This window comes from Aureimonas endophytica (genome assembly GCF_014642635.1).
GTDB classification, from domain to species: Bacteria; Pseudomonadota; Alphaproteobacteria; order Rhizobiales; family Rhizobiaceae; genus Plantimonas; species Plantimonas endophytica.
Map to the genome: position 1 here is coordinate 167750 of NZ_BMIQ01000002.1, position 57671 is coordinate 225420.

46 protein-coding genes and 2 tRNA genes (1 of these 48 cut by a window edge) are annotated in these 57671 nt (G+C 69.9%); 26 read left to right on the forward strand and 22 right to left on the reverse strand.

The annotated features are described in order from the left end of the window. The first annotated feature begins 12 nt into the window (after positions 1 to 12). The 5 genes from IEY14_RS07140 (at position 13) to cysG (ending at position 8065) form a co-directional block, all read left to right on the forward strand. A complete protein-coding gene (locus IEY14_RS07140; protein WP_188907545.1) occupies positions 13 to 816 on the forward strand; it encodes an ABC transporter ATP-binding protein in 804 nt (267 codons plus the stop codon). A gap of 231 nt (positions 817 to 1047) precedes the next feature. Beyond that, on the forward strand, positions 1048 to 3504 hold the full coding sequence (nirB, locus tag IEY14_RS07145) for a nitrite reductase large subunit NirB (protein ID WP_188907546.1): 2457 nt from the start codon (positions 1048 to 1050) through the stop codon (positions 3502 to 3504). A 2-nt stretch (positions 3505 to 3506) separates the two neighbouring features. Continuing rightward, positions 3507 to 3857 carry a nitrite reductase small subunit NirD gene (nirD, locus tag IEY14_RS07150; protein WP_188908087.1) on the forward strand — a complete coding sequence of 117 codons (351 nt, stop codon included), beginning with the start codon at positions 3507 to 3509 and terminating at the stop codon, positions 3855 to 3857. A gap of 4 nt (positions 3858 to 3861) precedes the next feature. Continuing rightward, a complete protein-coding gene (locus tag IEY14_RS07155) occupies positions 3862 to 6576 on the forward strand; it encodes a nitrate reductase (protein ID WP_188907547.1) in 2715 nt (904 codons plus the stop codon). Positions 6577 to 6604: 28 nt separating this feature from the next. Beyond that, positions 6605 to 8065: a siroheme synthase CysG gene (gene cysG / locus IEY14_RS07160; protein WP_188907548.1), complete on the forward strand. Its 1461-nt coding sequence runs from the start codon at positions 6605 to 6607 to the stop codon at positions 8063 to 8065. A gap of 483 nt (positions 8066 to 8548) precedes the next feature. Here cysG and IEY14_RS07165 read toward each other — a convergent pair. Together IEY14_RS07165 and IEY14_RS07170 are read right to left on the reverse strand one after the other, a co-directional pair. Then, a tRNA-Ala gene (locus tag IEY14_RS07165) sits at positions 8549 to 8624 on the reverse strand. Between the two features lie 164 nt (positions 8625 to 8788). Then, positions 8789 to 9202 carry a TIGR02300 family protein gene (locus IEY14_RS07170; protein ID WP_188907549.1) on the reverse strand — a complete coding sequence of 138 codons (414 nt, stop codon included), beginning with the start codon at positions 9200 to 9202 and terminating at the stop codon, positions 8789 to 8791. Positions 9203 to 9422: 220 nt separating this feature from the next. On the opposite strand from IEY14_RS07170, the gene aroA reads away from it, so the two are divergent. The 6 genes from aroA (at position 9423) to IEY14_RS07200 (ending at position 17621) form a co-directional block, all read left to right on the forward strand. Beyond that, complete coding sequence (gene aroA / locus IEY14_RS07175) at positions 9423 to 10787, forward strand: 3-phosphoshikimate 1-carboxyvinyltransferase (RefSeq protein ID WP_188907550.1); 1365 nt, start codon at positions 9423 to 9425, stop codon at positions 10785 to 10787. A 475-nt stretch (positions 10788 to 11262) separates the two neighbouring features. Beyond that, positions 11263 to 11913: a (d)CMP kinase gene (cmk, locus tag IEY14_RS07180; RefSeq protein WP_188908088.1), complete on the forward strand. Its 651-nt coding sequence runs from the start codon at positions 11263 to 11265 to the stop codon at positions 11911 to 11913. Positions 11914 to 12146: 233 nt separating this feature from the next. Beyond that, the gene (rpsA, locus tag IEY14_RS07185; protein WP_188907551.1) at positions 12147 to 13856 is read left to right on the forward strand and encodes a 30S ribosomal protein S1; all 1710 of its coding nucleotides are present in this window, start codon (positions 12147 to 12149) and stop codon (positions 13854 to 13856) included. 341 nt (positions 13857 to 14197) lie between these two features. Then, entirely contained in the window at positions 14198 to 15331 is a 1134-nt protein-coding gene (locus IEY14_RS07190) for a helix-turn-helix transcriptional regulator (RefSeq protein WP_188907552.1), read from the forward strand. A 45-nt stretch (positions 15332 to 15376) separates the two neighbouring features. Continuing rightward, positions 15377 to 16516 (forward strand): helix-turn-helix transcriptional regulator, encoded by a 1140-nt coding sequence (locus IEY14_RS07195; protein WP_188907553.1) that lies wholly within the window; start codon positions 15377 to 15379, stop codon positions 16514 to 16516. Positions 16517 to 16814: 298 nt separating this feature from the next. Next, positions 16815 to 17621 carry a MipA/OmpV family protein gene (locus tag IEY14_RS07200; RefSeq protein WP_188907554.1) on the forward strand — a complete coding sequence of 269 codons (807 nt, stop codon included), beginning with the start codon at positions 16815 to 16817 and terminating at the stop codon, positions 17619 to 17621. Positions 17622 to 17639: 18 nt separating this feature from the next. On the opposite strand, the gene IEY14_RS07205 is transcribed toward IEY14_RS07200, so the two are convergent. After that, on the reverse strand, positions 17640 to 18395 hold the full coding sequence (locus tag IEY14_RS07205; RefSeq protein WP_188907555.1) for an SDR family NAD(P)-dependent oxidoreductase: 756 nt from the start codon (positions 18393 to 18395) through the stop codon (positions 17640 to 17642). A 215-nt stretch (positions 18396 to 18610) separates the two neighbouring features. Between IEY14_RS07205 and hrpB the strand changes: the two genes are divergently transcribed. From hrpB to IEY14_RS07225, 4 genes are all read left to right on the forward strand, one after another. Beyond that, positions 18611 to 21055: an ATP-dependent helicase HrpB gene (hrpB, locus tag IEY14_RS07210; protein ID WP_188907556.1), complete on the forward strand. Its 2445-nt coding sequence runs from the start codon at positions 18611 to 18613 to the stop codon at positions 21053 to 21055. 79 nt (positions 21056 to 21134) lie between these two features. Beyond that, positions 21135 to 22490: an ActS/PrrB/RegB family redox-sensitive histidine kinase gene (locus IEY14_RS07215; protein ID WP_188907557.1), complete on the forward strand. Its 1356-nt coding sequence runs from the start codon at positions 21135 to 21137 to the stop codon at positions 22488 to 22490. 145 nt (positions 22491 to 22635) lie between these two features. Next, positions 22636 to 23205, forward strand: coding sequence for an ActR/PrrA/RegA family redox response regulator transcription factor (locus IEY14_RS07220; RefSeq protein WP_188908089.1), 570 nt, complete (start codon positions 22636 to 22638; stop codon positions 23203 to 23205). A 73-nt stretch (positions 23206 to 23278) separates the two neighbouring features. Then, complete coding sequence (locus tag IEY14_RS07225) at positions 23279 to 23989, forward strand: HAD hydrolase-like protein (RefSeq protein WP_188907558.1); 711 nt, start codon at positions 23279 to 23281, stop codon at positions 23987 to 23989. Here IEY14_RS07225 and IEY14_RS07230 read toward each other — a convergent pair. The 6 genes from IEY14_RS07230 to IEY14_RS07255 form a co-directional block, all read right to left on the reverse strand. Beyond that, positions 23963 to 26566 (reverse strand): PBP1A family penicillin-binding protein, encoded by a 2604-nt coding sequence (locus tag IEY14_RS07230; protein WP_188907559.1) that lies wholly within the window; start codon positions 26564 to 26566, stop codon positions 23963 to 23965. The genes IEY14_RS07225 and IEY14_RS07230 overlap by 27 nt on opposite strands. 229 nt (positions 26567 to 26795) lie before the next feature. Continuing rightward, positions 26796 to 27368 carry an NADPH-dependent FMN reductase gene (locus tag IEY14_RS07235; RefSeq protein ID WP_188907560.1) on the reverse strand — a complete coding sequence of 191 codons (573 nt, stop codon included), beginning with the start codon at positions 27366 to 27368 and terminating at the stop codon, positions 26796 to 26798. Then, positions 27365 to 27985: a class I SAM-dependent methyltransferase gene (locus IEY14_RS07240; RefSeq protein ID WP_188907561.1), complete on the reverse strand. Its 621-nt coding sequence runs from the start codon at positions 27983 to 27985 to the stop codon at positions 27365 to 27367. Before IEY14_RS07240 ends, IEY14_RS07235 begins: the two co-directional genes overlap by 4 nt. A gap of 84 nt (positions 27986 to 28069) precedes the next feature. Next, positions 28070 to 29212: a molecular chaperone DnaJ gene (gene dnaJ, locus IEY14_RS07245; protein WP_188907562.1), complete on the reverse strand. Its 1143-nt coding sequence runs from the start codon at positions 29210 to 29212 to the stop codon at positions 28070 to 28072. 307 nt (positions 29213 to 29519) lie between these two features. Further along, positions 29520 to 29596, reverse strand: a tRNA-Arg gene (locus IEY14_RS07250). A gap of 166 nt (positions 29597 to 29762) precedes the next feature. Beyond that, a complete protein-coding gene (locus IEY14_RS07255) occupies positions 29763 to 31280 on the reverse strand; it encodes a sensor histidine kinase (protein WP_188907563.1) in 1518 nt (505 codons plus the stop codon). Positions 31281 to 31614: 334 nt separating this feature from the next. Between IEY14_RS07255 and rpmH the strand changes: the two genes are divergently transcribed. From rpmH to yihA, 4 genes are read left to right on the forward strand one after another with little or no spacing between them, the layout of a single operon-like run. Next, entirely contained in the window at positions 31615 to 31749 is a 135-nt protein-coding gene (rpmH, locus tag IEY14_RS07260; RefSeq protein ID WP_138104029.1) for a 50S ribosomal protein L34, read from the forward strand. Between the two features lie 11 nt (positions 31750 to 31760). Then, positions 31761 to 32174: a ribonuclease P protein component gene (rnpA, locus tag IEY14_RS07265; RefSeq protein WP_244639415.1), complete on the forward strand. Its 414-nt coding sequence runs from the start codon at positions 31761 to 31763 to the stop codon at positions 32172 to 32174. 3 nt (positions 32175 to 32177) lie between these two features. Beyond that, positions 32178 to 34022, forward strand: coding sequence for a membrane protein insertase YidC (gene yidC, locus IEY14_RS07270; protein WP_188907564.1), 1845 nt, complete (start codon positions 32178 to 32180; stop codon positions 34020 to 34022). Between the two features lie 49 nt (positions 34023 to 34071). Then, positions 34072 to 34731 carry a ribosome biogenesis GTP-binding protein YihA/YsxC gene (gene yihA, locus IEY14_RS07275; RefSeq protein ID WP_188907565.1) on the forward strand — a complete coding sequence of 220 codons (660 nt, stop codon included), beginning with the start codon at positions 34072 to 34074 and terminating at the stop codon, positions 34729 to 34731. Between the two features lie 235 nt (positions 34732 to 34966). Here the strand turns inward: yihA and IEY14_RS07280 are convergent, their stop codons facing one another. Next, positions 34967 to 35422 carry an NUDIX hydrolase gene (locus IEY14_RS07280; protein ID WP_188907566.1) on the reverse strand — a complete coding sequence of 152 codons (456 nt, stop codon included), beginning with the start codon at positions 35420 to 35422 and terminating at the stop codon, positions 34967 to 34969. Beyond that, the gene (locus tag IEY14_RS07285; protein WP_188907567.1) at positions 35419 to 36063 is read right to left on the reverse strand and encodes a TetR/AcrR family transcriptional regulator; all 645 of its coding nucleotides are present in this window, start codon (positions 36061 to 36063) and stop codon (positions 35419 to 35421) included. Before IEY14_RS07285 ends, IEY14_RS07280 begins: the two co-directional genes overlap by 4 nt. 156 nt (positions 36064 to 36219) lie before the next feature. Here IEY14_RS07285 and IEY14_RS07290 point away from each other — a divergent pair, with 156 nt between their 5' ends. Continuing rightward, positions 36220 to 37518: an HlyD family secretion protein gene (locus IEY14_RS07290; RefSeq protein ID WP_188908091.1), complete on the forward strand. Its 1299-nt coding sequence runs from the start codon at positions 36220 to 36222 to the stop codon at positions 37516 to 37518. Between the two features lie 25 nt (positions 37519 to 37543). Further along, complete coding sequence (locus IEY14_RS07295; RefSeq protein ID WP_188907568.1) at positions 37544 to 39130, forward strand: DHA2 family efflux MFS transporter permease subunit; 1587 nt, start codon at positions 37544 to 37546, stop codon at positions 39128 to 39130. A 16-nt stretch (positions 39131 to 39146) separates the two neighbouring features. Here the strand turns inward: IEY14_RS07295 and IEY14_RS07300 are convergent, their stop codons facing one another. Genes IEY14_RS07300 through IEY14_RS07325 form a run of 6 tightly spaced genes read right to left on the reverse strand, consistent with a single transcriptional unit; the run spans position 39147 to position 44211 of the window. Further along, a complete protein-coding gene (locus IEY14_RS07300; protein ID WP_188907569.1) occupies positions 39147 to 39623 on the reverse strand; it encodes an arsenate-mycothiol transferase ArsC in 477 nt (158 codons plus the stop codon). Further along, a complete protein-coding gene (locus IEY14_RS07305; protein ID WP_188907570.1) occupies positions 39623 to 40108 on the reverse strand; it encodes a UPF0262 family protein in 486 nt (161 codons plus the stop codon). The genes IEY14_RS07300 and IEY14_RS07305 overlap by 1 nt, the downstream gene beginning before the upstream one ends. Beyond that, entirely contained in the window at positions 40105 to 41397 is a 1293-nt protein-coding gene (gene hisD, locus IEY14_RS07310) for a histidinol dehydrogenase (RefSeq protein ID WP_188907571.1), read from the reverse strand. Before hisD ends, IEY14_RS07305 begins: the two co-directional genes overlap by 4 nt. Before the next feature lie 26 nt (positions 41398 to 41423). Further along, on the reverse strand, positions 41424 to 41882 hold the full coding sequence (locus IEY14_RS07315) for a DUF2948 family protein (RefSeq protein WP_188907572.1): 459 nt from the start codon (positions 41880 to 41882) through the stop codon (positions 41424 to 41426). A gap of 51 nt (positions 41883 to 41933) precedes the next feature. After that, complete coding sequence (locus tag IEY14_RS07320; RefSeq protein WP_188907573.1) at positions 41934 to 43259, reverse strand: O-antigen ligase family protein; 1326 nt, start codon at positions 43257 to 43259, stop codon at positions 41934 to 41936. Next, the gene (locus IEY14_RS07325) at positions 43228 to 44211 is read right to left on the reverse strand and encodes a glycosyltransferase family 2 protein (protein WP_244639370.1); all 984 of its coding nucleotides are present in this window, start codon (positions 44209 to 44211) and stop codon (positions 43228 to 43230) included. Before IEY14_RS07325 ends, IEY14_RS07320 begins: the two co-directional genes overlap by 32 nt. 206 nt (positions 44212 to 44417) lie before the next feature. Between IEY14_RS07325 and IEY14_RS07330 the strand changes: the two genes are divergently transcribed. Genes IEY14_RS07330 through IEY14_RS07340 form a run of 3 tightly spaced genes read left to right on the forward strand, consistent with a single transcriptional unit; the run spans position 44418 to position 47358 of the window. Beyond that, a complete protein-coding gene (locus IEY14_RS07330) occupies positions 44418 to 45671 on the forward strand; it encodes a glycosyltransferase family 4 protein (protein WP_244639371.1) in 1254 nt (417 codons plus the stop codon). Beyond that, positions 45668 to 46474: a WecB/TagA/CpsF family glycosyltransferase gene (locus tag IEY14_RS07335; protein WP_244639372.1), complete on the forward strand. Its 807-nt coding sequence runs from the start codon at positions 45668 to 45670 to the stop codon at positions 46472 to 46474. The genes IEY14_RS07330 and IEY14_RS07335 overlap by 4 nt, the downstream gene beginning before the upstream one ends. Before the next feature lie 5 nt (positions 46475 to 46479). Further along, positions 46480 to 47358 (forward strand): DUF6492 family protein, encoded by an 879-nt coding sequence (locus IEY14_RS07340; protein WP_188907576.1) that lies wholly within the window; start codon positions 46480 to 46482, stop codon positions 47356 to 47358. On the opposite strand, the gene IEY14_RS07345 is transcribed toward IEY14_RS07340, so the two are convergent. Further along, the gene (locus tag IEY14_RS07345; RefSeq protein WP_244639373.1) at positions 47345 to 48631 is read right to left on the reverse strand and encodes a lipopolysaccharide biosynthesis protein; all 1287 of its coding nucleotides are present in this window, start codon (positions 48629 to 48631) and stop codon (positions 47345 to 47347) included. The two genes, IEY14_RS07340 and IEY14_RS07345, sit on opposite strands and share 14 nt — an antisense overlap. A 53-nt stretch (positions 48632 to 48684) precedes the next feature. Between IEY14_RS07345 and IEY14_RS07350 the strand changes: the two genes are divergently transcribed. Then, positions 48685 to 49809, forward strand: a complete 1125-nt coding sequence (locus tag IEY14_RS07350; protein ID WP_244639374.1) for an endo-1,4-beta-xylanase — start codon at positions 48685 to 48687, stop codon at positions 49807 to 49809. A 112-nt stretch (positions 49810 to 49921) separates the two neighbouring features. Further along, a complete protein-coding gene (locus tag IEY14_RS07355) occupies positions 49922 to 51787 on the forward strand; it encodes a GumC family protein (protein WP_188907578.1) in 1866 nt (621 codons plus the stop codon). Positions 51788 to 51805: 18 nt separating this feature from the next. Here the strand turns inward: IEY14_RS07355 and edd are convergent, their stop codons facing one another. The 4 genes from edd to IEY14_RS07375 form a co-directional block, all read right to left on the reverse strand. Continuing rightward, the gene (gene edd / locus IEY14_RS07360) at positions 51806 to 53629 is read right to left on the reverse strand and encodes a phosphogluconate dehydratase (protein ID WP_188907579.1); all 1824 of its coding nucleotides are present in this window, start codon (positions 53627 to 53629) and stop codon (positions 51806 to 51808) included. Between the two features lie 4 nt (positions 53630 to 53633). After that, positions 53634 to 54344, reverse strand: coding sequence for a 6-phosphogluconolactonase (gene pgl, locus IEY14_RS07365; RefSeq protein ID WP_244639375.1), 711 nt, complete (start codon positions 54342 to 54344; stop codon positions 53634 to 53636). Between the two features lie 102 nt (positions 54345 to 54446). Next, entirely contained in the window at positions 54447 to 55922 is a 1476-nt protein-coding gene (gene zwf / locus IEY14_RS07370) for a glucose-6-phosphate dehydrogenase (protein ID WP_188907581.1), read from the reverse strand. Between the two features lie 121 nt (positions 55923 to 56043). Continuing rightward, positions 56044 to 57671: the 3' portion of an HWE histidine kinase domain-containing protein gene (locus IEY14_RS07375; protein ID WP_244639376.1), read on the reverse strand. The gene runs 955 nt beyond the window's last position; only the last 1628 of its 2583 coding nucleotides appear in the window; its start codon lies off the right edge, out of view; the stop codon is at positions 56044 to 56046.

Genomic DNA, 57671 nt, shown 5'->3' on the forward strand with positions numbered 1-57671 from the left:
GGACGACGCGCCATGACCCAAGCCAAGCCGTTTCTCGCCATCGAAGGCGTCGACAAGCTCTTCCGTCGCGGCGCCGCGACGACCGAGGTCCTGAAGGGCATCGACCTTTCCGTCGCCAAGGGCGAGTACATCTCGATCATCGGCCATTCCGGCTGCGGGAAGTCGACCCTCCTCAATATCGTCGCCGGCCTCACCGAAGCCTCGAGGGGCGTGGTGCTCCTCGAGAACAAGGAAGTGCGCGAGCCCGGACCCGACCGCGCCGTGGTGTTCCAGAACCATTCGCTCCTGCCCTGGCTCACCGTCTACGAGAATGTCGCGCTCGGCGTCGACAAGGTGTTCTCGGGCCGCAAGTCCGCCGCCGAGCGCCGCGAATGGGTGATGCGCAATCTCGAACTCGTCCATATGGGCCATGCGAAGGACAAGCGCCCGTCCGAGATCTCGGGCGGCATGAAGCAGCGCGTCGGCATCGCGAGGGCGCTCGCCATGGAGCCGAAGGTGCTGCTTCTCGACGAGCCCTTCGGCGCGCTCGACGCCCTGACAAGAGCCCATCTCCAGGACGAGGTGATGCGCATCCAGGCCGAACTCGGCACGACGGTGATGATGATCACCCATGACGTGGACGAGGCGGTGCTGCTCTCCGACCGCATCGTGATGCTGACCAACGGCCCCTCGGCGCGGATCGGCGAGATTCTCGACGTGCCGCTCGCCCGGCCGCGCGACCGCATCCGCCTCGCCGCCGACGCCACCTACCTCCGGTGCCGCCAGGCGGTGCTGAAATTCCTCTACGAGCGCAACCGCTTCGTCGAGGCCGCCTGAGCCGCTTGCGGGCGAGGCGTCGACATTTCCGCCTCGTCATCCCGGCCTTGAGCCGGGATCCATTCCAAACCGATCGAACGTGAACCCCTCGGGTTCCGAATGGTGTCGTTCGGCGTCGGCTTGGACATGGACAGGACTTGGAATGGATCCCGGCTCAAGGCCGGGATGACGAAGCTCGTAGGCCGTGCCGAACTCCGAAGTCGAAGCGCGCCTTTCTTGAGGACATCGCCCATGCCCCAGAAACTGGTCATCGTCGGCAACGGGATGGCGCCCGGCCGGATGCTGGAACATCTCTTCGAGGCGGCGCCCGGCGCCTATGAGGTGACGATCTTCAACGCCGAACCGCGCGTGAACTACGACCGCATCATGCTCTCGCCGGTGCTGTCGGGCGAGAAGCGGTTCGAGGACATCGTGATCCATGGCGACGGCTGGTATGTCCGGCACGGCGTCACGCTCTACAAGGGGCACCGCGTCATCGCGATCGACCGCGCGGCGAAGACCGTCACCTCCGACCAGGGCGTGACCGCGCCCTACGACCATCTCGTCATCGCCACCGGCTCGACGCCCTTCGTCCCGCCCGTGCCGGGCAAGGACCTGCCGGGCGTCCTCGCCTATCGCGATCTGGACGATGTCGAGGCGATGATCCTCGCGGCGCAGAGCCGCGCCAAGGCCGTCGTCATCGGCGGCGGGCTTTTGGGGCTTGAGGCCGCCGCCGGCCTGCGGGCGCAGGGGCTGGAGGTCACCGTCCTCCATCTGATGCCGACCCTGATGGAGCGCCAGCTCGATCCGGCCGCCGGCTTCCTGCTCCAGCGCGCGCTGGAGGCGCGCGGCATCGAGGTGATCACCCATGCCAATACCGAGGCGATCCTCGGCACGGAGAAGGTCGAGGGCGTGCAGCTGAAGGACGGGCGCGTCATCCCGGCGAGCCTCGTCGTCATGGCCGTCGGCATCCGCCCGTCCACCGCCCTCGCCAAGGAATGCGGCCTCGATGTCGGACGCGGCATCCTGGTCGACGCGCAGATGCGCAGCTCCGATCCCGCGATCAGCGCGCTCGGCGAATGCGTCGAGGTGGAGGGGCGCGTCTACGGCCTCGTCGCGCCGCTCTACCAGATGGCCGAGGTCGCGGCGCGGCGCCTCGCCGGCGAGGACGCGCCGGGCTTCCGCCATTCCGACACGCCGACCAAGCTGAAGGTCACGGGCATCGACCTCTATTCGGTCGGCGACTTCGCGGATGCGCCGGATCGCGAGGAGATCGTGCTGCGCGACGCCTCCGCCGGCGTCTACAAGCGGCTCGTCATCAAGGACAACAAGGTCCTCGGCGCCGTCCTCTACGGCGAGACGGCCGATGGCGGCTGGTTCTCGGACCTCCTGAAGAAGGGCGCCGACATCGCCGCGATGCGCGACACCCTGATCTTCGGCCAGAGCTTCCAGGGAGGCGCCCCCCTGGACCCTATGGCGGCCGTTGCAGCCTTGCCGGATGATGCGGAAATCTGCGGCTGCAACGGCGTGTGCAAGGGTCGGATCACCGGCGCGATCACGGGCAAGGGCCTGACGACGCTCGAGGACGTGCGCGCCCATACCAAGGCATCCGCCTCCTGCGGCAGCTGCACGGGCCTCGTCGAGCAGCTGATGGGCCTGACGCTCGGCGACAGGTTCAACGCCCGGGCGGTGAAGCCGATCTGCGCCTGCACCGATCTCGGCCATGGCGATGTCCGCCGCCTGATCGTCGCCAAGGGTCTGAAGTCGATCCCGGCGGTGATGCAGGAGCTCGAATGGAAGACCTCCTGCGGCTGCGCCAAGTGCCGGCCGGCGCTGAACTACTACCTTCTCGCCGAATGGCCGGGCGAGTACCGGGACGACAAGCAGAGCCGCTTCATCAACGAGCGCGTCCACGCCAATATCCAGAAGGACGGCACCTATTCCGTCGTGCCGCGCATGTGGGGCGGCATGACCTCGGCGAAGGAGCTGCGCGCCATCGCCGACGTGGTCGAGAAGTTCGACATTCCGGCGGTGAAATGCACCGGCGGCCAGCGCATCGACATGCTGGGCGTCAGGAAGGAGGACCTGCCGGCCGTCTGGGCCGATCTCAACGCCGCCGGCATGGTCTCGGGCGCCGCCTACGGCAAGGCGCTGCGCACGGTGAAGACCTGCGTCGGCTCCGACTGGTGCCGCTTTGGCACCCAGGATTCGACCGGGCTCGGCATCCGGCTGGAAAAGTTCATGTGGGGCTCCTGGACCCCGGCCAAGCTGAAGCTCGCCGTTTCCGGCTGCCCGCGCAACTGCGCCGAGGCGACCTGCAAGGATATCGGCGTGATCTGCGTCGATTCCGGCTACGACATCCATTTCGCCGGCGCCGCCGGGCTCGACATCAAGGGCACGGAACTCCTCTGCCATGTCGGGACGGAGGACGAGGCGCTGGAGGTGATCGTCGCCCTGACGCAGCTCTATCGCGAGCAGGGCCACTATCTGGAGCGCATCTACAAATGGCTGAAGCGGGTCGGGATGGACTCGATCCGCGCGGCGATCGTCGAGGATCCCGAGAAGCGCCGGCACTATTTCGACCGCTTCGTCTTCTCGCAGCGCTTCGCGCAGGTCGACCCCTGGGCGGAACGGGCCGAGGGGCGCACCGCCGCCCATGAATTCAAGCCCATGGCCGAGATCCATCCCTTCCGCGAGGCGGCAGAATGAGCATGAGCGAAGACTGGACCGCCATCGGCCATCTCTCCGACATTCCGCGCCGGGGGGCCCGCTGCGTGACCTCGCCGCTCGGCCGCATCGCCGTCTTCCGCACGATGGAGGACGAGGTCTATGCCACCGAGGACCGCTGCCCGCACAAGGGCGGCCCCCTGAGCCAGGGCATCGTCCATGGCGGCCATGTCACCTGTCCGCTGCACAGCCAGGTGATCTCGCTGCGGACCGGCGAGGTGCAGGGGCCGGACGAGGGGCGGGTGCGCACCTTTCCGCTCCGCGTCGATCCGCTGACCGGCGCCATCGAGATCCTGATCGCGCGCGAAGCCGCCTTCGCGCCGGGCGCCGAGTGAGCCGGTGAGCGTCGAGCCGGTTCTCGGCGGCACGGTCAAGACGACCTGCCCCTATTGCGGCACGGGCTGCGGCGTCCTCGCGACGCCCCGGCCGGACGGGACGGTGGCGATCGCCGGCGACCCGGACCATCCGGCGAATTTCGGCCGGCTCTGCTCCAAGGGCGCGGCGCTCGGCGAGACGCTCGGCCTCGCCGACCGTCTCGTCCATCCCCGCATCGGCGGCGCGCGCGCTTCCTGGGACGAGGCGCTCGATCTCGTCGCCCGGCGCTTTTCGGAGACGATCGCCGCGCATGGGCCGGACTCGGTCGCCTTCTACGTCTCCGGCCAGCTCCTGACGGAGGACTATTACATCGCCAACAAGCTGATGAAGGGCTTCATCGGCTCCGGCAATATCGACACCAATTCGCGGCTCTGCATGTCCTCCTCGGTGGCGGGCCATGTGCGCGCCTTCGGCGCCGACACCGTGCCGGGAACCTACGAAGACCTGGAGCACGCCGATCTCGTCGTGCTCGTAGGCTCCAATCTCGCCTGGTGCCATCCGGTGCTCTACCAGCGCATCGCCGCCGCCAAGGCTGCGCGCCCGGACTTGCGCATCGTGCTGATCGATCCGCGCCGCACCGCGACGGCCGATCTCGCCGATCTCCATCTGGCGCTGGCGCCCGATGCCGACGCGGCGCTGTTTTCCGGCCTTCTCGCCTTTCTGGACGAGGCGGGCGTGGTGAACACCGACTATGTCGCCCGGCATACCGAAGGCTTCGCGGCGGCGCTCGATGCGGCGCGGGCCTGGACGCTGCCGCGCCTCGCGCGGCGAACGGGGCTCGCCGCCGACCAGATCCTCTCCTTCTTCCGGCTCTTCGCCGTGCGCGAGAAGGTCGTCACCGTCTATAGCCAGGGCGTCAACCAGTCGGTCTGCGGCACGGACAAGGTGAACGCCATCCTGAACTGTCATCTCGCGACCGGCCGGATCGGCCGCGAGGGCATGGGGCCCTTTTCCGTCACCGGCCAGCCGAACGCCATGGGCGGGCGCGAGGTCGGCGGGCTCGCCAACATGCTCGCCGCCCATCTGCGGCTGGAGGACGCCGCCCATCGCGACCTCGCGCAGGGCTTCTGGCAAAGCCCCGCCATCGCGGCAAAGCCCGGCCTCAAGGCGGTCGATCTCTTCCGCGCGGTTGGCGCGGGACGGATCAAGGCGCTCTGGATCATGGGCACCAATCCCGTCGTCTCGATGCCGGAGGCGGACGGCGTCGCCGACGCGCTCCGCCGCTGCCCCTTCGTCGCCGTGTCCGACATCATGGCGCGCACCGACACGCTCGATCTCGCCCATGTGGCGCTGCCCGCCGCCGGCTGGGGCGAGAAGGACGGCACGGTGACGAATTCCGAACGGCGCATCTCGCGTCAGCGGCCCTTCCTGGCGCGGCCGGGCGAGGCGCGGCCGGACTGGTGGATCATCGCCGAGGTCGCGCGCCGCATGGGTTTCGGCGAGGCCTTCGCCTATGAAGGCCCGGCCGACATCTTCGACGAGCACGCCCGTCTCTCGGCCGCCGGCAATGCGGGGAGCCGCGACTTCGACCTGTCCGGCCTCGTCGGCCTCGATCCGGCGGGCTACGAGAGTCTCGCCCCCGTGCAATGGCCGGTGACCCAGGCGGGCGGGCGCACCCGCTTCTTCGCCGAAGGCGGCTTCTTCCATCCCGGCGGCAAGGCGAGATTCGTCGTGCCGGAGGGCGAGCAGACCTCTGCGACTGGCCTGATCTCCCCCTCAGCAAGGGGGGAGATCGATCGTTCTGAAAGGCACCTTCTTCTCACCGTCCGGCTGAACAGCGGCCGGGTGCGCGACCATTGGCACACGATGACGCGCACCGGACTGTCGGCGCGCCTGTCCGGCCATATCGCCGAGCCCTATGCCGAGATCCATCCCGAGGATGCCGCGCGGGCCGGCCTGCGGGAGGCGGAGATCGTCCGGCTCCGGTCCCCGCATGGCGAGGTGCTGCTGCGCTGCCTCATGACGGATCGCGTGCGGCCCGGCGAGATCTTCGCGCCGATGCACTGGAACGGCCCTTTCGCCTCGAAGGCGCGGATCGACGCGCTGGTCGAGGCGAGGGTCGATCCCGTCTCCGGCCAGCCGGCCCTGAAGGGCTCGCGCGTCAGCATCGCGCGCTATCCGGCCGCCTGGTACGGCTTCGCGGTGCTGCGCGAGCGGCCCGCGACCATTCCCGCCGCCTATCATGCCCTCGCCCGGACGGAGGGCGGCTGGCGCGTCGAACTCGCCGATGCGGACGGACTCGACCCTATCGAGCTCGCCCGTGCCCTTTTCGACGGCGCCGGGGATCACGATCTTTCCGAATGTCGCGACCGGACCGGCGGCACGCAGGGCTTCGCCGCCTTCGAGGGCAAGCGCCTTCGCGGCGCGCTGTGGCTCGGCGCGGCCCCGGTGGCGGTGTCGCGGCTTTGGGCGAGCCTGCAACTGGCATCGGAGCGGCATGATGCGCTGGCGCGCTGGCGGCTTCTCGCCGGGCGCGGCGGGGCCGACCGGCCGGATCCCGGCGCCATTGTCTGTTCCTGCTTCAAGGTCGGCGCCAAGGACATCGCCCGCGCCATCGCCGGCGGCTGCGACAGCGTCGCGGCGGTGGGCGCGGCGACGAAAGCCGGCACCAATTGCGGCTCCTGCCGCAGCGAGATCAAGGGGATCATCGATGGCCAATCGCTCCGCCAGATCGCCTGAGGCGAAACCCGCGTCCCGCCCCGAGCGGATGGGCCCCCTGTCGGTCGTTCCGGTGTTTCTGTCGCTGACGGGGCGCCGGGCGGTGGTGGCGGGGGGCACGGCGGGGGCGGCCTGGAAGGCGGAGCTGCTGGCGGCGGCGGGAGCACTGGTCGAGGTGCATGCGCCGGCGGCCGACCTGTCGGACGAGATGGCCGAGCTTCTTTCGACGGGCGCGGCGGCCGGCTCGCTATCCCATCGCGACCGGATCTGGGACGCGGCCTGCCTCAAGGGCGCCGCCGTCGCCGTTCTCGACTGCGAGGGCGAGGGCGAGGGCGAGGCGCGGGCGTTTGCCTGCGCGGCGAAGGCGGCGGGCGTGCCGTGGAACGTCGTCGACAAGCCGGCCTTCTGCCAGTTCTCCTTCGGCTCGGTGGTGAACCGCTCGCCGGTGGTGGTCGGCATCTCGACCGACGGCGCGGCGCCGATCCTCGGCCAGGCGATCCGCCGGCGCATCGAGACGCTGCTGCCGCCCTCGCTGAGCGCCTGGGGCCGGCTGGCGGCGAAGCTGCGGGCCGAGGTGCTGGAGCGCCTCGCCCCCGGTCCCCAGCGCCGCGCCTTCTGGGAGCGCTTCACCGACGCCGCCTTCACGCGCCGCCTCGCCGCCGCCCCTGAGGCGGGCCTTGAGGCGGCGATAAACGAGGCGGAGGACGCGGCGCGCCGGCTGGTCGGCGAACTGGCGGGGTCCGGCGCGCCGGGCGGCAGGGTGACGCTGGTCGGGGCGGGTCCGGGCGAGGCCGAGCTTCTGACGCTCAAAGCGGTGCGGGCTCTTCAGAGCGCCGACGTGATCCTCTTCGACGATCTCGTGTCGGACGAGGTGCTGGAGCTCGCCCGGCGCGAGGCGAAGCGGCTTCTCGTCGGCAAGAGGGGCGGGCGGGAAAGCTGCCGGCAGGAGGACATCAACGCCACGATGGTGCGGCTGGCGAAGGCCGGCCGGCATGTGGTGCGGCTGAAGTCGGGCGACGTGTCGGTGTTCGGCCGAGCGGGGGAGGAGATCGCCGAGCTGACGCGCGAGGCCATTCCGGTGGAGCTGGTGCCGGGCATCACGGCGGCCTCGGCGCTGGCGGCGAGCTTCGGGGTGTCGCTGACGCATCGCGACCATGCGAGCGAGCTGCGTCTGGTGACGGGCCATTCGCGCCATGGCGACCTGCCGGACAGCGTCGACTGGGCGGGACTTGCGGCGTCGCGGGCGACGGTGGTGTTCTACATGGGCGGGCGGATGGCGGGGCGGATCGCGGCGCGGCTGATGGGCGAGGGCCTTTCCGGCGACACGCCGGTGGCCGTCGCCGCCCATCTCAGCCGCGCCGACGAGACACGCCGCGCCGGCCGCCTCCAGGACCTCGAAGCCATCGTCGCTGCCATCGGCCTCGACAAACCCATCCTCATCGCCGTCGGACAGGTGTTCGGCCAATTGCGGGCGATGCAGGAGGCGCAGCCGGCCGCGCGGCTGGCATGAGCCCTTCGGCGCCAAAGACGATCATGCCCCGCCGAGCGGGAGCCATCGGCACGCCCTCGCTCGGCGTCCCGCGCGATTCGAGACGCGATGGCCTTCCTCAGTGCAGATAGCCGAGGAACCAGAGAATCAGGATGATCGGCAGCGGAATTCCGATCAGCCACAACAAACCGCCTTTCAACATCGCGCTTTCCTCCTTGGCCTGCGACGCTTTCGCGTTCCCCGAAAACTCGTTTCGTCAGGCCGCGTTCCCATGTCGGAGGGGCGACGAGCGCCATCGTTAGGAAAAATTTCGGCGGTGGAGGGTGGGGGATTAGGCAGAGATAGCCATCGTGGACAACCTCGAGATATGTCGGTCAGTCCGCGGAACCGTTATCGGCTCCACGTCGCGGTGGACACATCGACAAAGCGTCGCCATGACGATCCAAGACAGCCGCGTCGTAGTTCGGCCTGATCTCAGTCTCTGATCGAAAATGATTTGGAAATTGGTGGAGCCAAGGAGGATCGAACTCCTGACCTCTACAATGCCATTGTAGCGCTCTCCCAGCTGAGCTATGGCCCCATCCTTTCGGCGGATCGTTCTCGATCCTGCCAGCGGGGCCGTGTCGCCTGGGAAGCGCTCGGTGTGTCCCGCTGGAAAGGCCTCTTAAAGAAGCCGCTGCCGGAGATCAAGCGGGAAATCGCAGGCCTCCGGCAGATTTTTCGGGCCTCGCCCGGAGGCTCGCGTCAGTCCTCGTCGTCCTCGCGCGAGCCGATGATGTCGGTCATGTCGTCGTCGTCTTCGTCTTCCTCCTCGAGGAAGGTGTCGTCGTCGCCACCGTCGTCGTCGACCTCCACGTCCTCGTCGTCATCGACGTCGACGGAATTGCTGGAGCCCGCATCCTCCTCCTCTTCCACCTCGGAAAGGGAAACGGTCTCGGCCGCCTCGTCCACGGCCTCCACGGTCTCGGTCTCGGTCTCCTCGTCCTCTTCCTTCGGCGAGCTCTTGCGGGCGCTGGCGGCGCCGGTGCTGGCCTGGAAGAAGGAAAGCGGGTAGGAGGTGCCGGTATAGGGCGAGACGATCGGGTCCTTGTTGAGGTCGTAGAACTTCCGGCCCGTCTCGGGGCAGACGCGCTTGGTGCCTAGTTCGGAATTGGCCATTCTCGCCTCGCGAATATGTCGAAAGATCAACCTGCGGGCCGGGTTTGGCCGCCGGCCCGCGCCATCAAAATCGGGGAGGTCCCTTAGGGCCTCCCCCGGCCCTTGTCAAAGCTTGTGCCGGGACGGACGGCAGGCCCCGGGTGACGCGGCGCGCGAGCCTGTGCTAACGCGGCGTCGATCGGGCCCGGCAGATGGGTGAAAGACAAGAGGATTGCAAGCGATGGCGCATGGAAACGGAGCCGCGCAGCCGATGCGCGCGATGCGCGCCGCCCCGCTCGGCGGCCATGCCCGCGTGCCGGGCGACAAGTCGATCTCCCACCGCGCCTTCCTGTTCGGCGGCCTCGCCTCCGGCCGCACCCGCGTCACCGGCCTTCTCGAGGGCGAGGACGTGCTCGCCACCGGCCGCGCCATGCGCCAGATGGGCGCCCGGATCGAGCGCGACGGCGAGGCCTGGATCGTCGAGGGCACCGGCAATGGCTGCCTTCTCGAACCCGACGCGCCGCTCGACTTCGGCAATGCCGGCACCGGCGTGCGCCTCACCATGGGTCTCGTCGGACCTTACGATTTCGGCGCCACCTTCGTCGGCGATGCCAGCCTTTCCCGCCGCCCGATGGGCCGCGTCCTCGATCCCCTGCGGATGATGGGCGTCCAGGTCGCCGCCCGCACCGGCGACCGCCTGCCTCTGTCGATTCGCGGGCCGCGCGCCGCCGCGCCGATCGAATATCGCGTGCCGATGGCCTCCGCGCAGGTGAAGTCGGCCGTGCTTCTCGCCGGCCTCAACACGCCGGGCGTCACCACGGTGATCGAGCCGGTGATGACGCGCGACCATACCGAGAAGATGCTGGAAGGCTTCGGCGCCGTGGTGGAGGTCGCGACCGACGCGGCGGGCGTGCGCACCATCCGCCTCGAAGGGCAGGGGGCGCTGAAGGGCGTGCCGGATTTCGTCGTGCCGGGCGATCCGTCCTCCGCCGCCTTTCTCGTCGTCGCCGGCCTCCTCGTGCCGGGCTCCGACATCGTCGTCGAGAACGTTCTGATGAACCCGACCCGCACCGGCCTCCTCCTGACGCTGGAGGAGATGGGCGCTTCCATCGAGCGCCTGAACCCGCGCCAGTCCGGCGGGGAGGACGTGGCGGACCTGCGCGTGCGCCACTCGGCGCTGAAGGGCGTCGACGTGCCGGCCGAGCGCGCGCCTTCGATGATCGACGAATATCCGGTCCTCGCGATCGCCGCCGCCTTCGCCGAGGGGCGGACGCTGATGCGGGGCCTGGACGAACTGCGCGTCAAGGAAAGCGACCGGCTGGCGGCCGTCGCGGCCGGCCTCAAGGTCAATGGCGTCGCGCATGAGGAAGGCGAGGACTGGCTGAGCGTCGAGGGCCGGCCGGACGGCAAGGGGCTCGGCGGGGGCATGGTGGCGACGCATCTCGACCATCGTATCGCGATGAGCTTCCTCGTCCTCGGCCTTGCGGCGGAAAAGCCGGTGGCGGTGGACGACGCGCGGATGATCGCGACGAGCTTCCCCGAATTCACGCGGCTCATGGAAGCGCTCGGCGCCCGCTTCGAGGCGGTGGCCGAGCGGGCGGCCTGACGGCCTCCCTCGGCCGGCGGGCGGGCCGGGCATGAGCGGCGGCGCGGCCGGGCTCTTCGTTCTCGTCTTCTTCGCGCCGCTCGCCTTCGTCTATGGCCGGGCCGTGGCGCGGAGCATCGCGGCGCGGCGCCGGGCGGGCGGCGCCTCGGCACTGGCGCTCGGCCTGCCGAAGCTGGTCCTGCCGGGTCTCGTCGGCGCGGCGCTCGCCTATCGCCTCTTCGTCCATGACGCGGCACGCTCCACCGGCTGGCGCGTCCTGGATACGGGCCTCGCCCTCGTCGACACGCTCGGCGGCCTCGCGCTGATCCTGTTCTTTCTGTCCGTGCCCTTCGTGATGGGCCGGTTCTTCGGTGTCGCCGCCGCCGTCCTCGGCTATTTTGCCGGGGGCGGGAGTTCGGGCTTGCGGGACGGCGCCGACGGGGGCATGCCAGCCGTCTCGCCGAAAGCCGGGGGCGAAGAAGGGGATGGCGTCATCATGGCGGGGAAGCTGACGATCGCGATCGACGGGCCGGCGGCGGCGGGCAAGGGCACGCTCGCCCGGCGCCTGTCGGCGCATTACGGCCTGCCCTATCTCGATACCGGGCTTCTCTATCGCGCCGTCGGGCGCGGCGCGGCGGCGGCCGGCATCGATCTCGACGATCCGGTGGCGGCCGGCCGCATCGCCCTCGCGCTGACGCCGAGCGCCCTCGACGACGGAACCCTGCGCGGCCACGAGGCCGGCGAGCTCGCCTCGCGCGTCGCCGCCCATCCGCCGGTGCGCGCCGCGCTCGACGCCTTCCAGCGCGCCTTCGCCGCCCGGCCGGAAGGCGCGGTGCTCGACGGGCGCGATATCGGCACGGTGATCGCGCCGGAGGCGGAGGTGAAGATCTTCGTCACCGCCTCGCCGGAGGTCCGGGCGCGCCGGCGCACCGACGAGCTGGCCGCCAAGGGGCGGGGGGTGGACTACGAGCGCATTCTCGCCGAGGTGCGGGCTCGCGACGCGCGCGATGCCGGCCGCAGCGTCGCACCCCTGAAGCCGGCGCCCGACGCCCACTTGCTGGACACGAGCGAAATGGATATAGACGCCGCGTTCCGTGCGGCTTGCGAGCTGATCGATCGGTTCCTATCTGGACGGAACGGAGGATGAAGGGCGGTTCTCGCTGAGGACACGCCCTTTTTGCCTATGAACCCCGCCGACGGCCGTTCCACGCGCCGACCGGAGCCCGCCGCCCCGCGCGGCCCGCTTCGGAAGCCCCTCGGGCGCTTACGCGCCGGATCGGGCGGAACGATCGCCCGGCGAACCGAAACGCGAACCCAAGAACGGCGCCCGAGCCTTCCTTCGAGCCGCTAGCCGCCGAGAAGGCTTTCCAAGGAGAACGAATGTCAAATCTGAATCCGTCGCGCGACGATTTCGCGGCAATGCTCGAGGCCTCCTATCACGATCACGACGTCGCCGAGGGCGCGGTGGTCCGTGGCACGGTGGTCGCGATCGAGAAGGACATGGCCGTGATCGACGCCGGCCTGAAGGTCGAAGGCCGCGTCGCGCTGAAGGAATTCGGCTCGAAGGGCCGCGAGGGTGAGCTGAAGGTCGGCGACACCGTCGAGGTCTATGTCGAGCGCATCGAGAACGCCCTCGGCGAAGCCGTCCTGTCGCGCGACAAGGCGCGCCGCGAGGAGAGCTGGGTCAATCTCGAGGTCAAGTTCAACGCCAACGAGAAGGTCGAGGGCGTCATCTTCAATCAGGTCAAGGGCGGCTTCACGGTCGACCTCGACGGCGCGGTGGCCTTCCTGCCCCGCAGCCAGGTCGACATCCGTCCGATCCGCGACGTGACCCCGCTGATGAACACGCCGCAGCCGTTCCAGATCCTGAAGATGGACAAGCGTCGCGGCAACATCGTCGTGTCGCGCCGTACGGTGCTGGAAGAGAGCCGCGCCGAGCAGCGCTCCGAGATCGTCCAGAACCTCGAAGAGGGTCAGGTCGTCGACGGCGTCGTCAAGAACATCACCGATTACGGCGCCTTCGTGGACCTCGGCGGCATCGACGGCCTGCTGCACGTCACCGACATGGCCTGGCGCCGCGTCAACCATCCGACCGAGATCCTGCAGATCGGCCAGACGGTTCGCGTCCAGATCATCCGCATCAACCAGGAAACCCACCGCATCTCGCTCGGCATGAAGCAGCTCGAGGCGGATCCCTGGGAGGGCATCGGCGCCAAGTATCCGGTCGAGACCAAGGTCGTCGGTCGCGTGACCAACATCACGGACTACGGCGCCTTCGTCGAGCTGGAGCCGGGCATCGAGGGCCTGATCCACGTCTCCGAGATGAGCTGGACCAAGAAGAACGTCCATCCGGGCAAGATCCTCTCGACCACCCAGGAGGTCGAGGTCGTCGTGCTCGAGGTCGATCCGGTCAAGCGCCGCATCTCGCTCGGCCTCAAGCAGACGCTCCGCAACCCGTGGGAGGTCTTCGCCGAGAACCACCCGGTCGGCACGATCGTCGAGGGCGAGGTCAAGAACAAGACCGAGTTCGGCCTGTTCATCGGTCTCGACGGCGATGTCGACGGCATGGTGCACCTGTCGGATCTCGACTGGAACCGTCCGGGCGAGCAGGTCATCGACGACTTCAACAAGGGTGACGTCGTCAAGGCGCAGGTTCTCGACGTCGATGTCGAGAAGGAGCGCATCTCGCTCGGCATCAAGCAGGTCGGCACCGATTCCTTCGCGGCGGCCGCCGAGTCCGGCGACATGCGTCGCGGCTCGGTCGTCACCTGCGAAGTGACGGCGGTCAACGACGGCGGCATCGAGGTGAAGATCCTCGACACCGACCTGACCTCCTTCGTCCGCCGCGGCGATCTCGCCCGCGATCGCGACGAGCAGCGCCCGGAGCGCTTCTCGGTCGGCCAGAAGGTCGATGCGCGCGTCGTGCAGTTCGACAAGAAGGCCCGCCGCGTCGGCGTGTCGATCAAGGCGCTGCAGATCGCCGAGGAGAAGGAGGCGGTCGCCCAGTACGGCTCGTCCGACTCGGGCGCCTCGCTCGGCGACATTCTCGGCGCGGCTCTGCGGAACCGTGGCGACGAGGACAACGGCTGATCCTTCGATCCTCGGATCGTCGAAAGAACGGAACCCGCGGCGCCTCGGCGCCGCGGGTTTTTTCATGGGAGGAAAGCCCGCCCCACGGGGCGTTGCTCTCCCCTTACGCGGGTCGGCGAGGTTTCGGCGGCGGGCCGAGCCGTCGCGCCCTGATTCGAGACGGGCAACGGTCGCGCTTCGAAGTCCATGTCCCAGGCAATTCAGTAGACTTAAAGCACGTATAGGTTGTTAAATCTTGTCTTCCGCTGGGTTTCGCTCGCGAATTCCTGGTAATCTCTTGACCGGGCAGCATTTTCATCTGCTCAGTGCATGCGGTGATTGTATCGGGAGCGGATCGGCGCATGGCGTCCATCGATGATCTGATCGACGGATTCTACGACGCGGCCGAATCCCAAGAGCGGCTTGTCGAGGCGCTAACGGCGGCGCATCGCCATTTTCGCGCCCCGGCCGGCGGCCTCTTCGTGCAGAACCTACGGCAGGAGGCCGGGCGCATGCAGGGCGCCGAGGCGGCCATCGCGCTGGGTTACGATCCGGTCTACGGCCAAGCCTATTGGGACCGGTACTACACGCTCAATCCGATGTTCCATGTCACGAAGCAGATGGGCGCCGGGGTCGTCACGCGAGATACCGACACGCTCCGGCTGCCCTCCCGCCTCGTCTTTCAGGAAACCGAGTTCTACCGGGACTGGGCGAAGCCGCAGCATCTCGACCATGTGATGGGCGAGTTCGTGGAGCGGCGGGGCGACGGCGTGCTCATCATGGCGCTCTGGCGCTCGCGATCGGAGGGCGGCTTCGCGGCCGACGAGGCCGTCGCCTTCGCCCGCCTGAACCGCCATATCGCCCGGGCCATCGATATCGGCGCACGGCTGCGCTCCGCCGAGGCTGAGATGGAGACGCTGCTCGGGCGGATGCCCGCCGCCGTGGTGACGCTCGGCCGGGACGGCCATGTCCGGCAGGCCAATGCGCGGGCCGAGGCGCTGTTCGCGCTCGGCATCGCGCTTCGCTGGGAGGCGGGCCGGCTGCGCACGGCGATGCCGCAGGATCAGGCGGCGCTCGACCGGCTTCTCGCCTGCGCGCTCGATCCGCGCTTTTCCGCCTGGGCCGAACATGCCGCCGTGCCGATCCACCGGGCGGACGGACGCCCGCCGCTGACCGCCCGGACGATCGCCGTCGCGCATCGCTTCGACCCCTTCGCGCCCGACCGCGCCGCCTCGGTGATCCTGACCATCGAGGGCTTCGAGGCCGAGACGGAGGCGGTGGAAGCGCGGCTGCGCCGCCGCTTCGGCCTGTCGGCGGCGCAGGGACGGGTGGCGATGCAGCTGCGCGAGGGCAGGTCGCCGGCGGAGGCGGCACAGGCGCTCGGCCTGTCGGTGGAAACGGTGCGCAGCCATCTGCGCGTCCTCTTCCAGCGCACCGGCACGCGGCGGCAGACCGAGCTCGTGCTCTGCCTGCGCGGCGAGGGGGATCGGCCATAGCGGAACGGCCGCCGACCGGCCGCCGGAGGTTTCAGGGGAGAGGGAATGGCGCGCATGATCCCGGCAAGGGACGACATCATCGACGCGATCTACGAGGCGAGCCAGCATTCCGCACCGTGGGACAGGGCCATCGGCCTCGTCCAGGACAGTCTGCGCGCCCAGACGGGCAGCCTCTACGTCCAGAACATCCGCGATCTGACGGGGCGCACCGACAGTCTCGAAAGCGCGATCCTGCTCGGCTACGGCACCAAGGCGATCGCCGATTACGGCGACTATTATCATCGCATCAATCCCTTCTCGGTCCATGCCGAGCATTTCCCGATCGGCCGCATCGGCCGCGACACGGATCTCGACGCGATCGGCAAACTGCCGCGCTTCGAGGCGGGCGAATATTACGCCGACTGGGTGAAGCCGCAGGGCTTGCGGCATGTCATCGGGCAATTCCTGCGCCCGGCCGGCGAGGGGCTGCTGTGCTTCTGTTTCTGGCGCGAGGCGGGGGCGGGGGCCTTCGACGCAGCCGACAGCGCCGCCTTCGAGACCCTGACGCGGCATATCGGCCGCGCGGTCGCGGTCGGCAAACGGCTCGCCACCGCCCAAGCCGAGGTGCAGGCGATCCTGACCCAGCATGCCGAGGCGGTCATGACGATCGGCGCCGACGGGCGGCTGCGACAGGCGAACGCCCTCGCCGATCGCCTGCTGCAACTGGAAGTGGGCCTGAAGGTGCGGGGCGGCCGGCTGCGCACGGCGATGCCGCAGGATCAGGCGGCGCTCGACCGGCTTCTCGCCTGCGCGCTCGATCCGCGTTTCGCCGCCTGGGCCGAACATGCCGCCGTGCCGATCCATCGGGCGGACGGACGCCCGCCGCTGACCGCCCGGACGATCGCCGTCGCGCATCGCTTCGACCCCTTCGCGCCCGACCGCGCCGCCTCGGTGATCCTGACCATCGAGGGCTTCGAGGCCGAGACGGAGGCGGTGGAAGCGCGGCTGCGCCGCCGCTTCGGCCTGTCGGCGGCGCAGGGACGGGTGGCGATGCAGCTGCGCGAGGGCAGGTCGCCGGCGGAGGCGGCGCAGGCGCTCGGTCTGTCGGTGGAAACGGTGCGCAGCCATCTGCGCGTCCTCTTCCAGCGCACCGGCACGCGGCGGCAGGCCGAACTCGTGGTGTCGCTTCGGCAGGCGATGGGCTGAGCGGGGGAGGCTGCTCTCGCCTGCCGCGATTTTCACCCGAATGAGTGAGAATTGCGCGCTCTGGTCGCATACCCATACGTAAGGTTTTGCGGGGCGAAGCAAGAACAAGCGCATGGGGAGCACCTGCGCGCCCGCCCGCTATTCGCGATCGAGGGGCGCCCGCGCCCATTTCTGTCGCATAGGCGCAACGTCCTGCCGATGAAACGACGCGAACCGCGCTTGCGATCCCTTCCGTCATTGTCCGCTGCCTATCTTTCCCGCACATGATAGCGAAATCGCGTGCCGGGAGAGTTGCCGCATGTTCCGTTCCGTCCCCAGCCTGTCTCTTCTCGGGCTCCTTCTCGCCGGTCCGGCGCTCGCCGCCGATCTCGGCGAGGCGCCGGCGCCCGAAAAGCCGGCCGGAACGGACATCGTCATCGAGCTTGGCCTCGGCGGCAAGCTCGTGCCCGAATACGAGGGCGCGAAGGATTACGAGGTCGTGCCCTATCCGATCGTCAGCCTGGACTATCTCAGCATTCCGGGCCTCATCACCTTCGGCAGCATCGACCCGCAGCGCGGCGGCTTCTCGATCGGCCCGTCCTTCGGCTATACCGGCAAACGCGATTCCAACGACTATGCCGATCTTTCCGGGCTGCGCGACGTCGATCCGACCTACGAGGCCGGTCTGAAGCTCAGCTACGAATGGGATTTCGCGGAGATCTATGGCGAGGCGCGCTATGCCTTCGGCGGCGCGGACGGCTTCGTCGGCGATCTCGGCGCCAATCTCGTCGCCCGGCCGACGCAGGAATTGCAGTTCAAGCTCGGCCCGACGCTGACCTTCGCCTCCAGCGACTACATGGAGACCTATTTCGGCGTCTCGGCCGCCGAATCGATCGCGACGGGCGGCCGGCTCGCCGCCTACGAGCCGGACGGCGGCTTCAAGACGGCGGGCGTCGCGGCCTCGGCGCGCTACGAGTTCCGCCCCACCTGGTTCCTCAATGCCGAGGCCTCGTGGAACCGCTTCATCGGCGACGCGCAGGATTCGCCGATCGTGAAGACCGGCAGCGAGGACCAGTACACGGTCGGCCTCGGCCTTTCGAAGCGCTTCTCGCTCGACCTGTTCTGAACGTCCTTGCCCTGGCGGTCAGACGTGCTGACCGCCATTGATGTGGATCTCCGAGCCGGTCACGTAGGACGCCTGTTCGGAAGTGAGGAAATAGATGATGTCGGCGACTTCCGCCGGCTTGCCGAGACGGCGCAGCGGGATCGCCTCGACCAGCTTCTCCGTGCCGGGCGACAGGATCGCCGTGTCGATCTCGCCCGGCGCGATGGCGTTGACGCGGATGCCGGACGGGCCGAAATCCGCCGCCATCTCGCGCGTCAGCGAGGCGAGGGCCGCCTTCGAGGTCGCATAGGCCGTGCCGGCGAAGGGATGGACGCGGCTGCCGACGATCGAGGTGACGTTGACGATCGAGCCCTTGGCGGCGGCGAGTTCCTTCTGGAAGCCGCGCGCCAGCATGATCGGCGCGAAGAAGTTCACCTGGAACACGTCGCGCCAGACATGCATCGGCGTGCGGATCGAATCGAGCCGCGAGCCGCCATCGCTCTTCGGCGAGATCGCCGCGTTGTTGACCAGCGCATGGAGGCAGGAGCCGTTCGCCTCCAGCCGCCGGCGGATCTCCGAGATCGCGAAGCCGACATCTTCCGGGTCGGCGAGATCGACTTGGATATGGTCCTCCGGGCCGGCCGGCCAGGGGCAGTCGGTGGTGAAGGCCTGGCGCGAGCAGGTGATGACCCGCCAGCCCTCGCGCGAGAAGCGCTTCACCGTCGCATGGCCGATCCCGCGCGAAGCGCCCGTCAGCACCAACGCCTTGCGCTTGTCCGTCGCCTCTTCCTGCATCGCACCCTCCTTGCCGCCGTCGCGCCGCGACCGCGATGCGCCGCCCGGCATCGCCTTGCCTCGGCGCCACGTCTTGCACCACATCCCGCGATGACATGGAATGGCATGGCGCGGAAAGCCCGAATGCATAACATAACTATCATACTCAACTTTTTGCACCGCACTCGCGCCCCCCGCGATCGATCGGCAGCCGCGCCGGATACGGGGCCGTGCCGATGATCGAGGCCTTGGCCCGCCTGCCGGTGGCGGAGGCCCTGGCGCCGCTGACGGAGGCTCTCGGCGCGAAGGGCGCCGCCGTGCTGGTGGCGCCGCCCGGCGCCGGCAAGACGACGGCCGTGCCGCTCCATCTCCTGTCCGCGCCGTTTCTCGGCAAGGGGGACCGGATCGTCCTCGTCGAGCCGCGGCGGCTCGCCGCACGCGCGGCGGCGCGGCGCATGGCCGAGCTTCTCGGCGAGGAGGTCGGCGAGACGGTCGGCTGGCGCATGCGGCTCGACACGCGCGTTTCCGCCCGGACGCGGATCGAGGTGGTGACGGAAGGCGTCTTCACCCGAATGATCCTCGCCGATCCCGAACTCGCCGGCATCAAGGCCGTGCTCCTCGACGAGTTTCACGAGCGCTCGCTCGATGCCGATCTGTCGCTGGCGCTCGCGCTCGACGTCAAGGGCGCGCTGCGCGACGATCTGCGGCTGCTCGCCATGTCCGCGACGCTCGACGGGGCGAAGGTCGCGGCGCTGATGCGGGAGGCGCCGGTGGTGACGAGCCTCGGCCGCGCCTTTCCGGTGGCGCTGCGCTATCGCGAGCGGCCGGGGACGCAGACGATCGAGGACGCGGCGGCGGAGGCGGTGCGCGCCGCGCTCGCCGAGGAGGCGGGGAGCATCCTCGTCTTCCTGCCCGGCCAGCGCGAGATCGAGCGCGTCGCCGAGCGCTTGGCGCCGCTCGCCTCGCCGACGCTCGCCATCGCGCCGCTCTACGGGGCGATGGACGGGCGCGAGCAGGATCTCGCCATCCGCCCGGCGCCGTCGGGCACGCGCAAGGTGGTGCTCGCCACCTCGATCGCCGAGACCTCGATCACCATCGACGGCGTGTCGGTCGTGGTGGATGCGGGCCTGCGCCGGCAGGCCGTGTTCGAGCCGGCGACGGGCCTGTCGCGGCTGGAAACCGTGCGCGTGTCGCGCGCCGGGGCCGATCAGCGCGCCGGCCGCGCCGGCCGCACGGCGCCGGGTCTCGCCATCCGCCTCTGGCGGGAGGAGCAGACGGCCGGGCTCGAACCCTTCGACCGACCGGAGATCGAGGCGGCCGACCTTTCCAGTCTGGTGCTCGACTGCGCCGCCTGGGGCGTCGCCGATCCGCGCCGCCTCGCCTTTCTCGATCCGCCGCCCGGTGCCGCGCTCGCCGAAGCGCGGACGCTCCTCGCCGAACTCGGCGCGCTGGATGGCGAGGGCCGGCTGACCGCGCCGGGCGAGGCGATGCGCGCCTTGCCGCTGCCGCCCCGTCTCGCCCGCATGGTGGTGGACGCGCCGCGCGAGGAGCGGCTGACGGCGGCGCGTCTTGCCGTGCTCCTCACCGAACGCGGGCTCGGCGGCACGGATGTCGATCTCGCCGAGCGCCTGCGCCGGTTCCGCGCCGAGCGCGGCGCGCGGGCGAAGGGGGCGGAGGCGCTCGCCCGGCGCATCGCCGGGCCCGGCGCCGGCGAGGAAGCGGGCGAGGTCGGCGGCCTTCTCGCGCTTGGCTTTCCCGATCGCGTCGCGGCGGCGCGGGGCGCGCGCGGCGCCTTCGTGCTGGCCAACGGGCGCGGCGGCGCGGTGGACGCGATCTCGGCGCTCGCCGGCGAGCCCTTCCTGGCGGTCGCCGAACTGCAAGGGGCGGCCCGCTCGGCCCGCATCGTCTCGGCCGCCGCCATCGCGCGCGAGACGATCGAGACGCGGCTGGCCGACCGGGTGACGGAGGAGCTCGTCACGCAGTTCGAGCCGGCGAGCGGCGAGGTGCGCGCCCGCCGCATTCGCCGCGTCGGCCGCGCGGTGCTGGCCGAGCGGCCGGTGCCCGTGCCGGCGGAGGAGGGGGCGAGGGCGCTCGCCGAGGGCATCCGCGCGCGCGGTCTCGCCGGCCTGCCCTTCGGTTCGGACGGGGAACGGCTGCGCCTCCGGCTCGCCTTTCTCCATGCGAGCCTCGGCGCGCCCTGGCCGGATGTCGGGGAGGCGGCCCTGCTCGCCACGCTGGAGGACTGGCTCCTGCCCTTCGCGCCGGGCGCGACGCGGCTCGCGGCGATCGGCGCGGGCGCCGTGCAGGAAGGGCTGCTGGCGCTCGTGCCGCCCGATCTCCGGCGCCGGCTCGACGCCTTCGCGCCCTCGCATTTCGAGGCCCCGACCGGCTCGCGCCTGCCCATCCGCTACGAGGCGGAAGGGCCGGTCCTCGCGGTGCGCGTGCAGGAGCTCTTCGGCCTGACGCGCCATCCCGCGATCGCCGACGGCCGCCTGCCCCTGATCCTGGAACTCCTGTCGCCGGCGCATCGGCCGATCCAGATCACACGCGATCTGCCGGGCTTCTGGGCGGGCTCCTGGCGCGACGTGCGCGCCGACCTGCGCGGCCGCTATCCGAAGCATTTCTGGCCGGAAGACCCGGCCTCGGCGGCGCCGACGGCGAGGGCGAAGCCGCGCGGCTGATTCTCCGGCCTTTACGCCCGCGAGGGTGGAACCGATTGTCGCACTTGTCCCTTTCAGCGGCAAAGGTTCAGAGCCCCGAATGGATCAGATCGCCAACGGCCGGTTCGCCGTCCGTCCTTCCGCCTTCACCACGGATGTCAGCGAGAGCCAGAGGATGCGGCTGGCGACGCTCACGCGGCTGCGCTGGATCTCCGTCGGCGGCCAGACGGCGGCCTGCGTCTTCGTCGCCTGGGGCCTCTGGTGGCCCTATCCGGTCTTCTGGTGTCTCGGGCTGATCGCGCTGTCGGCGGCGCTCAACATCGTCCTCGAATTCTCGCATCCGAAGAGCCGGCGACTGTCGGCGCGGGCGGCGGCGGCGATCCTCGCCTTCGACATCGTGCAGCCGGCGCTCCTCCTCCTCCTCACCGGCGGGCTCGACAATCCCTTCTGCGTCTTCCTCATCGTGCCGGTGATCATCGCCTCGGCCAGCCAGCCGCTGCTCACCACGATCGGCCTCGGCATCCTCGCGGTGATCGCGGTGACGATCCTCGCCTTCTGGCACATGCCGCTGCCCTGGCCGGAAGCGGTCGGCTTCGTGCTGCCGCCTTCCTATATCGGCGGCTTCTGGTTCGCCCTCGTCACGACGCTGGTCTTCGCCGCGATCTATATCCATCGTGTCGCCGCCGAGGGACGGACGCTGGCCGACGCGCTGGCCGCGACCGAGCTCGTTCTCCAACGCGAGCAGCACATCACGGCGCTGGACGGTCTCGCCGCCGCCGCCGCCCACGAGCTCGGCTCGCCGCTCGCGACGATCTCGGTGGTCGCCAAGGAAATGGCGCGCAGCACCGCGCAGACCGATCCGCAGCGCGACGACATCGACCTTCTCGTCCAGCAGACCGAGCGCTGCCGCGACATTCTCGGGCGGCTGACCAGCCTGTCCTCCTCCTCGGAGGAGCATATGGCGCGGCTGCCGATCCTGTCGCTTCTGGAAGAGGTCGTCCAGCCGCATCGCAATTTCGGCATCGAGCTCGTCGTGAACGCCCATCCGGGTTTCGCGTCGGAGCCGGTCGTCCGGCGCAATGCCGGCATTCTCTACGGACTCGGCAATATCGTCGAGAACGGCGTCGACTTCGCCGCGAGCCGCGTCCAGATCGATGTCCAATGGAACGCGTCCGGCATCAAGGTCGCGGTCGCCGACGACGGACCGGGCTTCGCGCATGACGCGCTCGACCGCATCGGTGATCCCTACATGAGCTATCGCAGCCGGCGCGACCGCAATGGCGGGGGCGGCCTCGGCCTCGGCCTCTTCATCGCCAAGACGCTTCTGGAGCGCTCGGGCGCCGGACTTTCCTTCGCCAACCGCTCCGATCCCGAGACGGGGGCCGTCGTCACCATCGCCTGGACGCAAGACATCTTCGCCCAGCAGGACAGCCGGCAAATGGTGGCAACAGATTGAAACATAACCCGTTCGACGTCATCTCTGTGGGTGACGAACTGAGATTTGCAATGCCGCGAAGCGACGCATCCTCCGATCCGAGGCTCCGATGCGCAGGGCTGCGGTGGTCCATGCCCGAGACAGCGAAGGGATCTGGTTCATGCTGATGGAAAACGAAGCCGCGACGCCCGCGCGCGCGCAACTGCCCCAGGGAGACCGCTCCCTTCTCCTCGTCGACGACGACAAGCCCTTTCTGCAGCGCTTCGGCCGGGCGCTGGAACAACGCGGCTTCGACGTGACGACCGCCGACAGCGTGGCCGAGGGCGTCGCGGCGATCCGCGCCAAGGCGCCCGCCTATGCCGTGGTCGACATGCGCCTGTCCGACGGCAACGGCCTCGACGTGATCGAGGCCCTGCGCCAGGCGCGCGCCGATTCGCGCACCATCGTTCTCACCGGCTACGGCAATATCGCGACGGCGGTGACGGCGGTGAAGCTCGGGGCGATCGACTATCTCGCCAAGCCCGCCGACGTGGACGAGGTGATCAGCGCCCTGATGCACGAGACGGGCAACCGCGCCGAGCCGCCGGAAAATCCGATGTCGGCCGATCGCGTGCGCTGGGAACATATCCAGCGCGTCTACGAGCTGTGCGAGCGCAACGTCTCGGAAACCGCGCGACGCCTGTCGATGCATCGCCGCACCCTGCAGCGCATCCTCGCCAAACGGGCGCCGCGCTGAGCGGCGCCGCGATTCGCATGCCGCCGGCACCCGCCGATTGACGGCGGCCGGCCGGACCCGCATGACGGGGGGCATGGATCCGCATATCCCCTGCCGACTGGCGATCTTCGATTTCGACGGCACCCTTTCCGACTCGCTGCCCTGGTTCATCAGGGTGCTGGACGATGTCGCGGCGCGCCATCGCTTCCGCCGCGTCGACGACGATCTGGCGGTTCGGCTGCGGACCATGGAAACGCAGGCCATCCTGAAGGAGCTCGGCATTCCGCTCTGGAAGGTGCCGGCCATCGCTCGGGACCTGCGCCGCCGCAAGCTGGAGGCGGTGCCGCCGGTGCCGCTTTTCGCCGGGGTGCGGGAGATGCTGGAAGGGCTGAAGGGGCGCGGCACGACGGTCGCGATCGTCTCCTCCGATTCCGAGGGAAGCGTGCGCCGGACGCTCGGGGCGGAGATCGCCTCGCTCGTCTCCCATTTCAATTGCAGCGCCTCGATCTTCGGCAAGGCGGCGAAGCTCCGGCAGGTCGCCTCGCAGAGCCGGCAGCCGACGGCCGGCGCGATCTATATCGGCGACGAGACCCGCGACGCGGAAGCCGCCGCCAAGGCGGGCCTGCGCTTCGGCGCCGTCACCTGGGGCTATTCCACCCGCGCGGCGCTTCTCGCCCACCGCCCGGCCTTCGTCTTCGACACGCTCGCCGAAATCGTCGGCGCCCTCCATGGGGCGCAGCGCCCCGAGGCGGCGCGGCTCGTGGCGGCGCGGCCGCTGTTAGCCGCCGAAGAAGTCGCGGAATAGCGAGCGGTCGAGCGGGCGCACCCGTTCCACCGGACCTTCCAGCACCGCGTCGGGCGGCAGCTGGTCGCGCCGCACCAGCCGCGAAGGCCCGCGCGCCGGGGCGATCTCGGCCGGCGGCGCGTAATAGCCGTCGTCCGGCGGCAGGTCGCGAGGGCTGCCATAGACATCGTCCGGCGGCAGCGGCGCGACGCCATAGGCCGGATCGCCGTCGCCATAGCCATAGCCGCCATCGTCCTCCACCGCCGGGCGGCGCCCGTCGTCGCGGCGAATGACGCGGGGCGGCGGGGCGAGGTCCTCGCGGCGCGCGATCTCGCCGGGCGCGGCGCGCGATTCCGGCTGGCCATGGCCTTCCGCCGCCAGATCCGCCGGCGGCGCGATCGCGCCCTCCGCCGTGCCGGGGGCGCCGCCGGCGATCTCGTCATCCGCCGGCAGGTCGCGGCCGTCCATGCCGTTGGAGGCGGTGAGCGGTTCGCCGTGATCGCCGCCGATCACGTAGTCGCCCGGCAGGGGCATCGGCGGCAGGCCTTCATGCGCCGCCGTCATGAACTGGTGCCAGGCGGCGGCCGGCAGCGTGCCACCGGTCACCTTGCGCATCGGCGCGCCATTGTCGTTCCCGAACCAGACGCCGGTGGTGAGATTGGCGGTATAGCCGACGAACCAGGCATCCTTGAAATCCTGCGTCGTGCCGGTCTTGCCGGCCGCCTGCCAGTCCTTCAACGCCGCCTTGCGGCCGGTGCCGCGCGTCACCGTGCCTTCCAGCATGGCGTTCATCATGCCGACGATCTCCGGCTTCACGATCACCGGCGGCACGCCGGCCGGGCGTTCGTAGAGCACCTTGCCGGAAGCATCGGTGACGCGGTTGATGAGATGCGGGCTCGCCTGGTAGCCGCCATTGGCGAAGGGGGCGAAGGCGCTGGTCAGCTCCGCCAGGGTCACTTCCGACGTGCCGAGGGCGATGGAGGCATTGTCGACGAGCGGCGTCTTCACGCCCATGCGCGTCGCCGTGTCGATCACCGCCTTCGGGCCGACCGCCTCGGTGAGCTTGGCGGCCACCGTGTTGAGGGAGTGGGCGAGGGCATCCGCCAGCATCACCGGCCCGCGATAGCGCTGGTCGTAGTTCTGGGGCGACCAGTTGCCGATCCTGGTCGGCGCGTCGTCGACGATGGTTTCCGGCCGCCAGCCGGCTTCCAGCGCCGTCTCGTAGACGAAGGGCTTGAAGGCCGAGCCCGGCTGGCGCTTGGCGTCGACGGCGCGGTTGAACTGGGAATCGGCATAGTCGCGGCCGCCGACCAGCGCCCGGATCGCCCCGGTGCCGTCGATCGCGACGAGGGCGCCCTGGCTGACATTCTGCTTGGCGCCCTGGATCGTGTCGCGGATCGCCTTCTCGGCGGCGCGTTCGAGGCCGAGATCGAGCGTCGTCTCGACCACGACATCGCCGCCGACCTTGCCGACGAGCGTGCCGAGGTCGCGCATCACGAGATCGGCCGCGTAGTTCTCCGCGCCGTTCCAGTAGCTCTTGGCCTTGATCGGCTTCTCGTCGCGCGCCGCCTCGAAATCGGCCTGGCTGATGACGTTCTCCTCGCGCATCGCCTGGAGCACGACCACGGCGCGGGCCTTCGCCGCCTTCGGGTCGTTGGCCGGCGACAGGCGGGAGGGCGCCTTGAGAAGGCCGGCAAGGAGCGCCGCCTCGCTCAAGGACACGTCCTTGGCGCTCTTGCGGAAATAGCGCTGCGCCGCCGCCTCGACGCCGGTCGCGCCGGAGCCGAAATAAACGCGGTTCAGATACATTTCCAGGATCTGGTCCTTGCTGAACTTCTGCTCCAGCCAGAGGGCGAGGATCGCCTCCTGCGCCTTGCGCTTGAGGCTCTGCTCGGGCGTCAGGAAGATGTTCTTGGCAAGCTGCTGGGTCAGCGTCGAGCCGCCCTGGACGGTGGCGCCGGCGGCGAGATTCTCCGTCGCCGCGCGCAGGATGCCGACCGGATCGACGCCCCAATGGTCGTAGAAGCGCCGGTCCTCGATCGCCACCACCGCCTTGGGGATGAAGGGACTCATCTCGGCGAGCGACAGCGCCTCGCCGCCGGTGAGGCCGCGATTGGCGAAGGGCTTGCCGTCGACCGAGACCACCTTCACGTTGGGCGGCCGGTCGGGAATGCTCCAGGCTTCGGAGGGCAGGCTGGCCGCGACATAGGCGACGAGGCCGAGCGCCGCGATCGTGCCCCAGAAGCCGAGGCCGAGCGCCAGCCGGAAGAGATGCGAAAGGAAGCCGCGACGCCGCCGGCGCGGCTCCGCGTCACCGCGTCCCCCGCGACCAGTGCCACCGCCGCCGTTGCCGCCATTGCCGCCGCCACCACGGCCGCCGAAGAAGCGGCGCCGGCCCTCCTCGGCGGCCGGCTGCGCAGCGTCGCTTTCGGCGAAGCGCGGCTCCTCGCGTCCCTTGCGCCCGCCCCGCGCGGCGCGCGGCGCGGCGGCCGCGATCCGGCTCGGGCGATCGTCGGAGGAGATGCTGATCTCGTCGTCGCGGGACGGAGGGCCGAAGCTCGGTTCGACACGGTCGTTCGAATTGCGGCGTCCGGCCATCGGTCCCCTTCTTGCGTCCTTCGCGGAGCCCCGGCACTGCCGGCGGCATCGTCGCAGAAATCTTCGGGCCTCGCCTTCGCCCCCACGCGGCGCGACCGTTCCCCGCCCTTGGTCCGGCCGCAGCCGGCTGGCACGCAGCCCCTTTGCGGGCGACGGTTCTCGACGCCCCGCTTGCAGGCTAAATGCGGCGAATTGACGGGATGTTAATCCTCCTCCCGCCGTCCCGGCGTCAGAGCTGGTGGCGGCCGCGCAGGGCCACCTCATCGATCAGGACGGCGATGAAGGCGTCGAGATCCGCGCCCGGATCGACCGGCTCGCCCGCCTGCGACAGCATCACCGGCACCGCCTTCTCGTCGAGCACGTCCGCGCCCAGCGCCGCGAAGACCGGGCTCCAGGCATCCAGCGCGGCGAAGCTGCGATCCGGGCCGGGCAGGCCGGAGGCGAGGGCGACGAGAAGCCCGCGAAACACGGCGGAGCGCGGGCTGGGGGCCACGGCGCGGGCCGCATGGGCCGCCCAGTCCAGGGCGTTCTTCGGCAGGGGCGCCAGCGAGCCGTTGGCCTCCGGCGCGACGAGCACGAGCGCGTCCTGAAGGAGCAGACGCTCGGCGAGCCGCAACGCCGCCGGTGGCAGCTCGTGGTCGCTGGTCTCGATGTCGAGAACGGGCAGGGGATAGTCCTCGAGATCGAGGACCGTCACCTCCGCCGTGGTCAGCGCCAGACGCTTGGCGATCTCGAAGGCGAGCAGCCGGTTCGGCGAGCCGGGCTCCAGCGTGCCCGGCAGGACGAGGATGCGTGCGGTCAAGCCGCCATGCGCCCCGCCTCGGCCTGCGAATAGATCCAGACGCGGGCCGGCGGGATGTTGTCCCAGATGATCGGCGAGGAGGAGACGCGGAAGCTCCCGTCCACCGGCTTCACCGGGGCCGTCTGGAGATAGGAGAGCTGCGTCAGGTTCGCGCCCGGCATCAGGCGGGTGAAATAGTCGGAGAACAGCGCCTGCCGCTTCTCCTGCGGCATGTGCAGGATCGGGATGGCGAAGAGGATCGCGGCGAATTTCTCGCCCCGGCGCTCGCCGAGCGTGGCGTCGAGATCGAAGCCGTCGCCCCGGATGACGTTGATACGCGGAAAGCGCTGCTGGAGAGTCGCGGCGAAGCCCGGATCGTATTCGACCGAGGTGATGCGCTCCGGCGCCACGCCCTTGTCGACCAGAGCCTGGGTGACGACGCCGAGGCCGGGGCCAAGCTCCAGGATCGGCCCGTCGAGATCGGTGGTGGCGCAGGCCGCCATGGTGGCGCAATATTTCGCCGAGGAGGGGGCGACGGCGCCGAGCTTGATCGGATGGCGCAGCCACATCTTCAGGTAGCGCAGGACATCGTCCCTGCTGCTGGGCGTGCCGGAGACCGCTGCCTTGCGTGCGGACATCTCAGTTCCTCTGCTTCGACCGAATCGGCCTATATCACAGCCTACCCCTATGCCGCACGATGCTCAGAGAGCAAATCGTCGAGATCAATTCTCGCCGAGGCCCTCGAAGAACTCCCGCATGCGCGAGAAGAAGCCCGTCGATTGCGGGGAATTGTCGGAGGAGGAGATCTTCTCGAACTCCTCCAGCAGTTCGCGCTGGCGACGCGACAGGTTCTGCGGCGTCTCGACCGAGACCTGGATGAAGAGATCGCCGGTCTGGGCCGAGCGCAGCACCGGCATGCCCTTGCCGCGCACGCGGAACTGCTTGCCGGTCTGGGTGCCGTCCGGCACCTTCACCCGCGTCGTCGCGCCGTCGAGCGTCGTCACCTCGAAATCGCCGCCGAGCGCGGCGGAGGTCATTGAGATCGGGATCTTGCAGTAGAGATCGGCGCCGTCGCGCTGGAAGAACTCGTGCGGGCGGATGGACAGGAAGATGTAGAGATCCCCCGCCGGGCCGCCGCGCAGGCCCGCCTCGCCCTCGCCGGCCAGCCGGATGCGCGTGCCGTCCTCGATGCCGGCCGGGATGTTGACGGCGAGCTTGCGCTCTTCCGGCAGGCGGCCCTCGCCATGGCACTTGGTGCAGGGATCGGCGACGATCTCGCCGCGCCCCTGGCAGGTGGGGCAGGTTCGCTCGATGGCGAAGAAGCCCTGGGCCGCGCGCACGCGGCCGGCGCCGGCGCAGGTCGGGCAGGTCTTCGCGCCCGAGCCCGGCCGCGCGCCGGTGCCCGAGCAGACGTCGCACTGGATGGTGGTCGGCACGCTGATCTCGGCCGTCTTGCCGGCGAAGGCCTCTTCCAGCGTCACTTCCATGTTGTAGCGCAGGTCCGATCCGCGCTCGCGGCCGCCGGACGAGCGCTGGCCGCCGCGCCGCTGGCCCATCATCTCGCCGAAGATATCGTCGAAGACATCGGCCATGGAGGAGGCGAAGTCGCCCCGGAAACCGCCGGCGCCGCCCCCGCCGTTCTGGAAGGCCTGATGGCCGAACCGGTCGTAGGCGGCGCGCTTCTGCGGGTCCTTCAGGACCTCGTAAGCCTCGCCGATCTCCTTGAACCGGGCTTCCGCCGCCGCATTGCCGGGATTCCGGTCGGGATGAAATTCCATCGCAAGCTTGCGATAGGCGGTCTTCAGGACCTTTTCGTCAGCCGTCCGGCTGACGCCGAGAATCTCGTAATAGTCGGCCTTTACCAAGACTGATCCGTCCGCTCGTGCTGATCGCCAGGGCTTCGGAGGCGGGGGAGACGTCCACGCTCCGCCCCCGGATCGCCGCAATGTGGGGAGCCCGCAGAGCCGTTACCATAGGTTCGCGCCAAAGGAAAACGCCCCGGCCCTCCAGGATCGCGGCGCCGCGCCGGTTCGCAAGGCGCACGGGCCGGAGGTCTGTTCCGTCCCGAAACGCTCCGGAATTCCCGAGACCTTCAGGCGTCACACAGGACTGCCCGACGACAAAAGCCTTGTGGCTCGAAAGTCCCGACGATGTTCGGAGGAAGGATGGAAATGGCGCGCCCGAAAGGATTCGAACCTCTGACCCCCAGATTCGTAGTCTGGTGCTCTATCCAGCTGAGCTACGGGCGCGTGCCGCCGGAGCGCTGCGGCTCCGATGGGCGGCGTGATAGACCGTCCTTTTCCGCTTGGCAAGCCGTCTCGTGACGAAATCCGCATCGGGCCGTCGCAAAACCGTCGTGTCGCCCTGCCCGCGCATGACCCGGGCGGCGGTAAGCGGCGCGGCATCGAAGAGGCGTCAGGCCGCGTCCGGCGGGCCGAGGCGCGCTTCCGGGCGGGGCAGGCGGATCTCGAAGCGGGCGCCGGCGCTCGGCGCGTCGACGAGCTCGATCCGCCCGCCATGCGCCTCGACGATCTCGGCGGCGATGGCGAGGCCGAGACCCGTGCCGCCGGCGCGGCCCGAGCCGCGAAAGGCGCGGAAGAGATGCGCCCGGGCACGCGGCGGCAGGCCGGGCCCGGTATCCTCCACCCGGATGACCGGCGTCCCGTCTGCCGCGCGCTCGGCGCCGATGGTGATGCGCCGCACGAAGATGACACCCGATTCGGCCTCCAGCGCCTGGACGGCGTTGCGGCAGAGATTGTTCAGGGCGCGGAAGAACTGATCGGCATCGACATCGATCTCGAAATCCTCCGGCACCGCGTTGACGAGCTCGATCTCGCTGTCGGGCGCGACGGGCGCCACCTCGAAGACGTCGGCGACGAGCCGGTGCAGGCGGATGCGCCGGCGCACCGGCTCGCTTTCCACCGCCTTGCCGTAGGACATCACCGACTGGGTATAGGAGAGGGCCCGGTCGAGGCTGCGCAGGAGGAGGGGTAGGGCGCGCTGCACGCGGGGCTCCTGCACGTCGGCGAGCCGGTCGGACACCATCTGGGCCGAGGCGAGGATGTTGCGCAGGTCGTGATTGATCTTCGAGACGGCGAGACCGAGATCGGCGAGGTGGCGCTGCTCGCGCAGCGTCGTCGCCAGCGTCGCCTGCATGGAGGCGAGTTCCGCCTCCGCCGCGCCGATCTCGTCCGCCCGCCCGCTCGGCGCGATGATGCGCGAGGCATCCGTCGGCGCCTCGCCGAAGCGCAGCATCGAGCGCGTCATCGCCCGGATCGGCCGGATGAGGAGCGAGCTGATCGCGGCATAGACGAGGCAACCGGCGAAGAGGGCGATCAGCAGCGAGAGAAGAAAGACGTTGCGGGCGTAGACGAGCATCGCCGCGCGGAGCTTGCGCTCGGGAAACACCACCTCGGCGACGATCCGGCCGGTCTCCTCGTCGTCGCCGACGGGACCGAGGACGCGCAGCGTGCGGTTGCCGCCGAAGAGAAGCGTGTCGATCGCCCCGCCGATCAGCGTCGGCCAGCGCGTCTTGGCGATGTCCACTTGGCGGTCGAGCGTCGGGATCGTTTCCTTGCGGGCGAGGAGCCGCGTCGTGCCGCCGCTGGCGATGGCGACGAGATCGGCCTGGAGCGCGTCGAGCAGGGCCGCCTGCTGCCGGGGGCCGAGCACGGCCTCCTCCGGCTCCTTCGGCTGCTCGGCGGTGAGCCCGGCGGCGGCGGCGGTCTCCAGCTTCTGGCGAAGCCATTCCAGGCGGAAATGGGCGACGGAGGGCACGAAGATGAAGATCTCGGCGACCATCACCGACAGAAGCGTCACCCAGAGCAGGCTGACCGAAAGCGGCTTGCGGATGGCGGGCCCGGGGCTTCGCGCCCGCTCCGTCCGCCGCGGCCCGTCGCCGGCCGCCTCCGATCGCTGCTCCGAAACCGTCATGTCCCTCGAACGCCCGCCTCGCCGCAGCCGCGCGAGGAGTAAAGGGCCGACGCGCGCAGGAAGCGATCCCGCAATGCGAAGGATGATAGGTCGGCGCGCGCCGCTTTCCAATCACGGCGAGGGCCGGCAAGGCGCGCCGGAGCGGTTAAATTTCCGGCGCGGCGGGCGAGGAAGCGGCTTTTGCCGGCCCCGGCCGCATTGACTTTGCGCGGGCGATCTTCCTATAAGCCGCCCCACGAGCGGAATGGCGGGTCCATCGCGCGCTTTGCCGCGTCCGTCCCGCTGCCGCATTCCAGACAACGAGGCTCGCGATTTCCTCGCGGGGAACAACACGATGAAACGCACCTATCAGCCGAGCAAGCTCGTCCGCAAGCGCCGTCACGGCTTCCGCGCCCGCATGGAAACGGTCGGCGGCCGCAAGGTCATCGCCGCCCGCCGCGCGCGCGGCCGCAAGCGGCTCTCGGCCTGACAGGCGAAGCGCTGCCGCAGGTCGGGCGCATCCGCACGCGCCCGGACTTCCTGGCCGCCCGTGGGGGCCGTCGCTTGAACGGCCCCTTTTTCTTTATCGAGACCCGCGACCGCCGCGACGGCGGCGAGCCGCGCCTCGGTCTGACGGTCACGAAGAAGGTCGGCAATGCCGTGCTGCGCAATCGCATCCGGCGCCGGCTGCGCGAGGCGGTCCGCACCGTCTGCGCCCGTGAAATGGCGGCGGGATACGACTATGTGATCGTGGCCCGTCGGGAAGTGGCGGATCTGCCCTTCGAACGGCTGACGGACGAATTGTCGAGGCGCCTCGCCAAGGGTGGCGCCTCGCGCGAGGGCGCGCGGCCCCCGGAGCGCCGCGCCGGCCCGCAGACGGAACATGCGGAGCCCGCCGGCTCCGCGGGGAACTGATCGATGGAAAACAACCGCAACTTCCTGATCGCGATGGCGCTTTCGATCGCCGTCCTGTTGGGATGGCAGTTCCTCGTCGTCAAGCCGCGCACGGATGCCCAGCGCGCGGCGCAGGAGGCCGCGGCGACCACAAGCGCCCCGGCGAGCGGCGCCCAGGGCTCGCTCCAGACGCCGCAGACCCCGGCCGGCACGCCGCAGGCCAGCGCCCCCTTGCCCGCCGGCCGCGAAAGCGCCGTACCGTCCAACGGCGCCACCGGCGGCCAGGCCCGCGAGGCGGCGCTCGCCCGCGATCCCCGCGTCGCCATCGACACGCCCACCGTGTCCGGCTCGATCAATCTGCGCGGCGCGCGGCTCGACGATCTCCGGCTGAAGAACTATCACGAGACGGTCGACGATGCCTCGCCGACGATCGTGCTGCTCTCGCCGGAAAGCGCGACGGACGCCGCCGGCCTGCCCATCGGCTATTTCAGCGAATTCGGCTTCGCCGGCCAGAATGTCGGCACGCTGCCCGGCCCGGCGACGCTCTGGCAGGCGGAGGGCAATCCGGTGCTGACGCCGGACGCGCCGGTGACGCTCACCTATACCAACGATCGCGGCCTGACCTTCCGCCGCACCGTCTCCATCGATCGCGACTACATGTTCCAGGTGCGCGACGAGGTGCGGAACGCCGGCGAGGCGGCGGTCTCACTCCAGCCCTATGGCCGCGTCACGCGCTTCTCAAAGCCCGCCGTCACCCCGGCCTGGGTGGTGTTCGAGGGCCTGCTCGGCGTCTTCGGCGAGCAGGGTCTGAAGGAGGCGACCTACAAGAACATCGAGAGCGAGGGCTCGGTGAAGCCCGATGCCGCCTCGCAGGGCTGGCTCGGCATCGCCGACAAGTATTGGGCGACGGCTTTGGTGCCGCAGGAAGGGCGCTCCTACCAGCCGACCTTCCAGTATTCGGCCTCGGGCCGTCCCTTCTACCAGACCGACTTCCTGGCCGCGCCGGTCACCGTCGCGCCCGGCGCCAGCGCCGAGCTGACGCAGCGCAGCTTCGCCGGCCCGAAGGTGGTCGAGCTTCTCGACCATTACGAGAAGGACCTCAACATCCCGCGCTTCACCCAGCTCATCGACTGGGGCTGGTTCTTCTTCATCACCCGGCCGATGTTCACGGCCATCGACTGGCTGTTCAAGTTCACCGGCAATTTCGGCGCGGCGATCCTGCTCGTCACCGTGGCGCTGAAGCTCGTCTTCTTCCCGCTCGCCAACAAGTCCTATAAGTCGATGGCGAAGATGAAGGAGGTGCAGCCGAAGATCATGGAGCTGCGCGAGCGCTTCGCCGACGATAAGATGAAGCAGCAGCAGGCGATGATGGAGCTCTATCGCCAGGAGAAGATCAACCCGGCCGCCGGGTGCTGGCCGATGCTGGTGCAGATCCCGGTCTTCTTCGCGCTCTACAAGGTGCTCTACGTCACGATCGAGATGCGGCACGCGCCGTTCTTCGGCTGGATCCAGGATCTCGCGGCGCCGGACCCGACGAGCCTCTTCAACCTCTTCGGCCTTCTGCCCTACAGCGTGCCGCACGGGCTGATGATCGGCGTCTGGCCGCTGGTGATGGGCGTCACGATGTTCGTCCAGATGCGGCTGAACCCGACGCCGCCGGACCCGACGCAGAAGATGATCTTCACCTGGATGCCGCTGGTCTTCACCTTCATGCTGGCCTCCTTCCCGGCGGGTCTCGTGATCTACTGGGCCTGGAACAACACCCTGTCGATCATCCAGCAGTCGGTGATCATGAAGCGGAACGGCGTGAAGATCGAACTCTTCGACAATATCCGCGACGTCTTCCGCCGGAAGAAGAAGGAGGCCTGACGGCCTCCCGATCAGCATGACGGATCGCATCGCGCCAGTCGAGGGGAACATGCCGGAGGCTTCCGAGCCGGAGCCCGGCACGCGCCGCCTGTTCAGTCGCCCCTGGGTCTTCATCCGCGGCGTGCCGCGCATGGACGTGCTGCCGCCGGAAGGCCCACCGGAGATCGCCTTCGCCGGCCGCTCGAATGTCGGCAAGTCCTCGCTGATCAACGCGCTGGTCGGCCAGAAGGGGCTGGCGCGCACCTCGAACACGCCGGGGCGGACGCAGGAGCTGAACTATTTCGTGCCCGGCGGCTATTCCGGCGAAGGGGCGGACCTGCCGCCGATCGCCATGGTCGACATGCCGGGCTACGGCTATGCCGAGGCGCCGAAGGAGCAGGTCGACGCCTGGACGCGGCTCGTCTTCGACTATCTGCGCGGCCGCGCGACGCTGAAGCGCGTCTTCGTGCTGATCGATTCCCGCCATGGCGTGAAGAAGAACGATGCCGACGTGCTCGATCTTCTCGACAAGGCGGCGGTCTCCTACCAGATCGTCCTCACCAAGACGGACAAGATCAAGCCGCCGGCCGTGCCGAAGCTGATCGCCGCGACGCATGAGGCGATCCGCAAGCGCCCCGCCGCCTTCCCGGACATCCTCGCCACCTCGTCGGAAAAGCATGCCGGCCTTGCCGAACTCCAGGCGGTGATCGGCAGCTTCCTGGCGGGCTGACCGACCGTCATACCGACGCGCTTATGCACTGATCCTTGGCGCCTCCGCCTCAGCTTCGTCATCCCGGGCCCGACCCGGGATCCATGCCTCGGCGAGGCCGCTTGGATAAGGGTGGAGATGGGCGTCCTTCCGCATCGCTTTAGATCGGTCGCGGTTGGCTTGGAATGGATCCCGGCGCGGGGGCCGGGATGACGAAGCGGTGAGGTGAGCGGATTTCCGCGAAGGCGCGATCGTATCATTCCTCGGATCGGGCGAGGGCGCCCAACAGGCCCTGCGGATAGAGCGCCGGCGCGCCCCCACGGAATTCGTCGATCGCGAACCAGCGCGCCCGGCCTTCGGTGCCGTCCGCCTCGTGGAAGACGATCGCCGCATCCTTCGGCAGAACGCGGTCGAGGAGCCGGATCGGCGCGGCGAAGACGATCTCGTGGCCCGGCTGGCCCTCATGCGTGAAGATGTTCTCGAAGACCCGCCAGGGGCCGAGCAGCGCGATCTCCGCGCCGAGCTCCTCGCGGAATTCGCGAATGAGCGCCGCCTCGCGCGTTTCGCCGAACTCGACCGAGCCGCCGAGCGGGCGGGCGCCCTTGACCCTGCCGGCATCGTCCGTCACCTCGGCGGCGAAGAGATGCGGCCCGTCGAGGAGAAGGCCGACGACCTTGACGCGGACCGCCGAAGGCGGCCGCCAGACGCTCACGCCGGCACACCGTAACCGGCCATGAACAGCCGCACCGCCCCGTTCACCGTGCGCTCGATTTCCTCCTCCGCCGGGCTTTCCGTCTTGTAGCCGAAGAGGCGGCAGCGCAGCATGCCGGCGCTCGCCAGCTCGATGAACTGTTTGGCCGCCAGTTCGGTATCCTCGATCCGCAGCGTGCCGGCGGCGACGGCGGAATCGAGATAGGCGGACAGGAGGCCGATCGTGCGCTTCGGTCCGCTCTCGTAGAAGGAGGCGCCGAGTTCCGGCATCCGCTCCACGACGCTCATCACCGTGCGCTGCGCCCGGATCACCTCCTTGGAGGAGAGCTTCGTCGCCAGCCGCGTGCCGTAGATCTTCAGCGTCTCGGCCGGATGGCCGGGATCGGTGAAGATGGCGCTGACCTCGGCGAAATAGCGCTCGCGCTCCTCGGCGATGAGGGCGGTGAACAGTTCCTCCTTCGAGCGGAAATAGACGTAGAGCGTCGATTTCGACACGCCGGCGGCGCGCGTCACATCGTCCATGGAGGCGGCGTCGAAGCCCATGGTCACGAAGACCTTCTGCGCTCCGGCGAGGATCTGCTGGCGCTTGACCGGGTTCTCGCCCGCGCCCGTCCTCTCGCCGCGTTCCAATGTCTGGCTCATCCTGTCCCTTCCGCCCAGCTCGCCGCCATAAGGCTTTCGCAATCCTATGGCAGAAATAATCATCCATTGGGGCGACTGCGATCTTGCAATGCACAAGGATCGCCGTTAATTCAAGGCCGAACTGAACGGTTCGGTTCGAATTTGGTCATGGTTGCCATGTACGACAAGCCTTCCAGCGAACTCGGTGGAACCGCGGGCGGGACGACGCGCCCCGAGGCCGAAGCCAAGACGCCGCCTCTCGCCCCCGACCTGCCGAAGGCCCGGCCGGAACCGGCGGCTGAAAGGCCGGCCCCGGCCGCGCCGCCGCCGGTCGTCAGCGCGCCGCCGGCGCCGAAGAAGCGCGGCATCAAGCGCTTCCTCCTGCCGCTGATCGCGCTCGCCGCGCTCGGCGGCGGTGCCTGGTACGGCCATTACTACTGGGTCGAAGGGCGCTTCCTCGTCTCGACGGACGACGCCTATGTCGGCGCCGACATGTCGATCCTTTCGCCGAAGATCACGGGCTATGTGCGCGCCGTGCCGGTGGAGGAGAATGACCGCATCGCGGCCGGCGCCCCGTTGGTCGAGATGGACGACGGCGACTATCGCCTCGCGCTCCAGGCGGCGGAAGCCAAGATCGCCACCAAGCGCGCCTCGATCGAGCGCATCGGCGCGCAGCGCCGGGCGGCCGAGGCGGCGGTGACGCAGGCCGAGGCCGCCAAGGACGCCGCGACGACGGCGCTCGCCCAGGCCGAGCTCGACCTGAAGCGCGCCACCGATCTGTCGCGCACCGGCGCCGGCACGGCGGCGCAGCAGGACAACGCCCGCAGCGCCCGCGACGCCGACGCGGCGCAGCTGAACGGCGCGATCGCCGCGCTCGAGGCCTCGAAGGCCAATGTCCTGATCTTCGATGCCCAGCAGAAGGAAGCGGCGCAGGAATTGCAGGAATTGCAGGTGGCGCGCGACCAGGCGGTGCGGGATCTCTCCTTCACCGTGCTGAAGGCGCCCTATGACGGCGTCGTCGGCAATCTGTCCGTCCAGCCGGGCGACTATATCGCGCCGGGCAAGCGGCTCGCCGCCATCGTGCCGGTCGACAAGGTCTATGTCGACGCGAACTTCAAGGAGACGCAGCTCGCCGAGATCGTCCCCGGCCAGAAGGTGGAGGTCGAGATCGACGCCATTCCGGGCCGGAGGTTCGAGGGCACGGTGAAGAGCGTCTCGCCGGCCTCCGGCTCGGTGTTCTCGCTGCTGCCGACCGACAACGCGACCGGCAACTTCACCAAGATCATCCAGCGCGTGCCGGTGCGGGTCGAGATCGACGACGCCCAGGATCTCGCCGGCCATCTGCGGCCCGGCCTCTCGGCCGTCGTCGCGGTGGATATCCGCACCACGCCCGACGCCGCCCATGCGACGACCGTGACCGGCACGGCGCCGGCCGCCAGCGTCACCGAGGCGGCGGGGCAGGGCGCCGCCCGCTAAACCTCCCCGAAGGGGTCCCCCGCCCATGTCCTCGATCACGGCCGCGAAGGTTCCGCCGGCGGCGCCGGCCGACGACGCGATTCCCATGCGCAAGATGCTGGCCTTCCTGGCCATGGTCGTCGGCATGTTCATGGCGATCCTCGACATCCAGATCGTCTCGGCCTCGCTGGCCGAGATCCAGGCGGGCCTCGCCGCGTCCGGCGACGAGATCTCCTGGGTGCAGACGGCCTATCTGATCGCCGAGGTGATCATGATCCCGCTCTCCGGCTTCCTCGGCCGGATGATGTCGACGCGCGTGCTCTTCACCATCGCGGCGGCGGGCTTCACCCTGTCCTCGGCGCTCTGCGCCACCGCCTCGAACATCGATCAGATGATCCTCTACCGGGCGATCCAGGGCTTCATCGGCGGCGGCATGATCCCGAGCGTCTTCGCCGCCGCCTTCACCATCTTCCCGCCCTCGAAGCGCGCCATCGTCTCGCCGATGATCGGCCTCGTGGCGACGCTCGCCCCGACGATCGGCCCGACGGTCGGCGGCTATCTCAGCCATGCCCTGTCCTGGCACTGGCTGTTCCTCGTCAACGTGCCGCCCGGCATCATCGTCACGCTCGCCGTCTGGAATCTCGTCGATTTCGACAAGCCGAACTGGAAGCTCTTCGATTCCTTCGACTGGTTCGGCCTGCTCGGCCTCGCCGCCTTTCTCGGCGCGCTGGAATACGTGCTGGAGGAGGGCCCGACCAACGACTGGTTCGAGGACGAGGCGGTGCTGGTCTGCGCCGTCGTCTCGGTGCTCGGCGGGCTTCTGTTCTTCTGGCGCGCCTTCACGGCGAAGGAGCCGATCGTCGATCTCACCGCCTTCGCCAATCGCAACTTCACCTTCGGCTCGCTCTTCTCCTTCGTGATGGGCATCGGCCTCTATGGCCTGACCTATCTCTACCCGGTCTATCTCGGGCAGATCCGGGGCTACGATTCGCTGATGATCGGCGAGACCATGTTCGTCTCGGGCCTCGCGATGTTCTTCACCGCGCCGGTCGCCGGGCGGCTCACCACCAAGCTCGATCCGCGCGTGATGATGTCGATCGGCTTCATGTCCTTCGCGGCGGGCACCTTCATGATGTCGGGCCTGACGCATGACTGGGATTTTCGGGAACTGTTCATCCCGCAGATCCTGCGCGGCTTCGGCCTGATGATGGCGATGGTGCCGATCAACAACGTCGCGCTCGGCACGCTGCCGCCGCAGAAGATGAAGGGCGCGTCCGGCCTCTACAACCTGACGCGCAATCTCGGCGGTGCGGTGGGCCTCGCGCTCATCAACACGGTGCTGACCGACCGCAAGGCGCTGCATTTCGAGCGGCTGGCGGAGGAGGTGCGCTGGGGCCGCGCGGTGGCGGAGGAGCGGATGGCCTCCATCGTCGCCTCGATGACGGCGAACGGCCTCGACGGCGACATGACGGGCGTCCGCCAGATGGCGAATATCGTGAAGCGCGAGGCGACGGTGATGTCCTTCGCCGACGTCTTCACGGCGCTGACCGTGCTGTTCCTGGCGCTGGTCTTCCTGTCGGCCCTGATCCGCAAGCCGAATGCGGGCGTCCGCGGCGGGGGCGGCGGCCACTGACCGGGCCGCGCCCGCCTCAGCTCGCCGCCCTGCGGCCGGCGGCGAGCCGCTCGCGGATGCGCGCCTCGATCCGGCGCAGGACATCGCGATAGGCGTCGAGCACCTGCGCCCGCGAGCCCTCGACGGCGGACGGATCGGGCATCGGCCAATATTCGACGTCGACGGCCTGGCCGCCGGTGAGATCGAGCGCGATGTGATGGGCCTCGGGCGCCAGCGTCACGATCAGGTCGAAATAGCTGTCCGCCAGTTCTTCCATGGATTGCGGCTGGTGCGGCGTCGGGTGGAAGCCCTTCTCCTCCAGCACCTCGGCGACGATGGGATCGGCATCGCCCTTCTTCACGCCGGCCGAGACCGTATAGATGCCGGGAAACAGAGCGCGCGTCACCGCTTCCGCCATCGGCGAGCGGATCGCGTTCATGCCGCAGACGAAGAGCACCGAGGAGAGGGGACGGCCCGGCGCGCTGCTCGGCGTGGTTGGACCGGCCTCGCCCATCAGGACCGCCTTTGCAGGACGCCGATCAGCGTGAAGAGGCGGCGGGCGGTCTCCTTGTCGACCTCGATCTTGCCCGCCAGTCGCTCGCGCAGGAGGTCCGAACCGTCATTGTGGATGCCGCGCCGGCCCATGTCGATGGCCTCGATCTGCGAGGGCGTCGCGGAGCGGATCGCCTCGTAATAGCTGTCGCAGATCAGGAAATAGTCGCGCATCACCCGCCGGAGAGGGGCGAGCGACAGGATATGGGTCACGACCGGCTGATCGTCGGCGGCGCGGATGTCGAAGACGAGCCGGCCGCCATCGGTGGAGAGCCGCAGGCGATAGGGGCCGCCGGGCGCGCCGGCCGGGCGGAACGAGTTCTCGTCGATGAGATCGGTGATCGCCACCGCCCGCTCGTGCTCGATATCGGGCGCGGCGCTGCCGATCGTATGGTCGAGCTCGACGCCGATCAGCCGCTCGCTGGACGGGGCGGGAGAGGCGCTCAAAGGTTCAGCCTGATCGCGACGGAACGGGCATGGGCGTCGAGACCCTCCACCCGCGCGATCTCGATCGCGGCGGGGCCGAGGGCGCGGAGCTGCTCGGCCCCGAGCTTCAGGACGGAGGTGCGCTTGACGAAGTCGAGCACCGACAGGCCGGAGGAGAAGCGGGCCGAGCGCGCCGTCGGCAGGACATGGTTCGAGCCGCCGACATAGTCGCCGATGACCTCCGGCGTGTGCCGGCCGAGAAAGGCGGCCCCGGCATTGCGGATGCGCGCGAAGAGGGCGTCCGGGTCCTCGGTCGCGATCTCCAGATGCTCGGCCGCGATCCGGTCGGCGATCGGCGGGGCGTGGTCGAGGCTCGGCACGAGGATGATCGCGCCGAAGTCCCGCCAGCTGGCGCGCGCCGTCTCGCCGCGCGCGAGGGCGAGAAGCTGCGCCTCGACCGCCGCCTCCACCCGGTCGGCGAAGGCGGCGTCGTCGGTGAGGAGGATCGACTGCGCGGCCGCGTCGTGCTCGGCCTGGGCGAGGAGGTCGGCGGCGATCCAGGTCGGGTCGTTGGCGCCGTCGGCGATCACCAGCACTTCCGAGGGGCCGGCGATCAGATCGATCCCGACCGTGCCGAAGACCTGGCGCTTGGCCGCCGCCACATAGGCATTGCCCGGCCCGACGATCTTCGCCACCGGCGCGATGCGCTCCGTGCCATAGGCGAGGGCGGCGACGGCCTGCGCCCCGCCGATGCGGTAGATCTCGTCGATGCCCGCGATATGGGCGGCGGCGAGCACCAGCGGATTGAGCTCGCCCGCCCGCGCCGGCACCACCATGGCGATGCGCTCGACCCCCGCCACCTTCGCCGGCACGGCATTCATCAGGACGGAGGACGGATAGCTCGCCGCGCCGCCCGGCACGTAGAGGCCGACCGATTCGATCGCCGTCCAGCGGCTGCCGAGCACGGCGCCGAGCGCGTCGGCATAGGTGTCGTCCTTCGGCCGCTGGCGCTCGTGATGGGCGAGGATGCGCCGATGGGCGAATTCCAGCGCCTCGCGCGTCGCGGGCGGCGTCGCGGCATGGGCTTCGGCGATCGCCTCCGGCGGCATGCGCAGCGTTTCCGGCGTCAGCTCCAGCGCGTCGAAGCGCTTCGTATAGTCGATGACGGCCGCGTCGCCGCGCCGGCGCACCTCGGCCAGGATGTCGCGCACCGTCGCGTCGACATCGGGCGAGACCTCGCGCTTGGCGGCGAGCAGCGCCCGGAAACGCGGTTCGAAATCGGCGGCGGCGGCATCGAGCCGGACGGGCAAGGCGAAGTCTCCTCAGCGGGCGCGCGTCAGGCCTCGGGCCGCTCGTGATCCGGCCGGTTCTCGGTCGACCAGCTCGCGGCCTCGTCGGTCAGGCGCGCCTCGATACATTCCACGTCGAGCCTTATCGCGGCGTCGCCGGCAAAGACAAGCTCGATCGTGCCGGCCGGCGCCTCGGCGGGCTGGAAGCGGATGGCGAGCAGCGACAGCACCGCCTCCGGCGCGATGCCGCTTTGGCGCACCGCCGACACGCGGGCGAAGTCGAGAATGGCCCGCCGCCGCTCGTAGTCCCGCTTGGCGAAGAGGCGGCGCAGCACCGGCCGGTCGTCGGCCCGTTCCCAGACGAAGCGGTTCATGGCGAGGACGAAGCGCCCCTCGCGCGGCAGGTAGCGGCAGTCGGCGGGGCGCGTCAGGCCGTCCTGGCAATAGGCGGACAGGATCTGGAGATCGTCCGCGTCGAGGGCGTCGAGCCGCAACAGGCCTGCCATGAATCCGTCTCCGCATCGGTTCGTCCAGCGCGGGAAGTAGCGCAGGCGCCGTCAGGAAACCATGCGCAGCCGCGCCGCGAGGCGCAGGCCGACGATCGCCATGAAGGCCAGCATCCAGACCGGCTGGTTGCGGGCGAAGAGATAGCTTTCCAGAAAGGAGTTCATCAGCACGAAGGTCAGCACCATCATGCAGAAATCGGCGAAGCGCGCGTTCTCAAGGTCCGGCCGGCAGGTGAGATAGTCCTTCACCGGCAGGACGAGCAGCATCAGCGCCGCGACGCCGAGCGCCGGCCAGCCCATGGCGATGGCGATCTCCAGATAGCCGCTATGCGAGTTCACGATGCCGCGCGGGTCCCAGGAGAGCTCGAACGGCCGCTCGCTGCCGCGCACCACGTCCGTGCCCCAGAAGGATTCGAAGCCCCAGCCGGTCCATTGCCGGTCGTGCATCACGTCGAGGGCGAAGCGCCAGAGATCCATGCGGCCGGTGAAGGTCGTGCCGGGCAGGATCGTCTGCAGGATGTCGTTGAGAAGGGGCGAGATCGCCGCGCCGAGCGTCAGGAGCGCCATGACGCCGACGATCGCGACCAGCATCAGCGCCGGGAGGACGCGGCCGCCGAGGCTGCGCCCGCCCGCGACGAGAAGGGCGACCAGCGGCACGAGCCCGGCCGAGGTCTTCGAGCCGGTCTTGGCGACGAAGAGGGCCGCGAGGAGCATCACCAGCCAGCCGCGCCGCCTGGCGCCGCCGCGCAGCAGATAGATGCCGGCGAAGAACAGCCCGGCCATCACCGGCCCGGCGACGTTCTTGTGGCTGTAGATGCCGCGCCAGAGGCCGGCATGTTCCGGCTCGTCGCCGCTCGCCGTGTGGATCGCGAGGTCGGGCAGAAGGACGAGCCCGGCATAGGAGAGGCCGAGCACCGCCAGCGCGGCGATGGCCAGCGCGGCGCGGAAGTCCCGCGCCGTCGGCGGCAGGCAGACCGCGCCCGTCGCCGCCGCCATGGCGAGGAGCGAGAAGAGAACGGCGCGCAGCGAGGCGTCCGGCACCTCGGACTGGGTGACGGAGAACAGCATCCAGGCGGCGAAGACGAGCCAGGTCGGCCGCAGCAGCGCCATGGCGGCGGCGCGCTCGGTGAAGAGCACGTGGCCGACGAGCGCCAGCGCGCCGATCGCGCCATAGCCGAGCTGGTTGACGAGATTGCCGCTCTCGGCCGTCGCGTCGCTCTGCGTCTGGAAGGGCGTGAAGGAGACGAGGAGGATCGTCAGGATCGCCGCCGCCATTCCCGTGCGCAGCGCCTTGGTGACCCGGTCGGCCTTCGGCGCGCCCGGCGCGCGGGCGGCGCTTGCCGGCTCAGTTCTGCTCGGGACGGCGATATTGCTCATTCACCAGCCCGAACTCTGCCATCAGCCGGCCGATCGCGACATTCAGCGGATAGAGGCCGATCACGGCCGAGCGGGTGCGCCAGGCGAGGCCGAGGGCGCGGAGCGGGGCGACCGCGAGAAGCGCGCCGCTCTTGGCGAGCGTCCCGAGACGCCCGGAAAGGTCCGGCCGCGCCCGGTGCTCGATGATCGAGGACAGGGCGCCGTTGCGCAGGGAGCGCGCCTGGAGCCAGGAGAATTCCGTGCGCCGCTGGGGCACCGTCTCGAAGACCGGCGCCTCCTGGCACCAGGCGAAGGTGAAGCCGCGCCGCTTGGCACGCGAATAGAAATCGCTGTCGCCGCCGCCGGTGAAGTTGAAGGCGGGGTCGAGAAACGGCATCGGCATCGCTTCCAGCACTGGGCGGCGGACGAGGACATTGCCGGAGGAATAGAGGATCGGCACCGGGCCGGTGCGGTCGTAATGCGGCGTGAAGACCGGATGCCGGGCGAGGGCGCCGCCCAGAGCGCCGCCCTCGAAGATCGGCAGCTGCGGCGCGCCGACGAGATCGGCGCCGGTCTTTTCGGCGGTCGCGACGAGATGGGCGATCCAGTTTTCGCCGGCGCACTCGTCGTCGTCGATCGACAGGAGAAAGCGCGCCCGCGGAAATTCGGCGAGCGCCGTCGACCAGCCGGCATTGTAGGCATGGCAATTGCCGCGCGCCTCGGCGACGATGGCGAGACCCTGGAGCCGCCCGCCCTCCAGCGCCGCGCGGGCGACGGCGAGGCCCTCGCGCCCTTCGGCGTCGTTCTCGACCACCACCACCGCGAAGCGGGGCGCGCCCGCCTGCGCTTCGAGCGAGCGGAGCGTCTTCTCCAGATGGTCCGGCCGGCGGAAGGTCGGCAGCACGACCACCGCGTCCGGCGCCATGTCCGGCCGGATGGGCGAGCGCGCCTCGATCGTGACCCCGTCCCCCAACGCCGCGCTCCGCTTGCCCGCCCGGACCGCTCCGGGATCGCGCAACATTCAGCCATGAAGAGGTGAAGAAATGCGAAACCCTTGATCGACAAGGACTTCGTTACCTTACGCCAGGGGAGGATTCCGGCAACCATTCGGCTTAGCCGCGCCGAAAGGAATGGGATCGCATGGTCGGGATCGCTTCACGAGACCGACGGCCGGGCCCGATGCATCTTCTTTTCATCAGTTCGATGCTGCCGGAAGACGAACCGCGCTCGGGCTTCGACATCGCGACGCGGGCGATCGCCGAGGAATATCGGCGCCAGGGGGTGCGGCTGTCCTTCGCCGGCTTCCGGCGGCCGGGCAGCGGCACGCCGCGCCCGGGCGAGGTGGCGCTCGGCGAGCTCGCCCCGGAAAATTCCGGCGCGACGCGGCGGCAGAAGGCCGCCTGGCTGCTGCGCGCCCTGCATCTCGGCCTGCCGGTCTCCGCCGCCAAGCTCGCCCTTCTCGGCCGCGACGCCTTGGAGGCGCGGCTGGCGGAAGCCGGGCCTGTGGACGCCTATGTCCTCAACTCGATCCAGATGCCGGCGGCCTATCCTTTTCTCGCGGCGACGAAGCCGAGCGTCTTCGTGGCGCATAATGTCGAGCATCGCTCGGCCGCCGAGAACGCGCTGCATGCCGGCTCGCGCTTCACGGCCGCGCTCTACCGGCGCGAGGCGGCGCTGCTTCACGCGGCGGAGGAGCGGGCCTGCCGCGACGCGCGCATCATCCATACGCTGAGCGCCGAGGATCTGCCGGGCCTCGGCCTCGTCGGCCATCCCGCCGCCTATACGCTGCCGCTGACCATCGGCCGTCCGGCGATCGCCGACGACGGGGTCCGCCGACAGGATATCGGCCTCATCGGCACCTGGAGCTGGGCGCCGAACCGCATCGGCCTCGACTGGTTCCTCGCCGAGGTCGTGCCGCTGCTGCCGGCCGATATCGGCATCGCCGTCGCCGGCGTCTTCGACGGGCGCCCGCCCAAGGCGCCGCCCAATGTCCGCTTCCTCGGCCGCGTGCCGGATGCGCAGCGCTTCGTGCGCGCCTCGCGCGTCGTCGCCCTGGCGGCCAAGGGCGGCACCGGCGTGCAGCTGAAGACGATCGAGGCGCTGGAGGAGGGCATGCCCTGCGTCGCGACGCGCTCGGCGCTGCGCGGCGTCGAGAGCCTGCCGCCCAATGTCGCCGTCGCCGATGCGGCGCCCGACTTCGCGCGGGCGCTCCTCGACATGGTGGCCGCCGCCCGCGCCGGCATGGCGGGCCGCGCCAACGGTCTCGCCTTCGCCCTGTCCCAGCGCCATGCCTTATCCTCGGCGGTGGAGCGGACCATCGCCGATCTCGAAGCGATCCTGCCGCATCCGCCGCGACGCGGGAAGCCGCGCCCGGCGGCCGAGGCGCCGGCTGACCGTCTGACCATGCCGCCGATCGCGGCGGGCCGTTCGTGAGCGCGCTTCGCGCCCATCTGCCGGCCGCCGCGCCGGAGCGCTCGGATCCGCCGCTCGAACGGCGGCGCATCGGCGGGATCGCGGTCGCGGCCACCGATGCCGGCACCGCCATCGGCCTTCTGGAGGAGCGCCTCGACGATCTGCGCTTCACCAAGGTCGCCTTCGCCAATGCCCATTGCGTCAATGTCGCCAGCGACAGCTCGGACTATCGCCAATGCCTCGGCGACTTCACGGTCTTCGCCGACGGCGTCGGGGTCGATCTCGCCTCGAAGCTGCTCTACGGCGTGCCTTTCCCGGAAAATCTCAACGGCACCGACTTCGTGCCGAAGCTCCTGAAGCGGATGTCGGGCCGCCGCCGGGTGGCGCTGGTCGGCGCCGCGCCCGGCGTCGCGGAGGACGCGGCGCGCAATCTCGCGGCCCGCTTCCCCCGGCACGAATTCGTGGTCGCCTCGCACGGCTTCTTCAAGCCCGGGCTGGAGACCGAGATCGTGCTTGCCCGTCTGCGCCGCCTGTCGCCGGACATCACGCTCGTCGCCCTCGGCGTGCCGCGCCAGGAGCTCTTCATCGCGGAGCGCCTCACCCTTCGCGAGACGACGGTCGCGATCGGCGTCGGCGCGCTGTTGGATTTCCTGTCCGGCCGGGTGCCGCGCGCGCCGCCGCTCTGGCGCACGCTCAGGCTGGAATGGGTGCACCGGCTGCTGAACGAGCCCTCGCGGCTCTGGCGCCGCTACATTCTCGGCAATCCGCGCTTTCTCCTCGGCGTCCTGGCCGACTGGAACCGGCGGCGGACCGTAAAGGGCTGACACCATTGCGCACCGCCATCGTCACGGCGAGCTATCGCGGCGATCTGGAGCGCTGCCGGCTGCTCTGCGAAAGCATCGACCGGCATGTTTCCGGCCATACGCGCCATCTGATCCTGGTCGAGGAGCGCGACCGCGCGCTTTTCGCGCCGCTCGCCGGACCGAAGCGCGAGATCGTCGGCGAGCGGGCGCTGCTGCCCGCCTGGCTGCGGCCCGTTCCCGATCCGACGCGGCTCGGACGCCGCCGCCTCTGGCTGTCGCCCTTCGGCCCGCCGCTGCGCGGCTGGCACGTGCAGCAGCTGCGCCGCATCGCCGCCGCGCGCCGGATGCCGGAAGAGGTGATGCTGTCCTGCGATTCCGACGTCGTCTTCGTGAAGCCCTTCGACGCCGCGCGCCTGCAACGGGACGGCGCGGTGCGCTTCCACCGCCAGCCGCGCGGCTTCGACGACATCATCCCGGGCTTTCGCGCCGACCACCGGCGCTGGTCGGCGCGCGCCGCCGATCTTCTCGGCATCGCCGCACCGCGCGAGGTCGCGACCGGCTATATCGCCACCTGCATCGCCTGGCGCACCGACACGATCCGGGCCCTCGCCGAGCGGATCGAGACCGTGACCGGCCGCCCGGCGCTCGCCGCGCTCGCCGCCGACCGGGCGCTCTCGGAATGCACGATCTACGGCCGCTTCGTCGACGAGGTGGAGAACCGGCCGACCCGCCATTTCGCCGAGCCGGAGTCGCTCTGCCGCGTCTACTGGGACGGGGCGGCGATGGGGGAGGGGGATCTCGCCGCCTTCGTCGCGGCGCTCGGTCCCGAGGAGGTGGCGATCGGCATCCAGTCCTTCACCGGCACCGATCCCGATCTCATCCGCCGCGCCGCTAGGCTGCGCTGAGCACCCGGCGCCGCAAGGCCGGCCAGCCGCGCAGGCGGCCGTCGAAGGCGAGATAGGTCGCCGTTCCCGAGGCGAGCCAGAGCGCCAGGAACAATCCGTTCAGCTCGACGATCCACCCGGTGGCCGCCGCGTCGGCGCCGCCGAGCACGAGGGTCAGCAGCGCCGCCTTCAGCGCGCCGACAAGCGCCAGGATCACGGCGCGGATCGCCGTCAGGCCGCGCGCATAGAGCAGTTCGCTGTGATATTCGACGATGTTGCGGAAGGCCGGCACGAGAAGCGCCGCGCCGACGAGCGGCGCCGCGTCGGCGACGTTGCGGCCGAGCGCGTTCGGCGCGATCGCGAGGAGGAGCGCGATCGCCGCGAGGCCGCCGACCGAGACGGCCGCGATGGCGCCCTCGATCAGGCCGCGCCGGCTCCAGCTCGCCAGCCAACCGGGCATCCGCATCAGCCTTTGCACCACCATCGTGTTGAAGGCCCGCACCGGCAGGGCGGTGAGGTCGATGAGCCGCATCAGGATGGCGTAGAGGCCGGCGATCTCCGGGCCGCCGATCGAGAGGACGAGCAGCTTGTCGAGCTCCGACTGGAGATAGAAGACGACCTCCGCCGCCGCGACCGCGAGCGCGTCCCGCCAGCGGGCGAAGGTCACGCGAGCCGCGAGGCGCAGCCGGGTGCGCGGATAGAAGAGCGCATAGGCGAGAAGCATCGAGAGGGCGTTGGCCCCCATATAGGCGAGCGCCCAGCCGGTCAGCGAATGGGTCGCCGCGAACGCGAAGAGGACGGCGGCGAGCGCGCGGATCGCCGTGCCGAGAATGACCAGCATCGCCGCCCGGCCGAAGCGCCCGAGCCCGTTATTGACGATGCAGACGACTTCCAGCGGCCGCCAGAACAGGACCTCCGCCGCGACGACGGCCGCGAAGGCGGCGAGCGGCATGGCCGGCGCGAAGACGGCCAGATAGAAGCTGCCGGCGACGAGCGCGACGAGAGGCAGGGAGACGAGGAAGGCGATAAGGAAGCCGACCGTATAGGCGCCGACCAGCCGGCGCTTCACCGTCGCGGCGCGGTAGAGCGGCGAGACGAAGCCGAAGCCGGCGATGCGCGACAGAAGGACGCCCGTCGCCGAGGCGGTGGCGAAGAGGCCGAAATCGCCGACGCTGAGGCTGTTGGCGATCGAGACGAAATAGGCGAGCGAGATCACCAGCCGCCCGGCCGAGCCGCCGACGAGATGGGCGAAGGCGGTGAGCTGGCTTAACTCGCCGCTAAGCTTTCCCCTCAAGACTCGTCCGAGACCCTGCATGGTCGCCCATTTCCTCCGACGGCGGAACCTCCATGACCGAAGACGGCGAGCCGCGCGGCAGGCGGGAAGTCCCGGCGATCCTGGCGGCGAAGACTAGCGGCGGAAGCTTAACGCGCCGTTCGCTGCTCGCCGGCGGCACGCTCGCCCTCGCCGGCATGCCGATGGCACAGGCCGCGTCGCCGCGTCCGGCGCGGCGCGTGCCCTTCGGCGCGGCCATGCAGGCCGAGCATCTCGGCGATGCCCGCTATCGCGCCCTGTTCCGCGCGCATTGCGACCTCGTCCTGCCGATGAACGAGTTGAAGTTCGGCCTCGTCCATCCCGAACCCGAGCGCTTCGACTTCGCGCCCGCCGACGCCGTCCTGGACCTCGCCCGTGCCGAAGGCCAGGACGCGCGCGGCCATGCGGTGATCTGGTGGAACGAGGTGCCGCCCTGGCTCGCCGCCGTCACCGAGCCGGGCGCGGCCGAGCGCGCGCTGCGCCAGCATGTCGAGACCGTGGTCGGACGCTATGCCGGCCGCCTCGCGAGCTGGGACGTCGTCAACGAGGTCGTGGCGCACGAGGCGCCGCCGGACGCCCCCTTGCGCGACACGGTCTGGCTGCGCGCCCTCGGGCCCCGGCACATTCCGCTCGCCTTCGCGGCGGTGGCTACGGCCGATCCCCAGGCGAAGCTGGTCCTCAACGACTACGATCTCGAATTCGAGGGAGACCGCTACGACCGCCGGCGGGCAACCGTCCTCGAAATCGTCCGCCAGTTGCAGGAGGCCGGACTCCGTATCGACGCGGTCGGCATCCAGGGCCATCTCTATGCCGAGAAGCGCATCGACATCCCGGCGCTGGCGGCCTTCGGCGCGGCGCTGAGGCGGCTCGGCATCGCGCTGATGGTGACCGAGCTCGACGTCATCGACTGGCGGATCCCGGGCGGCGCGGCGGCGCAGGACGCCGCTGCCGCGCGGATCGTCGGCGATTTCCTGGAGGGCGTCTTCGCCGCCGGGCGGCCCGCCGCCGTCATCGCCTGGGGCCTGACCGACCGCTACAGCTGGGTGGACGACGCGATGCCCCATGCCGACGGCACGCCCTCGCGCCCCTTGCCCTTCGACGCGGACTATCGTCCGAAACCCTGGTTCGACCTCATCGAGCGCCGATTGCGGGACGGCTGAGGTCCCGGCCTTCGGCGGCCGGGCGCTTACGCTTCGTTAAGGATGTTTTCGTTTTTCTTCCCTAGGGTCGAGACCTCAAACCCGAGACACCCGCAGCAACCGGCGCGCCTCCATGTTCACCTCGATCGATCCGCAGGGATCGGCCACCGCCGAGCCGAAATCCGCGCCCGACAGCGCCGCCTCGGCCTATCGCGGGCCGGAGCGCCGACGCTCGGTCGCGGCCCTTTTCGATCCGATCTATGTCGGCCGCTTCGTCTGGCGCTGCCGCTGGCTCGTCGCCTCCACGACGCTGGCGGGGCTGGGCTTCGCCGCGACGCTCGCCGTGACGACGCCGAAGGACTATGTCGCCGAGTCCCAGATCCTGGTCGATCCGCGCGACATCAAGGTGGTGCAGAACGAGGTGGCGCCGAACGCGCTGCCATCCGACGCGACGTTGGCGCTGATCGAGAGCCAGACGGCGGTGGTGACCTCCGACCGCGTGCTGTCCGGCGTCATCGCGCGGACCGGCCTCGCCGAGGACCCGGAATTCAACGGCACCGCCAAGGGCAATCTCCTCCAGCGCCTCCTGCCGCAGGGCGCCGAGCCGCCCGCCGGCGATCGCGCCGCGATCGTCAACCAGGCGCTGCGCCGGGCGCTCACCGTCACGCGCGAGCCGAAGAGCTTCATCGTCCACCTGTCGATGAAGACGCAAGACCCGGAGAAGTCGGCGCGCCTCGCCAATGCGCTGTCCGACGCCTTCATCGCCGAGCTTGGCCATATCCAGTCCGACACCGCGCGCCGCGCCACGGTCGCCCTGTCGTCCCGGCTGAACGAGCTGCGCCGCAGCGTGGTCGAGGCGGAAGGCAAGGTGGAGGACTACAAGAACCAGAACGCCCTGATCGGCGTGAACGGCCGGCTCGTCGACGACGACTATATCACCCGCACCAATGACGAACTGGCGCGCGTCCGGGCGACGATCGCCGCCCTGCGCGTCAAGGCGGCCTCGCTGAGGAATGCCAGGCTCGACGACGTGCTGCGCGGCGGCCTGCCGGAGGAGATCGGCTCGGACGCGCTGACGCGGCTGCGCCAGGGCTATGCCGATCTCATGCAACAGGCCTCGAGCCTCGCGGTGAAGCTCGGGCCGCGCCATCCCCAGCGCATGGCGGCGGAAAGCGCGCTCGGTTCCGCCCGGGATTCGATCCGCCACGAGCTCGACCGCATCGTGTCGGCGGGACAAGTGGAGCTCACGCGGGCGGAGGCGACGGAGCGCGACCTGTCGCGGCAGGTGAGCGACCTCAAGGCGAAGCAGGCCGAGACCAGCGGCTCCTTCGTCAAGCTGCGCGAATTGGAGCGCGAGGTCGAAGCCTCGCGCGCCGTCTACGAGGCCTTTCTTCTGCGCGCCCGCGAGACCAGCGAGCAGGAAAGCCTCAATACCGCGAATATCCGGGTGATCAGCGAGGCTGTGCCGCCGCTGAAGGCGACCGGCGCCTCGGTGAAGCTGGTGACGGTGGCCGGCGCCATCGCGGGCTTCCTGCTGGGTGCGGGGCTGGCGGCGGCCCTCGCCATGCTGCGCCTCGTCATCGGCTTCCTGCGCCAGGATCGCCGGGGCGCGGGCGGCGCCGGCCGCGCCATCTGGACGGAGGCCGAGCGGGCCGCCAATCGCCGCGCGATGGCGGCCGCCGCCGCCGCTGAGTCCCCCATGCCGGCCGCCACCGAGAAGTCCGCGCCCGTTCCGCCGCAGCCGGTCGCTCGCCCTGCCGTCTCGGCCCCGATGCCGGTCCCGGCGCCCAGTCCGGAGGATGCGGCACCGCTCGGCCGCGCGGCGCTGCGCGAGCGCATCCGCGCCCTCGCGGCGGCACAGGACGGCGTCCCGCCGCGACAGGAGGGCATGGCGGCCGAGGCGATCCGCCGCCAGCTTCTCGACGTGCGGGATTCCGTCGCCGAATTCAGGCGCGAGCGCCAGGGCGAGGTGCCGCGCCGGATGGGCGGACGCGTCTAGCGCCCGCTTATCCGAAGATCAGAGCCCGAAGACGCTGGCGCCGAGGCTCGCGTCGCCCACCGCCGCGCGGAAGGGCGCGAAAAGCTCGCGGCCGAGACCGAACTCGTTGCCCGAAAGATCGGCCTCCGCCACCGCGCGTGCCGCCAGCACCGCCGGATCGACCAGGATTTCCAGCTTGCCGGTCTCGCCGTCGACGCGGATCAGGTCGCCGTCGCGCACCTTGCCGATCGTGCCGCCGGCCTTCGCCTCGGGCGTCACATGGATCGCCGCCGGGATCTTGCCGGAGGCGCCCGACATGCGGCCGTCGGTCACGAGGGCGACCTTCTGGCCGCGATCCTGCAAGACGCCGAGCAGCGGCGTCAGCTTGTGGAGCTCCGGCATGCCGTTCGACTTCGGGCCCTGGAAGCGCACGACGGCGACGAAATCGCCCGTCAGCTCGCCGGCATCGAAGGCCTGCTTCAGCCCATCCTGGTCGTGGAAGACCCTGGCCGGCGCCTCGATGACGCGGCGCTCGGGCTTCACGGCGGAGACCTTGATCACCGCCTGACCCATATTGCCGGTCATGATGCGCAGGCCGCCATTGGCGGAGAAGGGCTTGTCGGCCGTCGTCAGCACCTTCGGATCGCCGCTTTCCGCCGGCACCGGCACGCGCTCGACCGACTGGCCGTCCGCCCCGAGCCGCGCTTCCACCGTATAGCCCGAAAGGCCGGAACCCCAGGCGGTGCGCACGTCGTCATGCAGGAGCCCCTGGCTCAGCAATTCGCGGATGAGGAAGCCCATGCCGCCCGCCGCCTGGAAATGGTTCACGTCGGCGAGCCCGTTCGGATAGACGCGGGCGAGAAGCGGGGTCACGTCCGAGAGGTCGGAAATGTCCTGCCAGGTGAGGCGGATGCCGGCCGCCGCCGCCATGGCGACGAGATGCATCGTGTGATTGGTCGAGCCGCCGGTCGCATGGAGGCCGACGACGCCGTTCACCACCGCCCGCTCGTCGACGACGAGACCGGCCGGCGTGTATTCGTTGCCGAGCGCGGTGATCGACAGCGCCCGGCGCGCCGCCTCGCGCGTCAGCGCCTCGCGCAGCGGCGTGCCCGGATTGACGAAGGACGAGCCCGGCAGGTGGAGACCCATGATCTCCATCAGCATCTGGTTGGAATTGGCCGTGCCGTAGAAGGTGCAGGTGCCGGGGCCGTGATAGGACTTCGATTCCGCTTCCAGAAGGGCGGCGCGGTCGACCTTGCCCTCGGCATAGAGCTGGCGCACGCGCGCCTTCTCGTCGTTCGGGATGCCGGAGGTCATCGGCCCGGCCGGCACGAAGATCGCCGGCAGATGGCCGAAGGACAGGGCGGCGATGACGAGGCCGGGCACGATCTTGTCGCAGATGCCGAGATAGACGGCGGCGTCGAACATGTCGTGGCTGAGGCCGACGGCGGCGGCCATGGCGATCACGTCGCGGGAGAAGAGGCTCATCTCCATGCCCGTCTGGCCCTGCGTGACGCCGTCGCACATCGCGGGCACGCAGCCGGCGACCTGGGCGGTCGCGCCCATCTCGCGCGCCACCTGCCGGATCACGTCCGGATAGGTCTCGTAGGGCTGGTGGGCGGAGAGCATGTCGTTATAGGCCGAGACAATGCCGAGATTGGCGGTGCGGTCGGCGGCGAGCCGCGCCTTGTCCTCCGGGCCGCAGGCGGCGAAGCCATGGGCGAGATTGCCGCAGGACAGGCGCGAGCGCTTCGGGCCTTCGGCGCCCTTGGCGAGGATGCGGGCGAGATAGGCCTCGCGCGTCGGCAGCGAGCGTTCGCGGATACGTTCGGTGATGGCCTCGATTCGACGGTCGGCGGTCATGGGATCAGGCCTCGTCCGAGGGCAGGGGAGCCCAGAAGATTTGCAACGGAGTCTCGCGCGGCGCGGTGAGCACGGCGCGGACGGGATAGTCGGTGGCGGGGCCCGGCGCCTGCGCCGTCTCCAGCACCTTCAGCTTGGCCGCGCCCTCGATATGCAGCGCCAGGAAGCGGGCATCGGCGATGGCGGGCAGGGTGAGCGTGATGCGCGGCTCGCCGGCGCCGGGCGCGCGCATCGGCAGGACGGTCGCGTGGCAGGCCGGGTCGATCGCCTCGGCCAGGCGGTCGCCGCCCGGAAAGAACGAGGCCGTGTGCCCGTCCTCGCCCATGCCGAGGATCACGGCGTCGAAGGGGCGGGGCAGACGGGAGAACCGCGCCTCGATCTCCGGCAGCACCTCCTCCGGCGCCGGCACGTCCTCGTGCAGCGGCTCGAAGCGGGCGAGCGCCGCCGGGCCTTGCAGGAAATGGCGGCGCAGGAAGCCGGTATTGGAACGCTCGCTCGTCGCCGGCACCCAGCGCTCGTCGACGAGGAGCACGGTGACGCTCGCCCAGTCGATCTCGGCCTTGGCCAGCGTTTCGAGGAAGAGCTTCGGCGTCGAGCCGCCGGACACGACGAGGGTGGCCGAGCCGCGGGTCGCGATGCCGCCCGCGAGCACGGCCGCGACCCCCGTCGCCAGCGCTTCGGCAAGCGCGCCCCGGGTCTCATAGCGATGCAGCATGCCGCTCTCCATCATGCCGCGCCGCTCGTCGATGGCGGCGCGTCCTTCGTGCCAGGATAGGGCGTGGCGGCGCGGCCAAGGGGCCGGGCCGCCGCGCGGATGTCATTCCGGCTCGTGCCAGGTCCGGCCGTCGCGCTCGATCAGCGCGATGGAGCTCGACGGGCCCCAGGTGCCGGAGGTGTAGCCCTGCGGCTTCATCGCGAGGTCTTCCCAGGACTTCAGGATCGGATCGACCCAGCGCCAGGCCGCCTCGACCTCGTCGCGCCGCATGAACAGCGTCTGGTTGCCGCGGATCACGTCCATCAGCAGGCGCTCGTAGGCGTCGGGATTGCGCGCCGAGAAGGAGGAGGCGAAGGTCATGTCCAGCGGCACGTGGCGCAGGCGCATGCCGCCCGGGCCCGGATCCTTGATCATCAGCCATTGCCGGATGCCCTCGTCGGGCTGGAGACGGATGACGAGCTGGTTCTGCTGCACCGCGCCGGCGGAGGCCTCGAAGATCGAATGCGGGATCGAGCGGAAGGTGACGACGATTTCCGACATGCGCTGCGTCAGCCGCTTGCCGGTGCGCAGGTAGAAGGGCACGCCGGCCCAGCGCCAGTTGCCGATCTCCGCCTTGATCGCGACGAAGGTCTCCGTGTCGCTCGGGCTGCCGAGATCCTCCAGATAGCCCTTCACCGCGCCGCCCGCCGAGGCGCCGGCGCGATACTGGCCGCGCACGGTGCGGCTCTCGACATTGCCGGCGTCGATCGGCGTCAGGGCGCGCAGAACCTTCAGCTTCTCGTCGCGCAGCGCGTCCGCCGTCATGGCCGAGGGCGGCTCCAGCGCCACGAGGCAGAGGAGCTGCAGGATATGGTTCTGCACCATGTCGCGCAGCGCGCCGGCCTTGTCGTAATAGGTGACGCGCCCTTCGAGGCCGACGGATTCGGCGACCGTGATCTGGACATGGTCGATATGGGTCGAGTTCCAGATCGGCTCGTAGAGGGCGTTGGCGAAGCGCAGCGCCATCAGGTTCTGCACCGTCTCCTTGCCGAGATAGTGGTCGATGCGGAAGATCTGGTCCTCGCGGAAATGGCGGCCGAGGACGGCGTTCAGCTCGTTGGCCGAATCGAGATCGCGGCCGACCGGCTTCTCGACCACGAGGCGCGTCTTGTCGTTGGACAGGCCCTTCTCGGCAATATGGGTGGCGATGTCGCCGAAGATCGCCGGGCTGACGGCGAGATAGAAGGCGCGGATGCGCTCGCCGCCCGCCTCGTCGAGCAGGGCGCGCAGCGCGTCCCAGCCATGGTCGGACCGGGCGTCGACCTCGCAATAATGGAGGCGCGACAGGAAGCGGGCGACGGCCTCCTCCTCGAGATGCGCCTCGCCGACGTGATCCTCCAGCGCCTTGCGCGCGAAGGTGCGGTAGTCCTCGTCGGAAACGGGGCTGCGCGAGGCGCCGATGATGCGCGACTCCGCCGGAATCTGGCCGTCGCGGTCGCGATGATAGAGGGCCGGCAGCAGCTTGCGTTCCGCGAGGTCGCCGCTTCCGCCGAAGACGACATAGTCGAACGGCTCGACCGGGATGATCTGGCTGGACATCGAACCCTTTCCTGCGAAGCCGAAGCACCGAGCAGCGACTCGACGCTCTAATCTAATCGATTAAAAAACGCCAGCGCTTCCACCGCACGCCTTTCGGTGGTCCTTTTCGCCGGACTGCGGCCTATCGCGCAAGGGCCTCTTGCACCGCAGCGAGAAGCTGGTCGGTCGAGAAGGGCTTTTTGATCGTCCGAATATGCTCCGCGCCGCGCGGCAGGTCGATCTGCTCGCCGTAGCCGGTGGCGAAGACGAAGGGAATCCGGCGCTCGTTGAGATTGGCGACGAGGGGGAAGCTCGTTTCCGAGCCGAGATTGACGTCGAGCAGGGCGAAGTCGATTCGCTCCTCGGCGAGGATCTTGCGCGCCTCGGCGACGCTGGCGGCCATGAAGACCTGCTCCATGCCGCAGCCGGCGAGCATCTGCTCGGCGTCGAGCGAGATGAGCATGTTGTCCTCGACGAGAAGGGCGTTGGTGCCGGCGAGCGAGGGCGCCTCCGTCCGCGGCAGGGCCTCGATCGCGTCGAGAATGTCCGGCTCGCGCCGCCGCGCCGTGCGGTCGAGATGGAAGACCGTCGGCGGCAGCAGGAAGTCGGCTTCGAGGCCGCCGAGCGCGTAGCGCACCCGCGCCTCGCCGTGAAGGTCGTGCGGGATCGAGCGCTCGATGATGGTCGAGCCGAAGCCACGCCGGCTCGGCGGCTGCACCGGCGGGCCGCCATGCTCGCGCCAGGCGATGGCGCAGGCCTCGTCCGCGTCGATCGACCAGGTGACGTCGATCGAGCCGGACGAGTCCGACAGCGCGCCGTATTTCGCCGAATTCGTCACCAGCTCGTGGAAGACCAGCGCCAGCGTCGAGAAGGTCTTGGCCTCGACGAAGACGTCCGGCCCGGACAGGCGCACGCGGCTCGCCTTGTTGGCGATATAGGCCGAGACCTCGGTGGTGATGACGTCGGCGAGGCGGGTCGCCGCCGCGTTGTCGCTGGTGATCTGGTCATGGGCGCGTGCCAGGGCCTGGATGCGCCCGCCGATGATGCGGGCGAAGCCGTCGACCGTGTTGGCGCCGGGCTTGGACTGCGTGACGATCGCCCGGATGAGGCTGAGGATGTTGCGCACCCGGTGATTGAGCTCGGCGATCAGGAGTTCCTGGCGCTGCGTCGCCAGGCTCTGCTGGCGCTCGGTCTCCTCGTTGAAGCGCAGCAGGATCTCGAGGATCGAGACGCGCAGCGCCTCGGCGGCCTTGAGATCGGAATCCGTCCAGGCGCGGCTGCGGCCGCGCACGGTTTCCTGCCAGGCCTCGAAGCTCTTGCGCGGGGTGAGGCGCGGGCCGTTCGGCCCGATCTTCATCTCTTTCGCGGCTTTGGGGTCGCCCGCCCATTTGACGGTGCTGACGAGCTCCTGCCGGAAGAACAGGATGTAGTCGCGCGGCGAGCGCGAGATCGGAATTGCGAGGACGCCGGCGCCGCGATCGGCGAAGTCGGCGGCCGGCGGATAGACCGCCGCGAGCTCGGACGAGGCGTAGACGCGGCTCGCCGCCGCGCGGTTGAGGAAGCGGGCGAGGCCCGGCAGTTCGTCGGCGGTCGGCGCGCGGCCCGAACCATGCGCCTCGCCCTTCGACCAGACGACGAGCCCGTCGCAGGCGATGATCTCGCGCAGCTCGTCGGAGAAGTCGGCCAGCGCCTCCATGCTGTTGGTGGTGGCGACGATCTTGCCGATCAGCCGGTCGTGCAGCTGGCGGACCGCTTCCTCCGTCGTGCGCC

Bases quoted from the DNA above. Each gene is read 5' to 3' on its own strand.
- IEY14_RS07320 (WP_188907573.1), bottom strand. From the start codon at position 43,259: ATGAGCAATATCGCCGTCCCGAGCAGAACTGAGCCGGCAAGCGCCGCC.
- hrpB (WP_188907556.1), top strand. From the start codon at position 18,611: ATGATCGAGGCCTTGGCCCGCCTGCCGGTGGCGGAGGCCCTGGCGCCG.
- IEY14_RS07285 (WP_188907567.1), bottom strand. From the start codon at position 36,063: ATGAGCCAGACATTGGAACGCGGCGAGAGGACGGGCGCGGGCGAGAAC.
- pgl (WP_244639375.1), bottom strand. From the start codon at position 54,344: ATGCTGCATCGCTATGAGACCCGGGGCGCGCTTGCCGAAGCGCTGGCG.
- aroA (WP_188907550.1), top strand. From the start codon at position 9,423: ATGGCGCATGGAAACGGAGCCGCGCAGCCGATGCGCGCGATGCGCGCC.
- IEY14_RS07220 (WP_188908089.1), top strand. From the start codon at position 22,636: ATGGAAAACGAAGCCGCGACGCCCGCGCGCGCGCAACTGCCCCAGGGA.
- nirD (WP_188908087.1), top strand. From the start codon at position 3,507: ATGAGCGAAGACTGGACCGCCATCGGCCATCTCTCCGACATTCCGCGC.
- IEY14_RS07295 (WP_188907568.1), top strand. From the start codon at position 37,544: ATGTCCTCGATCACGGCCGCGAAGGTTCCGCCGGCGGCGCCGGCCGAC.
- IEY14_RS07315 (WP_188907572.1), bottom strand. From the start codon at position 41,882: ATGGCAGGCCTGTTGCGGCTCGACGCCCTCGACGCGGACGATCTCCAG.
- edd (WP_188907579.1), bottom strand. From the start codon at position 53,629: ATGACCGCCGACCGTCGAATCGAGGCCATCACCGAACGTATCCGCGAA.
- IEY14_RS07170 (WP_188907549.1), bottom strand. From the start codon at position 9,202: ATGGCCAATTCCGAACTAGGCACCAAGCGCGTCTGCCCCGAGACGGGC.
- IEY14_RS07225 (WP_188907558.1), top strand. From the start codon at position 23,279: ATGGATCCGCATATCCCCTGCCGACTGGCGATCTTCGATTTCGACGGC.
- IEY14_RS07140 (WP_188907545.1), top strand. From the start codon at position 13: ATGACCCAAGCCAAGCCGTTTCTCGCCATCGAAGGCGTCGACAAGCTC.
- IEY14_RS07240 (WP_188907561.1), bottom strand. From the start codon at position 27,985: ATGTCCGCACGCAAGGCAGCGGTCTCCGGCACGCCCAGCAGCAGGGAC.
- IEY14_RS07350 (WP_244639374.1), top strand. From the start codon at position 48,685: ATGACCGAAGACGGCGAGCCGCGCGGCAGGCGGGAAGTCCCGGCGATC.
- IEY14_RS07200 (WP_188907554.1), top strand. From the start codon at position 16,815: ATGTTCCGTTCCGTCCCCAGCCTGTCTCTTCTCGGGCTCCTTCTCGCC.
- IEY14_RS07205 (WP_188907555.1), bottom strand. From the start codon at position 18,395: ATGCAGGAAGAGGCGACGGACAAGCGCAAGGCGTTGGTGCTGACGGGC.
- IEY14_RS07215 (WP_188907557.1), top strand. From the start codon at position 21,135: ATGGATCAGATCGCCAACGGCCGGTTCGCCGTCCGTCCTTCCGCCTTC.
- IEY14_RS07290 (WP_188908091.1), top strand. From the start codon at position 36,220: ATGTACGACAAGCCTTCCAGCGAACTCGGTGGAACCGCGGGCGGGACG.
- yihA (WP_188907565.1), top strand. From the start codon at position 34,072: ATGCCGGAGGCTTCCGAGCCGGAGCCCGGCACGCGCCGCCTGTTCAGT.
- cysG (WP_188907548.1), top strand. From the start codon at position 6,605: ATGGGCCCCCTGTCGGTCGTTCCGGTGTTTCTGTCGCTGACGGGGCGC.
- IEY14_RS07190 (WP_188907552.1), top strand. From the start codon at position 14,198: ATGGCGTCCATCGATGATCTGATCGACGGATTCTACGACGCGGCCGAA.
- IEY14_RS07300 (WP_188907569.1), bottom strand. From the start codon at position 39,623: ATGGGCGAGGCCGGTCCAACCACGCCGAGCAGCGCGCCGGGCCGTCCC.
- rpmH (WP_138104029.1), top strand. From the start codon at position 31,615: ATGAAACGCACCTATCAGCCGAGCAAGCTCGTCCGCAAGCGCCGTCAC.
- IEY14_RS07255 (WP_188907563.1), bottom strand. From the start codon at position 31,280: ATGACGGTTTCGGAGCAGCGATCGGAGGCGGCCGGCGACGGGCCGCGG.
- IEY14_RS07355 (WP_188907578.1), top strand. From the start codon at position 49,922: ATGTTCACCTCGATCGATCCGCAGGGATCGGCCACCGCCGAGCCGAAA.
- nirB (WP_188907546.1), top strand. From the start codon at position 1,048: ATGCCCCAGAAACTGGTCATCGTCGGCAACGGGATGGCGCCCGGCCGG.
- zwf (WP_188907581.1), bottom strand. From the start codon at position 55,922: ATGTCCAGCCAGATCATCCCGGTCGAGCCGTTCGACTATGTCGTCTTC.
- rpsA (WP_188907551.1), top strand. From the start codon at position 12,147: ATGTCAAATCTGAATCCGTCGCGCGACGATTTCGCGGCAATGCTCGAG.
- IEY14_RS07230 (WP_188907559.1), bottom strand. From the start codon at position 26,566: ATGGCCGGACGCCGCAATTCGAACGACCGTGTCGAACCGAGCTTCGGC.
- IEY14_RS07330 (WP_244639371.1), top strand. From the start codon at position 44,418: ATGCATCTTCTTTTCATCAGTTCGATGCTGCCGGAAGACGAACCGCGC.
- cmk (WP_188908088.1), top strand. From the start codon at position 11,263: ATGGCGGGGAAGCTGACGATCGCGATCGACGGGCCGGCGGCGGCGGGC.
- yidC (WP_188907564.1), top strand. From the start codon at position 32,178: ATGGAAAACAACCGCAACTTCCTGATCGCGATGGCGCTTTCGATCGCC.
- IEY14_RS07195 (WP_188907553.1), top strand. From the start codon at position 15,377: ATGGCGCGCATGATCCCGGCAAGGGACGACATCATCGACGCGATCTAC.